The 57,671-nt window shown below is 45.8% G+C and carries 59 protein-coding genes and 3 pseudogenes (1 of these 62 running past the window's edge); 45 read left to right on the top strand and 17 right to left on the bottom strand.

Features of this window, described 5'->3' with window-relative positions; genetic code table 11:
- The 5 genes from KTR06_RS15685 to tssD (KTR06_RS15665) all read right to left on the bottom strand — a co-directional run.
- Positions 1 to 1,173, bottom strand: the 5' portion of a protein-coding gene (locus tag KTR06_RS15685; RefSeq protein ID WP_004288713.1) for a DUF5458 family protein. It extends 204 nt beyond the left edge of the window; only the first 1,173 of its 1,377 coding nucleotides appear in the window; the start codon lies at positions 1,171 to 1,173; its stop codon lies off the left edge, out of view.
- A complete protein-coding gene (locus KTR06_RS15680; RefSeq protein ID WP_005802596.1) occupies positions 1,170 to 1,643 on the bottom strand; it encodes a hypothetical protein in 474 nt (157 codons plus the stop codon). Before KTR06_RS15680 ends, KTR06_RS15685 begins: the two co-directional genes overlap by 4 nt.
- 45 nt (positions 1,644 to 1,688) lie before the next feature.
- Positions 1,689 to 3,047 (bottom strand): hypothetical protein, encoded by a 1,359-nt coding sequence (locus tag KTR06_RS15675; protein WP_217290540.1) that lies wholly within the window; start codon positions 3,045 to 3,047, stop codon positions 1,689 to 1,691.
- An 11-nt stretch (positions 3,048 to 3,058) separates the two neighbouring features.
- Complete coding sequence (locus KTR06_RS15670; RefSeq protein WP_007832785.1) at positions 3,059 to 4,867, bottom strand: type VI secretion system Vgr family protein; 1,809 nt, start codon at positions 4,865 to 4,867, stop codon at positions 3,059 to 3,061.
- A 117-nt stretch (positions 4,868 to 4,984) separates the two neighbouring features.
- Positions 4,985 to 5,383, bottom strand: a complete 399-nt coding sequence (tssD, locus tag KTR06_RS15665) for a type VI secretion system tube protein TssD (RefSeq protein ID WP_007832783.1) — start codon at positions 5,381 to 5,383, stop codon at positions 4,985 to 4,987.
- A 265-nt stretch (positions 5,384 to 5,648) separates the two neighbouring features.
- On the opposite strand from tssD (KTR06_RS15665), the gene KTR06_RS15660 reads away from it, so the two are divergent.
- From KTR06_RS15660 to KTR06_RS15555, 22 genes are read left to right on the top strand one after another with little or no spacing between them, the layout of a single operon-like run.
- Positions 5,649 to 8,126, top strand: coding sequence for an ATP-dependent Clp protease ATP-binding subunit (locus KTR06_RS15660; RefSeq protein WP_217290539.1), 2,478 nt, complete (start codon positions 5,649 to 5,651; stop codon positions 8,124 to 8,126).
- Positions 8,127 to 8,137: 11 nt separating this feature from the next.
- Positions 8,138 to 8,560 carry a type VI secretion system tube protein TssD gene (gene tssD / locus KTR06_RS15655; RefSeq protein ID WP_004288719.1) on the top strand — a complete coding sequence of 141 codons (423 nt, stop codon included), beginning with the start codon at positions 8,138 to 8,140 and terminating at the stop codon, positions 8,558 to 8,560.
- Between the two features lie 13 nt (positions 8,561 to 8,573).
- A complete protein-coding gene (gene tssD / locus KTR06_RS15650) occupies positions 8,574 to 8,990 on the top strand; it encodes a type VI secretion system tube protein TssD (RefSeq protein ID WP_036631110.1) in 417 nt (138 codons plus the stop codon).
- A gap of 5 nt (positions 8,991 to 8,995) precedes the next feature.
- Entirely contained in the window at positions 8,996 to 9,946 is a 951-nt protein-coding gene (locus tag KTR06_RS15645) for a hypothetical protein (protein WP_217290538.1), read from the top strand.
- Between the two features lie 11 nt (positions 9,947 to 9,957).
- Complete coding sequence (locus tag KTR06_RS15640) at positions 9,958 to 10,326, top strand: hypothetical protein (RefSeq protein ID WP_217290537.1); 369 nt, start codon at positions 9,958 to 9,960, stop codon at positions 10,324 to 10,326.
- 5 nt (positions 10,327 to 10,331) lie between these two features.
- Entirely contained in the window at positions 10,332 to 10,625 is a 294-nt protein-coding gene (locus tag KTR06_RS15635; protein ID WP_217290536.1) for a hypothetical protein, read from the top strand.
- 14 nt (positions 10,626 to 10,639) lie between these two features.
- Complete coding sequence (tssD, locus tag KTR06_RS15630) at positions 10,640 to 11,038, top strand: type VI secretion system tube protein TssD (RefSeq protein ID WP_005858614.1); 399 nt, start codon at positions 10,640 to 10,642, stop codon at positions 11,036 to 11,038.
- Between the two features lie 2 nt (positions 11,039 to 11,040).
- A complete protein-coding gene (gene tssD / locus KTR06_RS15625) occupies positions 11,041 to 11,481 on the top strand; it encodes a type VI secretion system tube protein TssD (RefSeq protein ID WP_217290534.1) in 441 nt (146 codons plus the stop codon).
- Positions 11,472 to 11,936, top strand: coding sequence for a GPW/gp25 family protein (locus KTR06_RS15620; protein WP_004288726.1), 465 nt, complete (start codon positions 11,472 to 11,474; stop codon positions 11,934 to 11,936). The genes tssD (KTR06_RS15625) and KTR06_RS15620 overlap by 10 nt, the downstream gene beginning before the upstream one ends.
- 7 nt (positions 11,937 to 11,943) lie before the next feature.
- Entirely contained in the window at positions 11,944 to 13,788 is a 1,845-nt protein-coding gene (locus KTR06_RS15615) for a type VI secretion system baseplate subunit TssF (protein WP_036631120.1), read from the top strand.
- 11 nt (positions 13,789 to 13,799) lie between these two features.
- Positions 13,800 to 14,678 carry a TssN family type VI secretion system protein gene (locus KTR06_RS15610; protein ID WP_005858621.1) on the top strand — a complete coding sequence of 293 codons (879 nt, stop codon included), beginning with the start codon at positions 13,800 to 13,802 and terminating at the stop codon, positions 14,676 to 14,678.
- An 11-nt stretch (positions 14,679 to 14,689) separates the two neighbouring features.
- Complete coding sequence (locus tag KTR06_RS15605) at positions 14,690 to 15,850, top strand: hypothetical protein (protein WP_004288729.1); 1,161 nt, start codon at positions 14,690 to 14,692, stop codon at positions 15,848 to 15,850.
- Between the two features lie 20 nt (positions 15,851 to 15,870).
- Entirely contained in the window at positions 15,871 to 16,833 is a 963-nt protein-coding gene (locus KTR06_RS15600; protein ID WP_217290533.1) for a type VI secretion system baseplate subunit TssG, read from the top strand.
- 19 nt (positions 16,834 to 16,852) lie between these two features.
- Positions 16,853 to 17,356: a type VI secretion system TssO gene (locus KTR06_RS15595; RefSeq protein WP_004288731.1), complete on the top strand. Its 504-nt coding sequence runs from the start codon at positions 16,853 to 16,855 to the stop codon at positions 17,354 to 17,356.
- 11 nt (positions 17,357 to 17,367) lie between these two features.
- Positions 17,368 to 17,880: a type VI secretion system transmembrane protein TssO gene (locus KTR06_RS15590; protein WP_217290532.1), complete on the top strand. Its 513-nt coding sequence runs from the start codon at positions 17,368 to 17,370 to the stop codon at positions 17,878 to 17,880.
- Position 17,881: 1 nt separating this feature from the next.
- A complete protein-coding gene (locus tag KTR06_RS15585) occupies positions 17,882 to 18,790 on the top strand; it encodes a PKD domain-containing protein (protein ID WP_004288733.1) in 909 nt (302 codons plus the stop codon).
- A 3-nt stretch (positions 18,791 to 18,793) separates the two neighbouring features.
- Positions 18,794 to 21,286: a type VI secretion system protein TssR domain-containing protein gene (gene tssR, locus KTR06_RS15580; RefSeq protein ID WP_217290531.1), complete on the top strand. Its 2,493-nt coding sequence runs from the start codon at positions 18,794 to 18,796 to the stop codon at positions 21,284 to 21,286.
- Between the two features lie 24 nt (positions 21,287 to 21,310).
- On the top strand, positions 21,311 to 22,072 hold the full coding sequence (tssD, locus tag KTR06_RS15575) for a type VI secretion system tube protein TssD (protein WP_217290530.1): 762 nt from the start codon (positions 21,311 to 21,313) through the stop codon (positions 22,070 to 22,072).
- A 6-nt stretch (positions 22,073 to 22,078) separates the two neighbouring features.
- Positions 22,079 to 22,687 carry a type VI secretion system amidase effector protein Tae4 gene (locus KTR06_RS15570; protein ID WP_005802619.1) on the top strand — a complete coding sequence of 203 codons (609 nt, stop codon included), beginning with the start codon at positions 22,079 to 22,081 and terminating at the stop codon, positions 22,685 to 22,687.
- Positions 22,672 to 23,043: a hypothetical protein gene (locus KTR06_RS15565; protein WP_005802620.1), complete on the top strand. Its 372-nt coding sequence runs from the start codon at positions 22,672 to 22,674 to the stop codon at positions 23,041 to 23,043. The genes KTR06_RS15570 and KTR06_RS15565 overlap by 16 nt, the downstream gene beginning before the upstream one ends.
- Entirely contained in the window at positions 23,033 to 23,911 is an 879-nt protein-coding gene (locus KTR06_RS15560) for a translation initiation factor 2 (RefSeq protein WP_217290529.1), read from the top strand. Before KTR06_RS15565 ends, KTR06_RS15560 begins: the two co-directional genes overlap by 11 nt.
- Positions 23,912 to 23,917: 6 nt before the next feature.
- Positions 23,918 to 24,286 carry a hypothetical protein gene (locus KTR06_RS15555; RefSeq protein WP_117601207.1) on the top strand — a complete coding sequence of 123 codons (369 nt, stop codon included), beginning with the start codon at positions 23,918 to 23,920 and terminating at the stop codon, positions 24,284 to 24,286.
- Positions 24,287 to 24,391: 105 nt separating this feature from the next.
- On the opposite strand, the pseudogene KTR06_RS15550 reads toward KTR06_RS15555, so the two are convergent.
- From KTR06_RS15550 to mobA, 5 genes and pseudogenes are all read right to left on the bottom strand, one after another.
- Positions 24,392 to 25,273 (bottom strand): annotated as a pseudogene (locus tag KTR06_RS15550) (TraM recognition domain-containing protein); the annotation flags it as partial.
- A gap of 107 nt (positions 25,274 to 25,380) precedes the next feature.
- Positions 25,381 to 27,198, bottom strand: coding sequence for a reverse transcriptase domain-containing protein (locus KTR06_RS15545; protein ID WP_032945878.1), 1,818 nt, complete (start codon positions 27,196 to 27,198; stop codon positions 25,381 to 25,383).
- Between the two features lie 538 nt (positions 27,199 to 27,736).
- Positions 27,737 to 28,888: pseudogene (locus tag KTR06_RS15540) on the bottom strand (YWFCY domain-containing protein); the annotation flags it as partial.
- A 36-nt stretch (positions 28,889 to 28,924) separates the two neighbouring features.
- Positions 28,925 to 30,172 (bottom strand): conjugal transfer protein MobB, encoded by a 1,248-nt coding sequence (mobB, locus tag KTR06_RS15535; protein ID WP_005858639.1) that lies wholly within the window; start codon positions 30,170 to 30,172, stop codon positions 28,925 to 28,927.
- Positions 30,157 to 30,579 (bottom strand): conjugal transfer protein MobA, encoded by a 423-nt coding sequence (gene mobA, locus KTR06_RS15530; protein ID WP_005858641.1) that lies wholly within the window; start codon positions 30,577 to 30,579, stop codon positions 30,157 to 30,159. The genes mobB and mobA overlap by 16 nt, the downstream gene beginning before the upstream one ends.
- Positions 30,580 to 31,301: 722 nt before the next feature.
- Here mobA and KTR06_RS15525 point away from each other — a divergent pair.
- Genes KTR06_RS15525 through KTR06_RS15515 form a run of 3 tightly spaced genes read left to right on the top strand, consistent with a single transcriptional unit; the run spans position 31,302 to position 33,207 of the window.
- A complete protein-coding gene (locus tag KTR06_RS15525) occupies positions 31,302 to 32,096 on the top strand; it encodes a ParA family protein (RefSeq protein ID WP_151853394.1) in 795 nt (264 codons plus the stop codon).
- A gap of 8 nt (positions 32,097 to 32,104) precedes the next feature.
- Positions 32,105 to 32,554: a DUF3408 domain-containing protein gene (locus KTR06_RS15520; RefSeq protein ID WP_004288745.1), complete on the top strand. Its 450-nt coding sequence runs from the start codon at positions 32,105 to 32,107 to the stop codon at positions 32,552 to 32,554.
- On the top strand, positions 32,542 to 33,207 hold the full coding sequence (locus KTR06_RS15515) for a DUF4122 domain-containing protein (RefSeq protein ID WP_005802631.1): 666 nt from the start codon (positions 32,542 to 32,544) through the stop codon (positions 33,205 to 33,207). The genes KTR06_RS15520 and KTR06_RS15515 overlap by 13 nt, the downstream gene beginning before the upstream one ends.
- A 454-nt stretch (positions 33,208 to 33,661) precedes the next feature.
- On the opposite strand, the gene KTR06_RS15510 is transcribed toward KTR06_RS15515, so the two are convergent.
- Positions 33,662 to 34,801: an AbiH family protein gene (locus tag KTR06_RS15510; protein ID WP_217290528.1), complete on the bottom strand. Its 1,140-nt coding sequence runs from the start codon at positions 34,799 to 34,801 to the stop codon at positions 33,662 to 33,664.
- 32 nt (positions 34,802 to 34,833) lie between these two features.
- Positions 34,834 to 35,844: a hypothetical protein gene (locus tag KTR06_RS15505; protein ID WP_036632171.1), complete on the bottom strand. Its 1,011-nt coding sequence runs from the start codon at positions 35,842 to 35,844 to the stop codon at positions 34,834 to 34,836.
- Between the two features lie 475 nt (positions 35,845 to 36,319).
- Here KTR06_RS15505 and KTR06_RS15500 point away from each other — a divergent pair, with 475 nt between their 5' ends.
- The 17 genes from KTR06_RS15500 (at position 36,320) to KTR06_RS15420 (ending at position 50,245) form a co-directional block, all read left to right on the top strand.
- On the top strand, positions 36,320 to 36,700 hold the full coding sequence (locus KTR06_RS15500) for a DUF4134 domain-containing protein (RefSeq protein WP_007838794.1): 381 nt from the start codon (positions 36,320 to 36,322) through the stop codon (positions 36,698 to 36,700).
- A 5-nt stretch (positions 36,701 to 36,705) separates the two neighbouring features.
- Positions 36,706 to 37,035 carry a DUF4133 domain-containing protein gene (locus tag KTR06_RS15495; RefSeq protein WP_117596898.1) on the top strand — a complete coding sequence of 110 codons (330 nt, stop codon included), beginning with the start codon at positions 36,706 to 36,708 and terminating at the stop codon, positions 37,033 to 37,035.
- Positions 37,032 to 39,557, top strand: coding sequence for a TraG family conjugative transposon ATPase (locus KTR06_RS15490; protein WP_117596900.1), 2,526 nt, complete (start codon positions 37,032 to 37,034; stop codon positions 39,555 to 39,557). Before KTR06_RS15495 ends, KTR06_RS15490 begins: the two co-directional genes overlap by 4 nt.
- Positions 39,558 to 39,565: 8 nt before the next feature.
- Positions 39,566 to 39,922, top strand: a complete 357-nt coding sequence (locus tag KTR06_RS15485) for a DUF3876 domain-containing protein (protein ID WP_032936879.1) — start codon at positions 39,566 to 39,568, stop codon at positions 39,920 to 39,922.
- Positions 39,919 to 40,548 (top strand): DUF4141 domain-containing protein, encoded by a 630-nt coding sequence (locus KTR06_RS15480; protein WP_004288758.1) that lies wholly within the window; start codon positions 39,919 to 39,921, stop codon positions 40,546 to 40,548. Before KTR06_RS15485 ends, KTR06_RS15480 begins: the two co-directional genes overlap by 4 nt.
- A 2-nt stretch (positions 40,549 to 40,550) precedes the next feature.
- On the top strand, positions 40,551 to 41,564 hold the full coding sequence (traJ, locus tag KTR06_RS15475) for a conjugative transposon protein TraJ (protein ID WP_005802642.1): 1,014 nt from the start codon (positions 40,551 to 40,553) through the stop codon (positions 41,562 to 41,564).
- 122 nt (positions 41,565 to 41,686) lie between these two features.
- Positions 41,687 to 42,310: a conjugative transposon protein TraK gene (traK, locus tag KTR06_RS15470; RefSeq protein WP_004288760.1), complete on the top strand. Its 624-nt coding sequence runs from the start codon at positions 41,687 to 41,689 to the stop codon at positions 42,308 to 42,310.
- The gene (locus KTR06_RS15465) at positions 42,307 to 42,609 is read left to right on the top strand and encodes a hypothetical protein (RefSeq protein ID WP_151853374.1); all 303 of its coding nucleotides are present in this window, start codon (positions 42,307 to 42,309) and stop codon (positions 42,607 to 42,609) included. The genes traK and KTR06_RS15465 overlap by 4 nt, the downstream gene beginning before the upstream one ends.
- Entirely contained in the window at positions 42,560 to 43,867 is a 1,308-nt protein-coding gene (gene traM / locus KTR06_RS15460) for a conjugative transposon protein TraM (protein WP_151853375.1), read from the top strand. The genes KTR06_RS15465 and traM overlap by 50 nt, the downstream gene beginning before the upstream one ends.
- A 50-nt stretch (positions 43,868 to 43,917) precedes the next feature.
- Positions 43,918 to 44,832: a conjugative transposon protein TraN gene (gene traN / locus KTR06_RS15455; protein ID WP_151853376.1), complete on the top strand. Its 915-nt coding sequence runs from the start codon at positions 43,918 to 43,920 to the stop codon at positions 44,830 to 44,832.
- Complete coding sequence (locus KTR06_RS15450; RefSeq protein WP_011964857.1) at positions 44,829 to 45,416, top strand: conjugal transfer protein TraO; 588 nt, start codon at positions 44,829 to 44,831, stop codon at positions 45,414 to 45,416. Before traN ends, KTR06_RS15450 begins: the two co-directional genes overlap by 4 nt.
- 20 nt (positions 45,417 to 45,436) lie before the next feature.
- Positions 45,437 to 45,895: a DUF3872 domain-containing protein gene (locus KTR06_RS15445; protein WP_004288765.1), complete on the top strand. Its 459-nt coding sequence runs from the start codon at positions 45,437 to 45,439 to the stop codon at positions 45,893 to 45,895.
- Entirely contained in the window at positions 45,892 to 46,371 is a 480-nt protein-coding gene (locus KTR06_RS15440; protein WP_005858664.1) for a glycoside hydrolase family protein, read from the top strand. The genes KTR06_RS15445 and KTR06_RS15440 overlap by 4 nt, the downstream gene beginning before the upstream one ends.
- 219 nt (positions 46,372 to 46,590) lie before the next feature.
- Complete coding sequence (tssD, locus tag KTR06_RS15435) at positions 46,591 to 47,319, top strand: type VI secretion system tube protein TssD (protein WP_234163615.1); 729 nt, start codon at positions 46,591 to 46,593, stop codon at positions 47,317 to 47,319.
- Positions 47,320 to 47,321: 2 nt separating this feature from the next.
- The gene (locus KTR06_RS15430; RefSeq protein WP_117596904.1) at positions 47,322 to 48,476 is read left to right on the top strand and encodes a hypothetical protein; all 1,155 of its coding nucleotides are present in this window, start codon (positions 47,322 to 47,324) and stop codon (positions 48,474 to 48,476) included.
- Positions 48,454 to 49,200 carry a hypothetical protein gene (locus KTR06_RS15425; protein ID WP_036644692.1) on the top strand — a complete coding sequence of 249 codons (747 nt, stop codon included), beginning with the start codon at positions 48,454 to 48,456 and terminating at the stop codon, positions 49,198 to 49,200. The genes KTR06_RS15430 and KTR06_RS15425 overlap by 23 nt, the downstream gene beginning before the upstream one ends.
- Positions 49,201 to 49,306: 106 nt before the next feature.
- Entirely contained in the window at positions 49,307 to 50,245 is a 939-nt protein-coding gene (locus KTR06_RS15420; protein ID WP_117596906.1) for a LysM domain-containing protein, read from the top strand.
- Between the two features lie 335 nt (positions 50,246 to 50,580).
- Here the strand turns inward: KTR06_RS15420 and KTR06_RS15415 are convergent, their stop codons facing one another.
- Positions 50,581 to 51,435 carry a hypothetical protein gene (locus tag KTR06_RS15415; RefSeq protein WP_117596921.1) on the bottom strand — a complete coding sequence of 285 codons (855 nt, stop codon included), beginning with the start codon at positions 51,433 to 51,435 and terminating at the stop codon, positions 50,581 to 50,583.
- A gap of 119 nt (positions 51,436 to 51,554) precedes the next feature.
- Positions 51,555 to 52,742: a hypothetical protein gene (locus KTR06_RS15410; protein ID WP_217290527.1), complete on the bottom strand. Its 1,188-nt coding sequence runs from the start codon at positions 52,740 to 52,742 to the stop codon at positions 51,555 to 51,557.
- Positions 52,743 to 52,780: 38 nt separating this feature from the next.
- Here KTR06_RS15410 and KTR06_RS15405 point away from each other — a divergent pair, with 38 nt between their 5' ends.
- From KTR06_RS15405 to KTR06_RS15395, 3 genes are all read left to right on the top strand, one after another.
- Positions 52,781 to 53,215, top strand: coding sequence for a hypothetical protein (locus tag KTR06_RS15405; protein WP_004294671.1), 435 nt, complete (start codon positions 52,781 to 52,783; stop codon positions 53,213 to 53,215).
- 4 nt (positions 53,216 to 53,219) lie between these two features.
- Positions 53,220 to 53,564 carry an IS66 family insertion sequence element accessory protein TnpB gene (gene tnpB / locus KTR06_RS15400; RefSeq protein ID WP_229034728.1) on the top strand — a complete coding sequence of 115 codons (345 nt, stop codon included), beginning with the start codon at positions 53,220 to 53,222 and terminating at the stop codon, positions 53,562 to 53,564.
- A gap of 80 nt (positions 53,565 to 53,644) precedes the next feature.
- On the top strand, positions 53,645 to 55,231 hold the full coding sequence (locus KTR06_RS15395; protein ID WP_005680402.1) for an IS66 family transposase: 1,587 nt from the start codon (positions 53,645 to 53,647) through the stop codon (positions 55,229 to 55,231).
- A gap of 203 nt (positions 55,232 to 55,434) precedes the next feature.
- Here KTR06_RS15395 and KTR06_RS15390 read toward each other — a convergent pair whose 3' ends face one another.
- From KTR06_RS15390 to KTR06_RS24530, 3 genes and pseudogenes are all read right to left on the bottom strand, one after another.
- Entirely contained in the window at positions 55,435 to 56,316 is an 882-nt protein-coding gene (locus KTR06_RS15390) for a hypothetical protein (protein WP_007838810.1), read from the bottom strand.
- A gap of 12 nt (positions 56,317 to 56,328) precedes the next feature.
- Entirely contained in the window at positions 56,329 to 57,564 is a 1,236-nt protein-coding gene (locus tag KTR06_RS15385; protein ID WP_005858677.1) for a hypothetical protein, read from the bottom strand.
- A gap of 12 nt (positions 57,565 to 57,576) precedes the next feature.
- Positions 57,577 to 57,671: pseudogene (locus KTR06_RS24530) on the bottom strand (SAM-dependent DNA methyltransferase); the annotation flags it as partial.

The raw sequence follows: 57,671 nt of genomic DNA, 5'->3' as shown, positions 1-57,671 counted from the left end.
AAACTTGCTGATCTGACCACGCAAATCCCTTTCCGCCTTGCTGTTCCAGTTCTCAAAGGCACGGCGGTTGAGGAAATCCATCAGCACTTTCGTTACCCAATCGAACACACGGACTACGGAATAGGTCTGCAATCCCAAGTTGTCCCCGTTGAACAATGTCTTGGCAGAGAAAGCCATCACCTTGCCGTATTCCTTCACCATCGGAATCAGGCCAATCTTCTCGATTTCGGAAATCTCGCTTTTTTTCAGGTTGAAGGCCACCCCGTCCACCTCGCTCATGGAACCATACTTCTTACCGGCGGTAACCTGTGCCATTACCGTCTTGTACACACTGCCGGCCAATGCCGCAGAAGGAGGAATCAGCAAGTCTTCGGTTTCGCCCAGTTCCGCATAGCGTCCCCGTCCTACCAAATAGTTGCAGGTCATACATACGTTGGATTTGTACACATCGCCTCCCGAAAGATTGGAATCAAAGAACATTTCAATGACATCATCCGGTTTTTCCAGATCAGCGAAATCCGTGTAAATCATCACCTTGTTGTCATGCGCAATCTTTGCCCATTTTTCAACAACCTTGTTGGAACCCAAATATCCCGGGATAACCAGCAGGGAATAGTTGGTACGCAAGTCCAAACGGTCATAATTCGCACGAAGCTCGTTTGCAATGGCATCGATAAAGAAGGAGTTGTCCAAATCGGTAAGCTGGCTCATCGAAGCGTTCACAATGGAGATATTCTTGATCTTGTCGGAATCCGTATTCTTGTAGAAGAGCATGACCGTGCGGTAGGACTTCTCCAACTGCCTGACCTCTTCCACCGCTTTCAGCTGGTTCTGGGATAGCAGACCGGACACCGCCGCAGACTTCTTCTGGCACAGTTCCACCATCTCGCTGATGGATTTGTTGCCTTTCAACATATCGACCCACATCTCAAGCCGTTTTTCCAGCTCCTTGCGCTCAGCCGCCCGTTCAGGGTCGGAAAGGAATATGTTCCGCCGTGCCTTACGCTCCGGATTCATGTTCTGTATGCCGTCCACGGAAGATTCCAAGACATTGAAACCGCCAAACTTAGCCAGAATCTGCAATTCAGCGTTCAGATTTCTGGACTGCGCCACAGCCTGTTGCTGCTGTACGGCTGCTTCTCTTTGTGTATTCTGTTCGCTCATAACTATCATTCATTAGTGGGGTTAGACTTCTCATTGTTCTTCAAATCGTCCAAAATGGCAGAAATCGCATTGACAAACGCTCCACGTGTCTCCGGATTTTCCAGCACCCGTTGCAGCACCTTGTTGGAACGCAACGACTTCTCCATCCTGTCCGCAAACTGCTTTTCCGCATTCAGGCCGGACAAGAATGAACTCTGTTCCGTCATTTTCCTGACAGAAAAATCACCGACATTGTGGAAACGGAAATTTTCCTCTACGGGAGCACCGTCCGCATCCGCGAACTCGATATCTATTTCCGGCCGGAAATGTGCAAAGACTTCGTCAATGTTGGTCAGACCGGCAACCACTTCGGGAGCCACCGGCTCATCCTTCGTCAGCTGTTCCACCAATAAGGTTCGATTTTGTGGAATTTCCGCAATACCTTCGGAAGCGTCAATCTTCACTTCGTTTCCGCCGATTCCATAATTACCAAGATCCATACTTATTCAATTTTAAATTTAAAATATATATTAATTAAATCTCGCTCAACTGAAAAAACTTCCCCTTCTTCTGGCCTTCGCCTGCTGCATATCCAGATTGTCCACCAGTTCCTTCCAATCCTCCCCAATCCATTCGCAGAGCTGCCGTTCCAATATCCCGACATCAATCGGAGCGCGAACCAGCCTTCCCGTATGAAGAGCCAGATACGCCGCATAAACGAACGTGGAACCCCGCCTGATTTCGGCAGAAAGGTAGCTGCCTCCTGCCAGGGCAAGCAAAAAATATTCGAAAGCCTGTTCCATCTTTCCATCCTCATAGCGCAGGAAACCACACATGCGATAGCCTTCCATGACATAATAAGGGTCCTTCTGCATGACGGCTTTTTTAGCCATCATGTCATACAAGGCAACCGCTTCCTCCCGTTTTTTCCCGGCTGTCAGAATGGCCGCTTTCATGGAAACAGCCATTTTCCAATAACTATATCCTGCCGTTTCACCGCCCTGCATCGCCTTTTCCGCCTCCCGGACGGTTTCGTCGCTGTATTTCATGCTATGCTTATATTCCCTGATAGCATAACATGCCTCGGATGCGATAAGCAGAGCGGAAATCCGGATATTCGTATCCTTTATTTCCTGTGCAATATCCAACAGTTTTCGGATTTCCCTGTCCAATAATTTCCAATCCTGCTTTTGTGTAGAATCCATGACAACCGTAACCTGCTGCTTGAACCGATTTTCAGGTGCAATCAGGTCGTTACCGCTATCCGACCGTGCCATCCGGTTATGCAAAGCCGCCGCCATATCGAACTGCGGGCGTATGCAAACCACTTCCCGAGACTCACCCAGCCGGATACTCCTGTTCTTTTTCAAGTCAACGGTTGTCATCCGGATTCCCTGCGGGACACCTTCTTTCAGCACATTGCCGAACCATCCTGTCCGGGAATACCCCCTTTCCTGTTCCGGAGGAAAGTACAGACAGAAAAAGGCATCATCCAACCGGGAGATACATGCCTTGAAACGCAACATCTCTCTCCACAAGTTGCCCGCCGTATGCTCAACCGACACATCAGGAATGTATTCTTCCTTCAGCAACCCGTCGTGCCTCAGAGCCCTGAGAATATCATACTTCTCCTCAACCTTTTCTGAAAACCAACCGGCATATTCCTGCCAGAGCTGTTCGGTGTATTCCTCGTCATCCCCCCTGTACGGCGTATCAAAACGAAAGAATATGTCATCGAACTGCCCTACCGGAGAACGTTCTATTTCCAGAAACCTGTCCACCAAGTCCACATCGTTCTGCCCGACAATCCATACAGACAGTTTCCAGTCCCTGTTGCCGACTATGTCCGCCCAGTAATCGACCGCTTTGTAATATTCCTGTATCACAGATGCAGATGCTCCCATGGCCAACCGAATTATGAGTTAAACTTTACTATTCCTCCCGAAACCGTTACGTTTCCCTTTCCCTCTATCATCAGATTTACACCGTTGACCGTTCCGTTCTTTGCAGCAACATCGTAATCCTTTGCCGCCTCCTGTTTGATATTGGTACCGCTGCTGCTAATTATACTCTTTTCGCTGCTGAGCACCATACATTCGTTGCCGGACAGCAATGTTACACTTTTCCTGCCTTCGAGAGCAATGGTATCGGCCTGCAAGCCTATCGACTTATCATCCATTACGATGACCGATTCCGCCTCGTTGGTAAGGGTAATGCTCTTTTTCGCCATGACGGTAATGGCATCCGTGCCATCCAACATGATCAGCTGTTTTCCCGTCTGGTCAGTAATAACGATGCTTCCCGTCTCATCATCGAAAACGATGGCATTGCCGCTGCGTGTGATAATGCTCTTGACCTTGTTGTCCTTGTCCCCTCCTTTACCTGAACCGGAATGGAACACCGATCCCGTAACATAGGGGCGGTCCGGGTTGCCATGCTCGTAGCTTACCATAACCTGATCGCCGACTTCCGGAACAAATACCCATCCGCGATTCTTGGGAACCGCACCACTTACTCCCGCATTAGGAGTCTGCACCCTGATCCAATTGGTTGTCTTGCCGTTTTTCTGCCAGTCGAAAGCCACTTTCACACGTCCCTGTCCCTTGTCGTCGTTGTTTTCCTTCACCGTAGCCAGTTCCGGCAACGCCAACGGCCGCTTCACATCGGGAACAGGAATATGTACCGTACCGTCCGGCACACCGACAAAACTATTGGAGTAATGTCCGTCACGGCGTACCTCATGCTCAATCCCGACAATACGGAACTTGCCTAAAGGAGGCAGTTTCATCCTGTCGGGGAAAGAAACATCGATGATTTCACCAATCCTTATCCGGCAAGTCTTTCCTATGCCTTTGATGTTCAGAAGATTGGCACCAGACGCATTCTTTACAATCCTCATCTGTTCGTCCAGTTCCGCCTTGTCCGTTACATGGGGGTCGGCAGCCGAGGTCGTTTTTGCGGTATATGCCTTCTCAGAGCAGCTGTGTGCAATAGACTGAAGGTCGTTCATGCCATCCGGTTTGGCAGGCGTATCCGCATTATGCTGTTTGTTCTCCTGCGCTACATAATCGTATCTTGCGGATTTACCCGGTACCAGATTGGCAACCAGACGTACTTCCTCCAAATCCATGTCATAAACAATCTTCTCCGTATTGTCCCTGTCAGGCTTGCCGAAATACACTTTCGTCCCGTCATAATAGAACCACTCCCCATAAAGAGCCGAAAGGCGATTCATAAAGTCAAAGACACTCTCGTTATACTGTGCCATGTAGGGTATGGGCGCCGCATACTTGGGATTGGAAACCAGATTGACCTTTCCATACTCCTGCGTCGCCTCCTTTATTATGGTAGAGAGGGACTGATCCATCCAAGAATCGAGTGTCCTGTTGTTCTCATACAGTATCGTAGGGCTTGTTCCGTGAATGGCCACTCCGCCTGTCTCGCCCATGCTTCCAACCATTTCCACTTGAGTGATGATTCCCTCGAAGTCATAACTTTCACCCGTCTGCCTATGGACAAATGAAATGCTGGCAGTCTCCCCGATGTAGCCGATGAATTTTTCCGGGGTCTGTTGGAACGTATTGTTAGGCGACAGATAATTCACCACCACAGTGAAGGTGTGATGCCGGTTGAAACCCTGACGGAGATGCAGTGAAACGAATTTCTGTTCTTCTCCTTTCACGGTTACTTTAGTAGCCACCAAATTCAGAAAACTTGCTCCCATACTATCTTAAACTATGATTTTAAATAAATAATCCGACCGGTCGGTATGTTTTTTGGTGCCGAAATAACCGGAATTGGTATATTCCGGCACCTTAAAACTTTGATTAGGAAACAACCATTAGTTGTTTTCCGGCCAATCCTGTACAAATGTAGCCTCGTCCATCTTCACAGTCTGTGCAGAAATGGCGAACTTGATTGTCATCGGATACTGGTTAGCCACATTCAGTGCCTCTTCGTAATCCACCACATAACCATTTTCGAACACCAATTCCTTCATTTTGGCATCTTCATCCGCTTTCTTGAAGACGATGTTTCCGTTTACGGGCTGGTACTGCTTGAACATCTTATCCAGCACAATGGTATCGGGAGTTGATTCGACTTCCACATAGATTGTGCCACCATAAATGTCAGATGCCGGACGGCCTTTGGGGTCCACATCACGATTGAACTTAACTCTCCAGGTCAGTACATCAAACTCTCTTGAGTCCGAAAACTTAAATGACGCTTTAAATGCCATATTCTCAAAGTTTTAAATTAAAAAATAAGTTGATTTTGAAATATCCGGTCAAAGGAGGCCTGCTACAGTCCTATCTTTGTCCTTCAATTTCTGCGCCCAATATATGGCATTTTCTGAAAACTACAAAGAACTTTTGATGATTTTTTCTTGTTTTTACCGAAAATATGCCCATAAGCATAAAAAAAACGCTGCCAACAATAGCCGAATTATTTTTTTTGCCTTATATTTGCAATGTTCTCCTGCGCAATTTTTAAATCTTACGATTATGGAAACAGGAGTTGGTTTCATCAATCTTGATGATTCTGTAAAAATTGCGCTTAACATAGCACTTGCAGTGGCTCGTGAAAATGCGAACGAGTGTTATACACCCTCGCATTTGTTGAAGGCTCTACTTCATAAAGATGTAGGGTTAAGAGATTTTATAATAAGTATAGGCAAGGATTTAGGCTATCTGGAGGAATGGGCGGACGTATATATCGAACAATGCCCGAAATCCACCCAGTTGTCCGAAATCAAGCCTTCGGAACGGATTGACGCCGTTTTCCGTGCCGCAGACGATGCACGAATCCAGTTCGGGCTGTTCGACATCAATCCCATCTGTGTGCTATTGGCACTGGCAAAGCCCGGTGTCGCTTTTTCCAGCGACCAGCTCAGGTCTTTCCCCATTCTGGAAAAGGATATCCATTCCATATATATAGGTAACGGGCAGCCGGCATGTCCTTCCGCCACTACGGAGAAGTCCTATGCCCCGACTTCCGCCTCATCCTCCTTCTTGGGCAAATACTGTGTGGATCTAACCGAAGATGCGGCCAACAAGCTGCATCCGGTCATCAACCGCGACCGTGAAAACCGTATGGTCATGGAGATACTGGGAAGCCGGAGCAAGTCCAATGTCCTGATTGTCGGTGATGCCGGAGTAGGAAAGACAGCACTGGTTTACGGACTTGCCTGGGAGATAGTCAGCCATAAAGTGCCCTCGTTTCTGGAAGAAACCCGTGTATTTGAACTGGACAACGCCTCCCTGATTGCGGGAGCCACCTACAAGGGGGAAATCGAGGACCGCCTGAAAAATATCCTGAAAGAATTGCGGAATATCGACAATGCAATCCTGTTTATTGACGAAATCCATGTATTGCTGGACAACCGACAAGGAAATACCGGTGCGGGAAATGTATTGAAATCCGAACTGTCGCACGGCGATCTGACCGTCATCGGCGCCACCACCATTGACGAATACCGCAAAATCATCGAGCCGGACCATGCTTTCAGCCGCCGTTTCGAGGTCATACAGGTAAGCGAACCGGACATAAAGTCCGCTATCCAGATACTACACTCCGTGCAGAAACAATACGTGGACTACCATCATGTAAGAATCAGCAACGAAGCCGTAGCCGAATGTGTCCGTCTTGCCAAACGGTATATCAAAGACCGCCGTCTGCCTGATTCCGCCATCGGTCTGCTGGACATGACGCTCTCCGCCATCAAGATGGTCAATGAAACAGGAAAGAAGAATGTGGAGACCCTGCTGTCCGGGCTGGATGAAATAGAAAAGGATGAAAAGGACCTTCAGGAAAAGACCGAAGAACTGAAAACGCTGCTTTTCGTAATGCACAACAAATTAAGCCCCATCCTTTTAGGAGTCATACCCGATGAAGCGGACATTCATGAATTGCAGGAGTATGAAGAACTGACCGGCTATCTGAGAAACGCATTGAACGTCCTCCTCCAATTTGCAGAGAAGAAAATAGAGGAGGTAGGTATCTATGAGGTAGCCGCCGTTGTCGCCAGCAAGACAGGCATCCCTATCGGCAAGATACAGTCGCAGGAAAAGGAACGGCTACTCAATATGGAAGACTATCTGAGGCGACGCGTCGTCGGACAGGACCAGGCCCTGAAGACATTGACGGATGCCATCCTGGAATCCCGTAGCGGCATGAACAAGCCGGGACAGCCCATCGGCTCCTTCTTCCTGCTGGGACCCACCGGTACCGGCAAGACCGAACTTGCCAAAGCACTGGCGGAGGCACTGTTCAATGACGAGAAATCCATGATCCGCTTCGACATGTCCGAGTTCAAGGAAGAACACTCCGCCGCCCTGCTGTACGGAGCACCTCCGGGATATGTGGGATATGAGGAAGGCGGCATGCTGGTCAATAAAATACGGCAACAGCCATACGCCGTTGTCCTCTTTGATGAAATAGAGAAAGCGCATCCGTCCGTATATGACATTTTCCTGCAAATCATGGACGAGGGAAAACTGCATGACCGTCTGGGCAAGGAAGGGGATTTCTCCAACTCCATCGTGCTGTTCACATCCAATGTAGGAAGCGAGTGGCTGACCAAGCAACTTGAGTCCGGCAATGTTCCGTCCACCACCCAGATCATGGAGGTGATGGGGCAACATTTCCGTCCGGAGTTTCTGGCACGCCTGTCTGAAATCGTTCCGTTCTCCCCCATCCGCGAAGACATACTCCTGAAAATATTCGACATACAGTTCAATGGAGTCAGAAAGCTTCTGGACAAGCAGGGTATCGGCATAACCATCACCGATGATGCCCGTAAAATGCTTGCACACAAAGGATTCACACCCAAATACGGTGCCCGCCAAGTGGCCGGTGTAATCCGTAACTATCTGCGCAGACCGATTTCACGGCTTATCATCAACGAGGAGCTGGGCAAAGGAAAAAGTCTGGAGGTAGGTCTGGACGAACAGAATGAATTAACCTGGAATATTCACCAATAATCAAGTATCGTATGTTTGGATATACCGTATTCTTAAAGATAGGCAACCTGGCTGCCTCCTCACTGACCGACATGTACAAGGACAGCTACCAGCTCATCGGCTGCGAATTCGGATTTGCCCAAGGGATAGATATCAAAGGACAGGTACAGACCGAGGTAAAAGGCGGCACGTTTTATGTAACCTACCCTCATCTTCCCAACCGTGACATGATCCAGTGGATGCTGGATGCCCGTAAATACCAGAGCGGAGCCATCGTAGTTCATGACAACCAAGGCTCCACGCTCGAAAAGATACTCTTTGAGAAAGCGACTTGTGTGGATATGGAAATCAGCTATATCCGGCAGGGCAAAAGCTATATTGCGACCAAACTGACCGTACAGGCACAGAAACTGGCATTCGGTACAGAAGAGTTTGAAAATCAGTGGGTGTTTTAAAAACAGCAGCATTATGGGACTTTTTAATTTTCCGCAAGTGGACAGCAACGTGAATGTCATATTCAGCGTTGACGGCGACGAATATGCAGTGGAACAGTTCAAAATAGGTTTTCACCAGCCAGTAGATAACCTAAAGAACCAACCGGAAGGCGAAGTGCGAGGGGGACGAATCATGATAACCCTTTCGCAGACGGTGAAAAGCAACATCTACGGATGGGCTGTGAAACCGTGGGTGAAAAAGAACGGGGCAGTTCTGTTCAAGACCGGAACGTCCGGGGTGATATTTGAGGTGGCGTTTACGAATGCGTATTGTGTCAATCTGAAACGGGTTGTCGAAGCTTTGGGGCAAGGATTGTCAACTACTTTGATTCTCTCTCCTGAGAGTGTAAGCGTGAATGGTATTGAATTTGATAATCGGTGGGTAAAATAAATGATATGCCTAATTATGTAAAAGAATATATATCCATTGAAGAGTTTTTGATTTTACAACAATGGAAAGTACCTTATACAGGTTTTATTAAGGGGGTAGGATATACTTATCCCCAATATGATGCTGTAGAGTTTCCTTTAGACTGGTCTATTCCTAATTGGACGTTTGGAAATTATATTTCACATCCATTAGCTATTCAAATAATTGATACATCTCCTGAAGCTGTTTTTCAAAGTATGAATTATTCTGAACAAGATATATTAGATTGCATTAAAAAAGAGAATGGAAACAAGACGATTACGTTTACTATTGGTAATGAATCTATAACAGTTCCTTCTGATAATTATCAAACTCGTATAAAAATAGATGATTTTGATTGTAGTGTCAAAATTGGTATAAAGGATAATGTTACAGGTAATTTAATGTTGAAAAGGATACCTTTCCGTAAAATTGAAGAAGAATTACAAAATCGTTATAGTAAAAAGTATAAAGATTTTGGTGATAGAATAACAAAGGACTTTATTGTAGATACAGCTATAAGTGGTATAGACACAAGTGCTGATTGGGCATACAATATTATGTTAGATAGAGGAAAATATATGCCATATAATAGTCGCACTATAACAGGAAAGTGGGTACGTCTAAAAAAAACGGGAGATATTGTTATTAGGTCTAAGTGGTGGAATTTTACCACAAATGCAAAGTATTTGAATTATTTTAGAATAGGTGGTAAAATACTTGGCACAGCAGGTACTATGATAACATTAGGGAAAGCAGTAAAAGATGTTGGAACAGACGCAAATATAAAAACAGTATCTAGTTTGATAACTAAAACTGCAATTGTTGGACTTGCTTTCATCCCTGTATATGGATGGGCGATCGCATTAACAGCTGGTGTAGCAGAAGGACTCTATGGAGAGGACTTTTACGATTGGATTAATGATTTGTCAAATTAATAATATAATTTATGTTTAATTATCTATATTATTGTTTTTATCGATTATGGCTTAAAAGCTCTATAGCTGAAGGCGCAGTTATTATGGCAATATTAACTTTTTCAGTCTTATTAACTACTAATGTATTAACAATATGGGGGTTATTGGTACAATATGATATGATAACATATCCTTCAGATTTTGCATATTGGATATTATTTTCAATAGTTACCTGTGTAACTTTTATATATTTGTTTATTAAAGGAAAATATAAAAAAATAACAGATAAATATGATATAAAATATACAGATAAACATAATAGCATAATACTGTTTATTTATATTGTCATATCTGTATCTTTATTTTTAGTAGAAGCTCTTTATCGACAAGGTAAATTATAATAGAAATGAAACAATATAAAACATTAATCATTTATGCAGTTTTCAATGATCAATTAAAGAAGTCATTTGAGGAAGAACTGGAGAAATACGGACTGGAGCGGGTAGGAACGCAAAACATCTTTGCACTTCCATTAGACGAATACCGGACAAAGGTACAGGCATTCAAAGCCTACCTGCGAGCCTATGTACGCAAGCATCTGGACAGCCAAGACACGGTACTGTTCGTTGAATCACGCATGAACGAGGAACGGACCCTGACCGCCATGCTGCAAACCAATCTGATGAGTGAAGAAGAATAAAAAAACATAAGGATATGAGTGCACAATCGTATATCAAGTTCTGGACCGCCGAACCCTCGGAGCATGAGGAAGTGCAGGCATACGACCTGCTAGGCTACGAGTATGACTTCCGGAAAGAAACCACTCCTAACGGAAAGGTAACCGGGAAGACCTACGGCGGTAAAATACGGGTAAGCATTGCCGGATTTCCTACAGAGGAACTCTTGGAATGGATGTTCAATTCAAGAATCCTGAAGGACGGAGAGGTGATGAACACTTCCGGCCTGCCCGGTACTCCCAAAGAGATCATCCGTTTCAAGGGAGCAAAATGCCTTGATTTCAATGTGCATTCAACAACCAAAGAGAGCCGTACCTCACTATTCATCCACTTCCGGGAAATGGAGACCGGCGATTCGTGTCACTTAAACTTATAATCATGAACTGGTTCACTTCATTGTTCAAAAACAAAAAATCCTCAATGCCGGATGACCGCTACGTGATGCGGCTGTCCGTCTGCCATGATACATACAGCATTGAAGAATTCGACCTGCAATTCAAGCGGAATACAGACCGTGACGGATTGCCTGAAGGTGAAGCCTACGGCGGATTCGTCACCTGTACCCTCAGCGGGATGCCGGGTGACGAGCTGTTGAGATGGGCCGCATACAGCCACTCCCGTGAAGACGGCGAAATACGGATCTACCAGAAGGACCAACCTGACCAACAGGCGGCATTTGCCTTGCGCTTTGTGGAAGGGAACTGTATCCGTCTGCAACGCAAGGTTGACCGTATATCCAATTCCAGCAGCATCGTCCTTCTGTTTGCCGCAAGAACACTGAAGTTCATAGACGAAGAATTTGAAAACGAATGGCACTGACAAGTATGGAAACAAAGTTTTGCAAATTGCCCCTGGATTTTGAAGCCCTGCTCAGCGAGGATGTGGAAAACAGCCGTCTTGCATCCTGCTCGGAAATCGAGTCCATCGACCAGTTTATCGAACTGCTGATCAGTACGGCTCCCGGCGAACATGCCTTTGACAAGGAGTTCGGCTGTGAGATCTTTTTTCTCGACTTTGAAAGCATTGTTTCACACACCCGTTGGGAAGGACAATTCTCGGAATACATAACCAAGGCAATTACCCGGCACGAGAAGCGGCTTACGGGTGTAAATGTACGTGTCATCATTGATGACACCACCCGACAGGACAATGTATTTGACGCTCCCGCCGTAAAGAAACGTGTACAAGTATATGTATATGGAACCCTGGTACATACCGGAGAAAAACGGTGTTTCTATTATGTAATCTATTTAGGACCGATTTCAACCCGATGAAAGGATTATGAGTACAGAAAAATACAATAAAGAGCAAATCAGAAACCGTATGCTGAAATACGCTGCGGCTTTCTGGGGAATAAAAAAGGCGGAAAACTTCGACCCGGTTGTCAAGCTCCTGCTGGAAGCGTTGTCCAACGAGATATATATGCTGGGAGAGGATTTTACCGCCATCGAGACAAGGCTGCTGGAAAAGACCGCCCGAATCCTTACTCCGGACATCCTTACCTCACCCTTTCCCGCACACGGCATCGTACACGCCTATCCCATAGAACCGTGTTACCTGATAACCCGGGAATCGGGCATGTATTACGAGAGCGACTCGCTTACCCGGAAGCTATCGACCGGAAGCGTATCGTTTTATCCCGCCTGCGATACCCTGCTGCACAAAGCCGACGTGAAATATATGGTCTGCGACGACCTTCTCTACCGGATAGCCCCTACCTTGGAGAAGACCATGATTGCCCGTGCAGAGACAAGGATGCCTCCGCGTACCGTCTGGTTAGGAATGGCGGTGGATGAATCCATTTCCGACCTTGAAGACTTTTCCTTCTATCTGGATTTTCCCAACCTTACGGAAAGCTATGAATACCTGCTCCTACTCCCCTGTACGGAATGGTCCGTAGAAGGGAAGACAGTCGTGATGGAAGGGGGAATCCATGAAAAGACAACCATACAGAAAGAACCAACCCGTGCCTTTTTCCAAGACTATGACGTGATGTCCGTCATAGACAAGGAAGTCATGGATATTTACAGCAAACATTTTCTGAAGGTATCGCAGTCCTTTCCACTCAACGGTTCCTGCAGGAAAAACCTTCCGGACACCCTGCGGTCCTGTTTCAAAGAGGCCGTTCTGGAGAAGATGCAGGACAAGCTGGTATGGGTGAAGATACAGTTCCCCGCCCATTTCACTGCGGAAGTCCTTGAAGAACTCCATGCCGGCATCAACATCGTGCCTGTAGAGAACAAAACGCTTCACGAACAGACGACCACCCTTGAGGAAACTTTCAGGGTGATACCCTTGCGCACGGGCAGCTACGAATCCCTTCTGTCCGTACACAGCGTGAAGGATTCTGACGGAAAGAACTACCATGAACTCCTCTATCCCGCAAAGGATTCCACGGAAAGCTATGGAACCTACTCCATCCGCAAAGGAGGATGCGAGCGTTTCGACTCCCGTTCCGCCAAGGAGCTGCTCGGCTATCTGTCCGACCTGCTGGATGACGAGACCCATGCCTTCAATGCCGTATCAAGCATCAAGCTACAGGCACTTACCATCCAGATGGAGCAGCTGATGGCGCAAATGAAACAGACAGCAGACAACATGAACGAGTTCAGGGAAACACCTTATTACCTTATGATTGACGAATTGTCCGGCAAGGGGCAGATTACCGTCAAATACTGGACAACCAACTGTGAGGTAGGAAACCGGATACAGGCAGGCGTAAACCTGTCCCCCAATGCCACCACTTACCTGGACCCGAAGACACTGGCTCTGGTCAGTACCACCTACGGCGGGAAACAAGCCCCCCAAAACAGAGAACGGATTGACATCTACAAATACGCCTTCATTTCGCACGGCCGTGTCCTGACACAGAACGACATAGCCAGCTTCTGCAAAAAAGAACTCGGAGAACTGCTGGTGCGGACAGAAATCCGGAACGGGGTGGAAATCAGCCCGATGCCGCACGAAGGACTGATCCGAACCAAAGAAGTCCATCTGATTCTTGGAACGAAACTGGATGAGCCTTCGCAGGAAAAACAGATCAAAGACAACCTGCGTACCAAACTCTCGGCCTGTTCGCCGGACACATTCAACTACCGGATATTCATAGAATACAATAAAGCATAAATACCATACTTATGAACCCAGTTACCCAACATCTCATTTCATCGTACCTGCTGATGCCGCTGCTGACCGTGATTTTCGGAATCGCGGCCTATTTTATCGCACGCAAGAACAAACTGCTCAACAACAAAAAACTGATTGCGTATCTGCTGCTGTGCGGCATAATCCTTGCCCTGCCCGGCCTGTCCGGATTCATGGACTATAACTTCATGCCTTATGCCTACATCCTGCTGGTCATCCTGTACTGGACTGCCGGATATTACAACCGGCTCATCCTTCGCAAAGTGTTCGCGTCAAGCAAGGAAATGCCTTCTTTCGGCATCCAATGCCTGCTGACGGTTACGGTCATGCTTCTGGGAGCCGGACTCTTTTCCGTAGTGTTCAACCTCTGCAACGAACTCCAGTACGGCATCTGGGCCTCCACCTGCCTGCTGCCCTTTGCATTTCCACTCCTGTATTCCCAAACGGTGAACAGCTATTTCGACATACCCATTGAAATTTATAAAGTATGGAAATATTCGGAGGAATATGACTCGGATACCTTGTACATCAACCGTGAACGGAGCATCGTAATGGATGTGGACATATTCCGCAGGGTGGATGACCCCGCATCGGAACGCATAACCGGCAAGGCATCCGAGGATGTCATCTTCGGGCAGTGGTTCCAGCGCATGATTGACGACTGCAACCTCAAATCACCGTCTTCGCCCATCGTATATAAGAATGAAGGAGGAGCCTATTACGAATGGGTATTCTATACCAAACCGTCCTTTTTCAAGAGACGGCGCTATATAGACCCCGACGTTACACTTGCCGGCAACAAGCTGAAAAGACACGATGTAATCATAGCCAAGCGTGTGGCAAACGAACTTATAAAGTATAACGAATATTAAATAGAAACATTATGATAGGAAAACAGAGCCAAAAGAAAAAATATCCGCTGGTAAACTGGGCGGACGGAATGCCCGTAAACAAAGGGCATTTCACCCAACAGGAAGACCACTTTACGGACCGGTTGTGCGAATACCAGTCGTTTCATCTGAACCGCAATACCTACGGACTCCTGCCATTCAAGAAAGGAGAACCGGTTTCCGGCGATTTCAGCATTACGGAACTCGTTACAGGCACCTTGGAAGTCCGATTGAAACGTTGCCACGCCCTTACTTCCGGAGGTTACCTGATAGATTATGATGCCGGTGAGGATGACGAACTCACCGCCAGTTTCCATATCCCTACAGAAGAGGAAGAAGAAAAGGACAAGCGGTGGGATGTCATACTGATGGCAGACCCTTTCGAGCATCTTCCTTCGGGCATTCCGAACGAGAAGGAAATCAGTCCACGCCAGCCCAATGCCTTACCCAAATATGCGTTGAGCGTGCTGCCGAGCGGACAGACCGACGGAAGCGAGCTGGGAAGACACTTTCTGCTGATCGGCCGCCTGCGCAAGAACGGAAACCGCTGTGAAGTGGACGGAAACTTCATCCCGCCATGCACAAGCATGTCCAGCCATCCGGACCTGAAAGGCTACTATACCAAATTCGGGCAACTCGTGGATTCCATAGAAAAAGCTTCGTTTGACATCCTTGCCAAAGTGGAGAATGCAGAAAAACAGACCAGCCTGGCCACCAACATCGGTATGCTGTGCCGCCATGTCATGCTGTTCATATCCGATATCTACTTCTCCTTCCGCAACGAGGGGCAATACTATTCACCGCTACACTTCCTGAATGTATTCTCCACATTGGCTCACCGCCTGTATGTATGCCTGAGTTTCATGGACAAGGAAGACAAGGAGGACCTGCTGAAATACTTCAACGAATGGAACGGCATCACTCCCGGTGCCTACGAAGGCCTGCTGAGGGAAAACTGCGGGCTGCTGTACAACCACCACAATATCCGCCAACTGATGGTTACGGCGGAACGTTTCCTATACCTGTTCAATGACCTGTGGACAACCCTCAGCCGTCTGGAATATATCGGCAAGCACAAGGAAAACATCGTTGTCGCCGAACGCTCCAGACAACCGAAAGAATCGAGCGAGTCACGCTGGAACATACTGGACTAATCCCCTATAAGCGAACGGACATGACGGAAGAACAAGATAAAATAGTACGGTTTGACGAACATTCCCATTCATTCAACCTGCCGGATACCGACTTCAAGGCGGAAGTGGTGGCCAGCGGACTGAAAGAGGCCGGGTATGATGCAGAGCGTACCCTCATATTCAGACGGGGAGACATCCGGCGCGGATTCTCGAAAGACATCCATGACATCCACCCGGAATATTCCCATTATGACCTGACGGATTACCTGTATCTTTATGTGAACAGGAGAAGCCTTTATGACGAGCTGCCCGAAGGCATATTCCACAAGAACCTTTACCAGTCCGAGAAAATATCGAAGGAACAGGTGCTGGACGAAATCCGCATCCACCGTGAAGAGGAATTTTTCGCCCGCCGTTTCTTCAAGCCTTTCGAAATCTCCCTGGACCATATGCTGGTAGCCTTCCAGAATAAGGAACGCCGCATTGACGAGATGAACGTACATCCGGATTTCGTAAGCATCTTTTCCGGTCAATGGCCCGTACTGGAACTGCTGCCGACCCATCTGGCGGTCATGCTTATCCATATGCTGGCCTATATGGAACAGATTACAGCGAGCCTCTCCAAAACCGGCGAGTGCATGACCATTCTGACCGGTGTGCCCGTGCATATCAAGAGAGGAGACAAATGCGTGGTGGAAGTGGATTCCTGCCTTATTCCCAAATTGGGAAGCTGCATTCTGGGAGACGACATGGTTCTGGGAAACAGTTTTGCCGACGGCACCTACCAGATGCTGGTAGAAATCGGTCCCCTGTCCGCCCGACGGATGGAGAACTTCTTTCCCGGTGCTGCCGACAGTAAAATACTGAATGCGCTGACAGAACTGTTCCTTCCCTCGGACAAGGAGATACAGATCCGCTACATCATCCAGCAGGAAGATGCCCGGTTCAGGCTGGGAACCCCAATCGAACAAGGCGCCTATCTGGGTATCAGCACCTATTTATGAATATAAAACATCATCCTATATGAAACCGAAAAACAACACAGAAGTAAGGAAAGCCTATCTGAGATTCGCGGGCTATCTGACATGCTGCACCATCCTTGCGGTAAGCATCTTTGCCTGTTTCCTGAAAACCTCCGGCATAGAAGTAAAGCGAATCACGGAGCAGGCACTGGAATATGACCATATCTATGCCAAAGAGCTGTCCCTGTCGAACAGCATGGACTCCATCTACCAGTACATGAAACTGATGAACACTTCACCGCAAATAAACGACAAGCTCCTGCAAAGCGTTGTCAGTACGCGCAAGATGAACCTGCTCAAATATGTCCAAGGCATGGACACCAAAGATTGCAGGCTTTACAGGCAGCTGCTGGAAAACCTCAACATCTTCCTCGGGGTAAAAGACTCCATCCGTCTGCTGAATATCCAGGAAGAGATGGTGAAGAAAGACCTGATGCAGTGCATCCAAGACAACTGGAAAACAAGGCGTAACCTGAATGTGGGTTCCGGCGGCAACAAACAATAAAACGGAAAGCCATGGACAACAACAGAAAGACAATGAACAAACGGGAAATATTCATGGGACATGCCTATGTATTCCTGTTCTTTTTCCTGACAACCGTAGCGTGTTGTCTGGTAATCTTCATGTGGAACTCAGATTTCAAGATGTTTGAGCAGAAAGAGTTCGTAAAGATCAAGATGAACCGCATCAAGGATTTCCAGCAGGAACAAGCGGAAAGCCAGTTGTCGGTGGACTCCCTGTTCCGTAAAATAGAAACATTTGAACCGGGCGTTTACGCCCAGTATGAAGAAGACGACATCCATTATCTGATAAACAACCTGCGGAACACATACGAAAGGAACAGCTGGGACAAGCGATACAAGCTGTTCATGCACATTGCCGACTTTTATGCCATGTGGCTGTCCGACAGGAAACAGCTATGGAGTATCGGACAAAACATAAGTCTGTTCAAAGCCAATCTGGAGGAGTGCGAGATAGGCTTGCAGAAAAAGGAGGAAGACTTGCGCTCAGGAACTAAAAACAAATGATATGGGAAAAATTTATACCAGAAAGATTCTGTTCGTAATCGCAGCCATGCTGCTGTGCATCCTTGTCGCCATACTGATCCGGCTGTTCTTTTCCAGCCGCACCGTGCGTATGACACTGACCCCCATAGAGGTGGAAACCGGAGAAACGGTCCATTATGCAGACAGCACCCGCAACGCACGCTCCTGGCTTTGGGAATTCGGCAACGGGGACATATCACACGAACGGAGCGGAGAATACGTGTTCAAGAAACCGGGACGCTACCAAGTACGCCTTCAAGTGGACGGAGGACTGGAAAGGAAACAGATCATCACAGTACACAGGAGCCGGGATGATTACGGAAGCGACGAGCTTGTCAGGATGAAAGCACCGGCAACCGCCTTTCAAGGAGAAATCGTATCTTTCAAAGGATACGGTCCTTCGAAAGAATGGCGCTGGCAGTTCGGAGAATCCGGAATTGTCGATTCGCGGGAGCAGAACCCACTCTACGCCTATACAGAACCCGGCATATACGAGGTTCTGCTGACTACGGAGAATACCCAATATCCGGTCCGGCACACCATTGAAATCCTTCCCCAATATACGGAGAACGACTCGACAGACGTGCTTGTCATCATCGGCAATGACATCCGTGAACACTTGCAAGCCATCGTGGACGGCAAGCCGTTCAATACCCATTACAATTATATCCTGAAGAAATACCTTTGCGGAAATCCGGACATAGCGGTAACCGTCAACAACAGCAAGAAGAATGATTTCTATTCCTATTGCCAAGGACTGAAAATCATAGCACGCAGGAAAACCCTTATAGACGAGGTGTTCGTCGATATGGGAGACAACCTGAACAACGAATGTGTGATGCAGCTGATGGTAACACAGCACGAACGCTTTTCCGAACAAAAAAACAAATGAGGCATGAAAAAGAATTGCATATCGACACTCATAAAAGGAGGATGGATTTGCGGATGCATCATCTGTATGGCATCCTGCGGACCGGTACACCGTTTTACGCGGATAAAGAATGTACCCCGTGAATATATGCGGAACTATTCCATAGAAGGGGTAAAGGCTCCCCGCAGCCAGACACTGCCCAAGCATACCCCGTGGATTGTCTTTGCCAATGAAGCAGGAACGACCTATCTGAGCCCGAGCGGAAAGAACGAGATGCAGTCTGTGAAATACATGGACGCATTTCTCGTCATCAAGCGAAAAGGAGACTGGCTCAGGCTGATACGATACGACCCCACCATTCTGAAGAACGGAAAACTGAAAGAATGGAAACAGGCAAAATACTGCGGATGGATTAACCAAAACGACCTGTTGCTGACCCGGAGCGGCTTTACCGACATTGTTACCGGATTCAAAAACAAACAGGTGGTCATGCTGAACGACAGCGTGGCATTGGTCACCCCAAAAACGTATTTTGCCAACGACTCCGTAAAACTGTTCAAAAATACAGACCTGACACAAGAGGCTGGCAAGATTCCATTTTACAGTGTCGTATATCCTTATCAAATATCGGAAGACAAAGGATGCACCCTCGTGGCAGACAAGCCGCAGCTTGACGCAGACAGCATAGGGCATGCTGTCATCGGATGGATAGACGAACGCCTGCTGACCGCCCCCGAACAGCAGCTCCATATAGACCTAACCTCGCTGCCGGACAGCACGCTTGTCTTTAAAGACAGGGAACGGAAAGACACCTTGCCGCTATCATCCAACGACCTGAAGTGGAAACTGCAATTTTCGGCCAGCCAGCCTGCTATCCGCTACAGCCCGGTACTGTCCTACCGGAACAATGACACGAGCTTCTGCTTCAAAACCCGGCTTCCGATGCCGGTCATCGACAAACGGGAAAGCTATGTGCTGAATGTCAACGGCAATCCAATCTATTACGGGACTTTCAAAAACAAGATAGAGAAGGACCTGCAAAAAATAAACCTCATGTTTGTCCTGGAAGGAAAAGAGAACACCATCCAACGGTTTCCAGCCGTGGTGAATGCCATCCAGGGACTGCAATCGCAACTGGTGAATGACGACAGCTTTTCTTTCAGGTTCGGTGCCGTGCTTACCTTCAATGAACCGGACAACCGGAAAGACCCCATCTGCAAACTGACTCCCGACTACATGGAGCTGCTTGATTTCCTTTCCGCCAAAGCACGTAATGCCGAGCAACTGAAACCTACATACGGACGATTCGGCAGCTGGTCCGGCCTTCGGATCGGAGTGGAGCAATTCAACAAATGTCCGGATGAAACCAATATTCTGGTTGTCATCGGCGATAAAGGGTTCAACAGCGAGTGGGCAGACTCCACCTTGGTGAACAAGCTGGTAAAAAACAACTGCCGCATGATCGGCTTCCAGCTCTACGGAGGAGAACCGGACAACTTCAACAACTTCGTGCTGCAAATCGGGAACATGATAGACTGCTCGGCACCACGCATCAGCCGGAAAAAACGGGAACTGATTGTATATCCCGAACAAATCAGAAATGAAAACGAATATGCGGAGGTGAACCATAACACCTATTGTCTGGACTTTCCAAACCGGAGCATGACACAGGGATGGCTGGTGTTTCCGCAAAAGAACGAATCGCTGGAACTGGAAGGACTGACCACCGCCGTGGATTCCATGCTGATACAAGTGAAGTTTGACAATACCCTGCTGAGCAACAGCCTGGCAAGGGCATTCGACGAAGTGGGTACACACCGATATAGGACAGATTCGACAATGACAGCTTATTACCATATCCGCCAGTCGGGGGTACACCCCATGCTATCCGTACTTCCGGATACCGAACCTGCCTGGAGCCTGCCTGCACAGCCAATCGTACTGCCGGACTCGCTGTCCTCCACACTGGACTATTATCTGCTTGCCAACGAAGAGGAGTTCAAACGGTTGAGAAAGTATGTGGAAGCACCCTCCAAGCTGATCGTTGACTATAAATACGAAGCGGTCAAAAAGAAAAAGCAAGCGAAGGTGGATATCTGCGACTGTCCGGACGACTACCTACAGACAGATGCCGAAGAATCTACCGTACGTGTAAAGACGGACAGCCTGAACGCACCGGAATATGCCTCAACCCGACGTGTAAGAAGAAAACTGGTCAGACATTTCCTTTCAGGGCGCAACAGGGACAGATATTGCAAGGTAGGGAGAAAGACTTTCCTGAGAATGCCCCTGTCAGAGGCCTTGCAAAGGTTTACCTCCTGCCCGACCGACTATCCTTTCTTTGAAGTTTACCGTGTCAAGGACTTGCGGAAAAAGAAAATGATTACGGATGCGGAGCTGGACATGCTGATTGAATATTTCAAGGAAAAGAAAAAACTGCTGGACGAAGCCGCCGGCAAGCCGTTCCAGTCCAACGGGCAGACATACTATTGGATCAGCCGTGACCTATTACCATAATCATTCACCTGAAACTGTATTATCATGATTTATGAAACTATTCTGAAAATAAGAGGAATGGAGGTGCCGATACTCTATTATAACTATCGGTGCCACATCCGGCACTATGATGACCCGAATCTGAGAAAAATCATACAACTCCACATCCAAGTATGCGAGGAAATCGGCAATCGGGAGTGTCTGCCGGTCGAGGGAGACCTGATTACGCTTGCGTTTGAGTGCAAGGGTGAAGAACAGTTCTTCTATGACTGGCTGAACGAAGGGGCCATGCACAACGGGGAAATCCATTTTATCTACAACGAAGTGGAAATAGTGGATATTTTCCGGTTCTGGGACTGCTTCTGTGTGAAAATAGAGGAGTATATGAGTGCCGGAAACTCTCCGATGATGATGGTGCTGTATTTGTCACCGGGAATTATCAAAAGGAATAATCTGGAGGTTAGGGAGAAGGTGTGGAAAGTGTCGGAAATATCTGATTTTCTTTTATCCCAATTAAGTAATGAGATAAAAGAAACAGAAAAAAGAATTTTATCAGTATCATGGTCTTATGGGAAGGATTTTATACCATTAAAACAATGTTCAAGACATTATACAGATATAAATATTCATATTAGACTAAAAGGATACGTAATAGGAGAATATGTAACACTTAAAATTACTCCTGTGGATAACAGTTTCTTATTAAATAATGAAGATAAAACACTGATAATTCGAAAACGTGTTGATAATGTGAACGAATTGGTAATAGAAAATTTATTTGTAAACTATTCTTTAAAAATCAAATAATATAAAATGGGAAAAATTATCATAGAAGTAGATCAAATGCTAACTTCATCTATTGAGATTAAACGACCAAGTTGGAATGATATGTTCAAATTTTATCCTAATTCACAAATTAAAACTATAGATTTATATGAATCAATAGGAGGAGGATTACCTCAATATTATAAAAACGATCCTATTTCTTGGGAAAACTCTTGTGCAATTAGGATGAGTAAAGCTTTAAATTATAGTGGAGTGTCTCTTCCAAATGCTCCGTCAAGAGGTGGAACTATTATAGGAAAAGATAAATATAAATACTGGATTCGTGTAGCAGATTTAAAAAAATATTTGTATGAATTATTTAATAAACCAGATATAGAAGAAAAAGCAGGTCCTAATGCTGTTGACAAATTCAATAATAAAAAAGGTATTATTGTATTTGAAGTTTCTGGGTGGGGAAATGCTAGTGGACATTTTACTTTGTGGGATGGTAAACATCTTATTTATCCAGGAAATCCTAATCATGATGATCCCAATTCTATTTATTATTATTTCAATATGAAATATTCTGTACATTTATCTAATAATAGAAAAAGAGAAATAAAAACACAACGAATTTTGTTATGGGAGCTAAAATAATAGTTTTTTTATATTTTTTGTTTTGGGGATGTTCTATTTGGGCTAACGATTCAAATAACATTAGATATAAAGAGGCTAAGGGATATGCATTATATATGTGTATAAAGTATATGTCTAGTTCTGATAGTATTTTTATTGGGAAAGATTATTCTGGTGAATATTTTGTTCAAAATAGTTCTTTGACCCCAAAAGAATTGCAAAAAATATCACTTTTTGTAAGGCAACAGTATTCTAAACATAAAGTAATACCATTAGAATTAGATGGGAATATGTTTAGTTACTCTATTTGGTCCTTTTATGAATCAAAAGAGCTTGAAATGTTTTTATATAAATTAATATATAGCAATGAAAAATAATTCGTATTTAATAAAATTAGATTTATTTATTTCTATAAATTGCGACTACAATTATACAGCAAGCTATATAGAAAACGTAGCCCGGAACTTCACAAAGAAGTATCCGAGCTACCTTATCCATAAGAAAAACAAAGACAAGATAAAAGCCTTTCTGACCGACAGAGTGAAGGCAAAAGTAGACACCTTTGTGAATGCAGAGGCAAAGAACGTGGCAGTAACCGAGGTGCGGGAAATAGCAGACCTGATAGCGGAATATGAAGGAACGGAAAACTCTTCACCTTATGGAAGCCATCCGGTAGATGCCCCCTCGTTGGGAAACATCGGCGTGGAGCTTGCCATGAGTGTGGACACAGGCGTATCGGACATCCGTCCTGTCAATGTCGCCAAACCCACGGGGTCAACAGGAAAACCCAAGATAATGAAAAGAAGTGTCATCCGTGTAACCATGGAACTGGAAGTGCAGATGGAAACCAAACAATACTTGCAATTCCTGCAACAGATTCCGGACCTGTTCAGCGTGCATGAATTCCCCAATTTGAGATGCCGCGTGATATGCAACCAGAAAAAGGCAACAATCAACGAAGATCCTGCACCGGTTGAGGTGAAGGTTTTGGATGACAGAAAATACCAGCGGTGGTTTGTTGCCTTTACCCTGTTGATGATATGCTGCATGGGCGGAATCATAGCCCTGTTCTTTTCCATTCCGAACCTGTACAAACAGGACATCCACTTCCTGCGGAACGATACGATTCATCAGGAGTTTTCCATCTCCAACAGCCGTATTGACTTGAAAGATGTAAGTCTGACGAATCATGGCGGGAAAGACACACTTGTCATCAAGGATAAAAAGATAATCATAGCCAAATAAAAAGCAATGGAAAATTCGATTCAGATACAAGGGATAAGAAACATGCTATCCCATAGCGGATGCCCGGAAGACCTGCTGGAAAGTTACCTGCAATTCCTACAAACCGAAGGCCAACAGGTGCAGATTGTCAGAGGAGAAGTCTTTGTGATGTACGAAAAGGAAGCGCAATACCGCAAGAGAAGGAATGAAAAGATGAAAGGAACCGTAACTTTCTGCAAAAACACGGAGAACGATACAGGGGAATACAATACAGGAGTGTTTATCGGGATGGAGTTTATCCAATGCTGCTTCAACCATGGGATTCCTGCACGGGTGCTGAATGTGCGGAGAGTACATGGGGAAGTGACGGAGATTGTCGTGGAGTTCGGGAAGTAGATGAAAGGAATACTCCTATTGCAGAGCTCCGGCCTAATAGTATGGGGGGAATTGATGGGAAAATCCCCCCCCACGCACTTCATTGATATTTAATGATAGGAAGGATTACTCCTTCTTGGATGTTTTTTCATTATCCAGCCCCAATCGCTTGCATAACTCCGGGTCGTTTTTGATACGGTCCATCTCTTCGTTGATGATGGCCTGCGCGTCCGACTTGATCTGGTCGTAGTTACGCTGAATCTGCTGCATCATGATGTCATTACCGTCCTTGTCCTTGAATTCGTTGATGAAAGGGATTTTCCTGTAGGCCTTTTCTTCCGCACTGACCGCCGCATGGTCTACAACAATTTCGGCATGGAATATTTTCTGTTCTATCTTCTCGCCAAAATTATCCGCCACAGCCCCGACAAACGTACCTTGCGACAGATTGGCAATCTTGGATGCCGGGATGAGCGAGTCAAGCTGCGTGTTGATGGAAGTGGAAACATCCTGACGGTTGATGGAAACGGACTGACGCTGCTGGAGCACCTTGCCGAAGCGTTCAGAAAGTGTCTTTGCGGTTTCTCCGACCACCTGCCCGCTGAATATGTTCCCCACCGTGTTCTGAATAACCTTGGACTCCTTTTCACCATAATCGCGGGTCAGCTGGCTGAAATCCTGAAAACCCAGAAGCACGCCCACCTTGTTGCTTCGTGCCGTTGCAATCAGATTGTCAAGCCCCCGGAAATAAATGGTGGGAAGCTCATCGATGATTACGGCACATTTGAGCTGTCTTTTCTTGTTGATAAGTTTGACAATACGGGAATTATATAGTCCGAGTGCAGCCGAATAGATGTTCTGCCTGTCCGGATTGTTGCCGACACAAAGTAATTTGGGTTCTTTCGGATTGTTGATATCCAACGAAAAATCATTTCCTGTCATCACCCAGTATAGTTGTGGGGAAATCATACGCGTAAGGGGGATTTTTGCCGAAGCAATCTGGCCATAGGCTAAGCACCCAGCGCCTTGCCACTTTTTACAGTGGTAGGTTTCCAAGCACTCGCCTCCGAACCGTGCATACAGGTCTCCCCGTACACGGCTCTCCACCTTCTCATTCAGTCTAACTTTCCTGCGTGTATTTTGTGATGGCATACTGAACATACTGCTAATGTTTTGCGGTTACGTGAAATCATTTTAATTTCCCAATCACTTTTGCCTTTTAGGTCTTTCAATTTGCGTACATGGTGCATTTCAAGATTGTCCGTAGCACCGCAATTTTCACATACACGTGCCTGAAGTCTCTTGATTAGTCCATTTCTGCCGCCTGTTATGGCAACCGTGTTTGGCAGTTTGTCATCCAAATACCGATTGGGCAGTTCCTTTCGCTTAAAGCCTTTGTCGTAGAACTCACGTTTGAACTCATATCCCCTTTTATTGGTGTACGGTATGGCAAATACTCCGTTCTTCTTGTACTTCGCAATGATTTTCTTTTTAGAAGTGCTGTACTTTGCGGCGTATGTCTTATACATACTGTATTCCATGATGTTATAAAAAGAGTCAATGACGGGACTATTATTTGCAATCGAATAGAAGTTATAGAACCCCATGATTTCAGAGTTATATTGGCTTATAATTTCCAAATCATCAAGACAGCGCATATATGTACGTCCTTTGGGCTTCCAAACCTCCTTACCTTTTTGAACAGTAATCTTTACCGCATCATATTCAAGGAGCTTCTTCCGCATCACTTCGGTAGTCACATACAGGACTATCTTATGGTCTAAGCTTCTTGTCAAATGTCCGTTTTTATCCCTATGGGTGTCATTGGATTTGCGTACAAATACGTCATAGCCGAGAAATTTAGCATGTTTTCTTGCATTGGTTATCAGCGTTTTTTCATCAGATAGTTCCAATTTCAATTTGTCTGCCATAAATTGCTTTATGTCCTCTTTGATTTTGATACAATCCTCTTTGCTGCCAATAACACCAATGAGAAAATCATCCGCATATCTCACATATTTTAGACGTTTCATGTCCGCATCCATTTCATCACTTGCTGGATATTTCAGACGTTCTTTGACAACTTCTTCAATTTGTTTCAACAGTAGTCGCCGTTCCGTTTCATTCTTTGCTTGTTTCAGCTTTGTTGTCAAGTAGTATTTTTTCTGCCCAAGTTGTTTTGCTATCGGATTTTCTTTGCGCCTTTTTCCCTTATTGAATTTTTGAGTGTATTCTTTGATGTATTTGTCGAACTTGTCAAGATAGATATTTGCCAGTATAGGACTTATTATCCCACCTTGTGGTGTTCCGCTATACGATTTGTGAAATACCCAATCTTCCACATATCCGGCATTCAGAAACTTTCGGATAAGGCGTAGAAAACGCATATCTGAAATACGTTCTGAAAGAATAGCTATCAATACTTCGTGGTCTATATTGTCAAAGAAACCTTTAATGTCTCCCTCGATGAACCATTTTGTATTGTTGAATGTCTTTTGTATGCTCCAAAGTGCAGTCTGCGGACTTCTCTGTGGTCTGAAACCGTGAGAAGAATTTTCAAAACTGCCCTCGTAGATTGCTTCCAAAATCATTCGGATAACTTCTTGCAGAAGTTTGTCAATGAATGACGGAATACCCAGCGGTCGCATTTTCCCGTTTTTCTTGGGAATGTACACTCGCTGAGAGGGATTTGGCTGGTACGTCTCATCTTTGAGTGTACCTATCAACCGTTCAATATGGGATATACAGAAACCGTCAATGGTTTTTCCATCGACACCTTTCGTCATATTGCCCTGTTTCGTATAAATACGTTGGTAGGCAATGTAGTACATCTCCTCATTAAACAGTAACCGATACAAACGTTCAAACTTGTAAGCCAAGTCGGAACTATGTTGTGTTAGACTGTTTAATATCTTTTCTGGATTTCTTTTCATGTCTCTCACATTTTCCAAAATTTGACATTAAACGATATTGGCTGCTTCCCTTCGCCATGTACAAGGCTTTCCCTTGCTCGGACTACTACGGAAGCTCTGTTGCCATATGGGTTGCCCCACTTAGGCAATCCCCGTTTAGACATATAATAACTATTGGCATGATAGATTGTCGGATACGACTTTCGTCCTTTACTATGTATGTAGTTGCTCCGTGATAAGTTCTTTTTGCCCATGCATCCTACAAGGCGAAGCTGGGTATCACGGCTTGACGTTTGTAACTGTCTTCCGTCAAGGCTTAACCATCGAGCCGCTTAGACTATCGTTCAACCAGTATAGGCTTTATCCTCATATCTATCGTTTCACCTCGCCACACGGTCAGAACTTGACAGTTAGTTCACTCGTGGCTTTACCGACATGCTACACTCCCCATCGTCTTTCGTTGAATGGATAAGTCGGCTGGTGATAGGTTATTATTTCAAAGAACACGAACCTAATAGCTTGCCAAAGCTATATTTATTATATGCCCTTACGGGCGCACCTGGAGCTGATCCTGCGCCCCTCCTTTCCATGCATCCATGAAAGGAGAAAGGTAGTTTTCCAGCTCCGGGTAGGAAGTCAGGACGGTGAACAGGTCCGAATAAGGCTTGTTCAGTAATTCCACCGCATGCGGGAACGTACAATAAATCCCGTTCTTGTAAATCTTCAGATACCAGATTATTGCAGCAAGCAGAATGATGGGGGATTCTACAAAAAAGTCACCCTGCTTTTCAATCCAGGTGCGATTGAGATTGAGCATTATCGTATAGCTCGCCTCGTACGCATCGGAAATGTCCGTCATAAATTCCGGATTGATAGGATTGCACCGGTGAGACCTGCGCGGATCGTCGAAATTTATGACATAGAACCGGGGCTTGACCTCGTACTTGTCCATATTCTTCAACAAAGAATTATAGGCTATGGTGGACAGGTCATCAAACTTGTAATCGTAGATGTAAATCGCAAAGCCCTTGGCTATAAGCTGGCGTATGTAACTGTTGACTATCGCATAGGACTTGCCGCTACCCGGTGTTCCGATAACCATGCAGGCACGGAAAATATTGACAATATTGACAAATCCGTTATTCCAGCGTTTTTTATAATAGAATCTCGTTGGGAGATTTACCGAATACTCATTCTCCATCAGTCGGGTTTCCTGCATGAAACTCTCATTTTCCATATTGAACACATCTTCCATGAGGTTGTGCCTGTAAAGGCGGCTCATCCATAGCCCCGACATCAGCAGGGCGAGATAGCCTGCCGTAAGAGTAAAAATATAGAATGCGGTATTTGCCGCGTGCGGCAATGGCAGCTCAAGCAACCACCAGTTCAGAAAGAACAGTGCGCATCCTGCCACCAGCGCCGCATAAATTTTAGGCCAGGTTATCTTTTCACCTTTGACTCCGTGCGTACCCAGACAGGAAACGGCCAGCAGAAGCACTGCCAACAGTTTGCTCCAGAGAATGCAGTTGAAAATCCCGGTCGTATTATTGAAATTCACCAAAATCCTGTCCATCACCGCAAGGTTCAAGTTCCACGCGGTGATACTCGGATAACAATACACATAGACGTGTACCACCAAAAGAAAAATACTCACGGCCCTGCCAAATTCCATGATCTTGGCAAGCGCCCTCAAATCGTCTTCCTGCTGCATAAGAATTGTATATAAATGGGTTGATACTTGTTTTGTCTAAATGCCACGTTTGCGTCCGGTCTTCTTCTTTTTCTTCATGCGGCGTGCAAAGGCTTCCTCCTCATAGTCACGCGGGTTGGTTTCCATCGAAAGTATGCCCGCCGCCAGTTCGAGCGTGCTGCCGGATTCGTGGCGGTGATGCTGCCGAAGTTCTGTAGCGGAATGTCCGCCCCGTTCCTTTTCGGGTATGTTTTCCAACCATTTGAAATAGTCGTTGAACACATTGGCGGAAAACTCCTTGCCCATGCGTGAACCGTTGAACACTTCCCGTCGGTCGTGGTCAATGAAGGTGACACCGTAGATACGTCCCCGCTCATTCTCACGGAACACCACATCAATATTTTTTTGCCCCAGCAGTTCCACAAACCGTTTCCGTGAATCCGCCTGCCGCAAGGCACGGGCGATGTCCGCCTGTATGGAGGGTGCCCATTTCCCCTCTTTGAGAGCTTTCAGATTCATCAACATCCGCTTTTCCAACAGTTCATTCCCGAAGCGTTTTCCGAAACGTGAACTCTTGAACGGCGGACTGACCACCTTGCCGGTATCATCCGTGGCAGAATAGACAATGCCGGTGTAGGGTATGCCGGTGTACTCCCCCCTGACCTGTTTCGCCTCGATGTTGAGTGTGGAAAGCAGTGCGCTGTATTCCCCGAAAGTCTGGAAACGGTAGCTTTCCAGTACGGCTTTAAGGGTGTTGCCTACCTGATGGCGGACATCCCCCAAGGAAGCATCCACCTTTTTTAGTTCCGCTTTCGGATTCCGCCTTTCCGTGTCCGCTCCGTTGCGCAAGCCGAAATCCGTTTCCAGTTCCCGACAGGCGGTCATGGAACGGCGGTGCTCGTAGGCGTCACTGATCTTTTTTCCCTGTCCGTCTACACAGACACTAACGATATGAATGTGGGCATTATGGGTATCGGCATGTTTGTAGGCTATGTACGGCTGATTCCCATAGCCCATTTTCTGCATATACCGTTCCGCCAACTCTACCAATTGCCCATCAGTCAGCTGGTCTTCCGGTGCCGGAGAAAGGGAGATATGCAGGACGGGCTTCTCCGTATTGCGGTTTGCCAGCAGGTAGTTCTCAAAAGAGAGCAATGCCAGACGTATGTCCTCACTGGGCAATCCCAATCTGTCGGAAATCATGCGGTTGCCCGAAAGAATCTCGGCGGTACCTGCCGTTACTTTGTCGTAGTTATAGGCAAGTGCTCCGTAAAGGCTTGTTCCGTGACTTATTTTTGCAACCATTTCCGCTCGTATTCCTGGGTTAGCACCATGACTTTTTTACATACAAGCATCAGTTCGATGCTCAGTTTCTCCAACCTGTAGAGCAATGCCATCGCACGTTTTTCCCCGAAATTGTTCTTCAAGGTCCGGACAACCTGATTGTAGTTGTTTCCGACGGCCTGAAACTGCCTGTGGAATTCGGTCAGTTTGATGTAGTAGTCCATTGTCGCCTTGTCGATTTTCACAACTTTAATCTGTCCCGAGAAGATGGATTTCTTGATGAACAGCGTGCGGTCCCCGGCTCCCGAATCCGCCAGCAATTTTTCAAATCTTGTGTTCTCCTCGGCGTTCAGGCGGAAGCTGTACTTGCGGTCCGCCGGATCACTCTTGGGCTTTCTGCCCGTCCTTGTCCCTGTTGTTTTCTCCATGCACATGAGATTTTTGGTTTGTACTTTTTTCTCTTCCGGAATCCGCGACTTTGGAGCGGATTCCCCCGGCTTTTAGCCGGGCTAGTTGTTTTTGTCGGACAAAAGACTTTTTGTCGGACGAAAACACAACTTGCTCTGTTCGCTTGAACAGAGAACCCTCCTTCGTCGGATTGCTGCGCGACGTTCACGGAACGCTGTGATCCGACGAAGTCAGTTCTTTTCCATCGTCTGATTCCGATTTTGCAAAATTAGACAGTGATAACCGATTGGTAAACAGCGTTTGATATGACATTTGATGACATCTGATGACATCTGATGTCAGGTAGGGGAAATGTTGGTGGAAGTTTCAAAAATAGCCGCTACTTTTGGCACAGTGCATGAGGGCATACATTGAAACATTGTCCTGTAAGGGGTATTGCTTGCCTGCCACAGGTGGTGCATGGTGTGAATGCGGCATCATCCATATATGTGCAATGCCATATATGCTGCACGACAATCCTGCATGACGGAATACATTGCATCCGTGCAATGCAGTATGGGATACATTGAACCCCATATTGCATGAATGCAATGCACCTTATATGGCAATGCCCATCGGCAACCGGTATTACACTGGTGCAATATGGTATGCAATGTATTCATGCAAACCGGCAAACAATGCGTCATTGCCGTATACCAACGGATGCATTGCCGTGTGATGAAACGAAAAAATCCGGACAGATATGAAACAAATTATACACTCTAAATTCAAGCCTATGAAGAAAGAACCTTTATTTGTCGCTTTGAGCAACCAGAAAGGCGGTGTGGGAAAATCCACGTTCACGGTATTGCTCGCCAGTTACTTCCATTACCTGAAGGGGTATAACGTACTGGTGGTGGATTGTGATTATCCACAGCACAGCATCAGTACCATGCGGAACTGGGAAGTGGGAAACATTGAAAAGAACGTGCATCTGCAAAACCAGCTGGTGGAACAGTTCGGAGCAAGCGGTAGGAAAGCCTACAGCATCCTGAACTCCACTCCGGAAGAAGCCCGGGAAACGGCCGGACGCTTTCTTGAAAAGTCGGAGCTAGATTATGACCTTGTCCTTTTTGACCTTCCGGGTACCGTAAATGTGCCCGGTGTATTCCAGTCCGTAATCAATATGGATTATGTATTCACCCCCATCACGCAGGAAAGAATGGCAATGCGGAGCAGTATGTCTTTTGTCCTTGCCGTCCGGGAATACATGCACCGACATAAGGATGTACCCTTGCGTGGTATCCATATGTTCTGGAACCGGATGGACAAACGTGTTTCCAAAGACCTGTATAACGGCTATACTGAAATTTTCCGTTCGCTGAAATTGCCGGTACTGGAAACCGTCATTCCCAGTGCAGAACGTTACAAAAAAGACTCCGGAATGAAAGGGCCTCTGTTCCGCAGCACTTTGTTCCCTCCATCTTCCTCCGCAATGAAAGGAAGCAGTCTGGACCTGCTGGCAGCGGAAATAGAAACCATACTGAAACTTCAATAAAAACAATTATGACCACTAAAAGAAGAACGGATTACCAAGTGGACGAGGAGGCATTGAAACGCATGATGGCAGGAGATGTGACCGCTTTGGAAAGAACGGTTCCTCCGGAAGAGGAGCCGGAAACAAAAAGTCAGGCTGGACCTTGTCCGGAGAAACAGGAGAAGAAAAGCGGTTCTTCCAGACAGCAAATAAAAAAAACACCGGATGGAGCGGCTGATTCAGATGAATACCGGAGCCGGTTTCTGAAAGTGAAACTATCGGGAGCAAGAAGGCAGACCTATATTAACGATACATTGTACAGGACTGTTGCCAAAGTATTGCCGGTCATTGCACCGGAAATGTCTGTCCCCATGTTTTTAGGGAGTGTACTGTCAGACCATCTGGAAAGGTATCAGCATATCATCAATGAAATATATAATCAAGAAGCAACTCAAAAGCCAATAGAATGGAAGAAATAGTTTATTTATCAATACGGTTCGGCTGTACCGCTTATCTGTTATATAAGGTATGGAAACAAAAAGAGAGAATAGGTAAAATCTGTGATCTGCTTTATACTCCCCGCAATCGGCCACAAGCAGAAAAAGACAACGGTGAACCGGGAAATGCACAGGATGTGATGGGAGCTACCCGATTTGTCTATCTGGACGAGAATGCCGGAAAGACCGTCGCTCCTTACATGAGCCAGCAACTGGAAACCGGAAGTGATTTTATCGGAGCGGATAAGGATATTCCGGAAGATGAAGTGGAATGCAAACTGCCTTTGGAGGAGATGAGAATGCTGAAAGAAGAACAGGAGGAACTGGACAGCCGCTCTCCCGAAACGGAAGCCATTGCTCCGATGGTTACTCCTGCTGACCTGCTCAATGTAGGCGACGTGCTGCTTAACCTGAATGGTGCCGGCTCGGACGAGAACAAATCATACAGGGCGGCCATGACACTGCATTCCATCCGGGAAACGGACATGTTTGAACTGTTCTCCTCCCAGGTGGAGAACAAGAAGCTGATTGAGGAACTGATGGGGAAGTATGTGGATAAGGAGGGGAATGCGTTGCCTTTGAAAAGAGAGAGGAAAGAAAGCAAACATGTTACTGACTGGAGGAATCTGGTCTGAAAGTAAATGCTATTATGCTACAAAAATTCCATATGCGTTAAATATTATATGTAGAATCTTTATTATGTGCCCCGACTTTGTCTTTTTTATAATCCATGAAAAAGGTTGAAGTTTGTCTTTTGGTAAGAGTAATAGGAAGAAACAAACTTAAAACATAGAAATCACGGGGACAACTCAGAAAATTGGATACTTCCTCACAGTTGCTTACGAATCAAAAGTAAAAGAATAAAATTATCCTAATTGGCTAACAGGAAAAACTATAGCTTAATTTATTAAGTAAAATTTCTCTGCAAGCCTATAAATTATAAAAAATAAGGAGCTGTTTACCAAGTCAGCTCCTTACTTTTTCCAATGGATGAAAATCCGTTTTTCCTACTTCCTTTTATACAATATTTTGTCGCACTTTATGTGCATAACAGATATCATAGAAATCACATTTAAATTTAGAGCTCTATTACATGATTTTGCATTGTTCCTTGTTCACAACTCTATCTCTAAACAACTTCATATTAGTAAAGTTTCTGGAAATATTTTGAACCAGTTCCAAATAATTATCGCTGCCATCTTCCCATTTATGATAAAACGGCTTTATAGAAACACAGTTTTCATGTTCAAAGACGGTATTTAGTAATGTTCGGTCTGAGTTTCCGCAAGAATGCCCCATTATCAAAACTTGAAAAGGTGCAGCTAAAAGAAATTCCAGCAAATCATGGTAATGTCTTGTTTCTAAATATTTAACGGATTTGAGATTTCTAAGTAACTCATTGTCATTCATATCAAGAATAGACTGATAGCTTTTGTCAAGTTCATCCCCATAGCCAAAAATTATATTTTCAGGCTTTTCTAACTCACCATGAATATAATTGTGGGTAATATTGAAATTATTGTACATCTTAGCTGTTTTTGTATAGTTGAAACTCAACAACATGATACGTTTAGGGAGAAGTTTTTTGCGTTCTCCATTATTGTATTTAACTTCTGCAAAGCTAGATGTGTCAAATCCAATGTTATCCAAAGCTTTCTTTTTTCCTTCTGTTGAGAAATCAGCAGGGTCAAAGAAGTCAATTATTGCATTATGAAGGTCATCCCTTACATTGCCTGTTTGTATTGTATGGAGGTATTCAATTAATTTTTCTTGAAGAAATACTAATTGCTCATTTAACTCACCGATCGTATAATCACAATCCGGGTTATCCATTCCCGCTTTCAACAGTTGATAATAGTCGTTTTCAATATCCACCCATCCTTTGACCTCTATTGATTGCAGAATAGTTTTGAAAAATGGGCAACATTCAATAGAGAAAACATCCGGCTGATCCTTGATATACTGAATAACTTCACTACCTGAGTATCTTTCTTTACGATAGATGTCTTTAAAAAAACATGAGTGGGTGAAGACAAAAACATTCCAGCAATTAATATTTACATTATCTTTGATAACCAAACGACAAAGGCAATCTTCTGATACATTTGTAGTATTACCGGCAAAAGCATATACTCGTTGGTCCCAATACCAGTTGATGAAATCCACATAACTTGTTTTAAAGCCATGTGCCATGTCAAATCCGTTTCCTATGATAACAAGTCTATTCATCCGGTTGTAATGATAATGTTAGTGTTATTGACTTAAATTATAGAATAATCTCCTTGTTCTTCATTTACAAGAAGTGGTTTTAAAAGCGTTTCCACCGACTCAAAAGTATTTTGTTTTGAGAAGTGTATCTTTGGTTGTCCCCACCATCCTTTAATATATTGCTGGTATTGGTATTGCAAGGTACGGCGAGGTGCCTGCGCCAAACTGCTATTATAAAAGGAATCCACAATATCAGAATGGTAATTGGTCAATGAAAAGAAATACTGCCAAGTTTCTGATATTTCATTTGCGCTGAATCCGGGACGTTCTATTATCTCCACTGCATCCAATCTGTGAACACCATCATGTTTAGAGAACGCAGCTTTAAGTATTTCACTTGCCTCCTTATCAGAAGAAGGTGCGCTATACCCAAAGATTGTTACCTTACCTGCTTTCGATATATAGTACTTTGCAACGTTCCATTGGTCACGGATAAAGATGTCGCTGTTGTAATCCTTTTGTTCTACAGGATACAGCAAAGGAACAACGTTATACGGTTTGCCACACTTTCTGCAATAGTTTTGTATAAGACCAAAGGTCATGCAATCTTTACACACACCAGCTCCCACATTTCCATGCAAGAACAGAATTTCCGGTCTATTCCGGGTAATCTTTGCCACTCTGTTATATGCTTGGATAAGAAGACTATCCCAGTTGAAGGATACAATGCAGTCTTTTTCTGTGAGCGAAAGAATTAAAAGGTCGTAGATGGTTAAGAAGGATGGAAGCTGCACATTTGAAAAATATTCATAAAGTTTTTTTTCCATTGCTATCCGTGCATTTTTACACTCATCACCACGCCTAAACAGCTCACTATATATATCTTCAAGATTCCTGCTTTTCGTTTCTAGCATAAATCCTTTAAGGATTCCATCTAACCCGACCTGTTCAATGGCTTCATTCATCGTTGGGCAAGATTTTCCCATGACCGCTCTTGAAGCACCTGCTCCAACTATTACGACATGAGGGCGTTGGCAATATAAATCTTTAAGGTTTTTCTTCATACACTAACTGATTAAATATTTTGCCTGTAAGCACTTGTTACATTATGCTTTATTTTACGACCTTATATTTTGTTCGCTTTGTTTAAGCACCATAATTTCATTGTTCATACTTACTAAGTATGAAGGTGATTGTTCTCTGTCTGATTGTTCTTGAATATAAACAGATATATTACTTAAAAATACTTTATTCAAGGCGTGCTCTTTACATTACATGATGCACTGTTTTAACCTGTTTGCATTGGCCATAAAACTGCGTTTGATATGCAAATATAATGATTTTAATTCAATATCAATAATAGTCGTATTTGACAAGAAATCAACTTTATGGAATTTGCCGGCTTTTGTAATGGTAATTATATAATGGTACAGAAGTACAGAAAACTATGTAATAGTTTAAACAATCCATATTTGTACCAAAATTATCGTTTAAATATTATGCTTAAAGAGGACATCTGATGACATTTGATGACATCTGATGACACCTCTGAATCATAGCGCATTATCCCCATTTATCTTTGTTGTCGAATTCAAATTTATGTCTTACCCAAACGATTCGACAATGAAAAGAAGAATCCTTTTTTCTGTGATGTGTGCGGTCATCGCCGCAAACACCTTTGCGCAGGGCCAGGGCCTTGCGGGTATCAACGAGGCAACCAGCCTCATGACCTCGTATTTCGATCCCGCCACCAAACTATGCTATGCCATCGGTGCGGTGCTTGGTCTAGTAGGCGGTATCAAGACCTATGGCAAATTTTCCAGCGGAGATCCTGACACTTCGAAAACCGCCGCCAGCTGGTTCTTTGCCTGTATCTTTCTGATCGTAGCCGCCACCATCTTACGTTCCTTCTTCCTCTAAAGCCTATGGAATATCCGGTAAACAAAGGTGCCGGCAACCCCGTCGAGTTCAAAGGACTCAAGTCGCAATACCTGTTCGTCTTTGCCGGAGGGCTTGCGATGGTGCTCCTTATGGTAGTCTTTCTTTACCTGACGGGGGTGGACCAATGGATATGCTTATCCTTCGGAATCCTGTCCGGCAGCCTGTTGGTGTGGGTGATATTCCGTTTGAATGCCCGTTACGGTGAACACGGGCTGATGAAGCTGCTGGCTGAAAAACGGCATCCACGCTATCTGATTCACCGCAAGAGAGTTTTCAGATTATTCACAAGAAGCAGAAAAAAACAACAATCATGAGAAATGTATTAAAGGCGGAAACGCTGGAACGCAGATTCCCCCTGCTGTCGGTAGAAAACGGCTGTATCGTGAGCAAGGACGCCGATCTGACCGTGGCTTTCGAAGTGGAACTGCCCGAACTGTACACGGTAACGGCGGACGAGTATGAGGCAATGCACTCCTCCTGGATCAAAGCCGTGAAGGTATTGCCGGAACATAGTGTCGTCTGCAAACAGGACTGGTTCGTCAAGGAAACCTACCGTCCGAAGACCGATGACGGAGAACAGAGCTTTCTGACACGCAGCTATGAGCTGCATTTCAATGAAAGACCTTACCTGAATCACAAATGCTACCTGTTCCTGACGAAGACAACCCGCGAACGCAGCCGCCGGAAGAGTGACTTCAATACCCTTTGCCGGGGATTCCTGTTGCCCAAAGAGATAACCGACAAGGATGCTGCCGCCCGTTTTCTTGAGGCGGTGGAACAGTTCGAGCGTATTATGAATGATTCCGGACATATAAGGCTTCGCCGTCTGGAAACAGACGAAATCACCGGAACGAAGGAACGTCCCGGACTGGTGGAAAAATACTTTTCCCTCTCGCTGGAGGATGAGACTGCCGTATTGCAGGACATCTGCCTCAAGCCCGGCAGGATGCGCATCGGCGACAAACGCCTCTGCCTGCATACCCTTTCCGATACGGAAGACCTGCCCGGCAGACTTTCCACGGACATGCGCTACGAGAGGATGTCCACGGACCGCAGCGACTGCCGCCTCTCCTTTGCCGCACCCGTAGGACTGCTGCTGTCATGCAACCACATCTATTCGCAATACGTGTTCATCGACGACGCACAGGAAATCCTGCAGATGATGGAGAAAAACTCGCGCAATATGCTCTCGTTGTCAAAATACAGCCGGAGCAATGCCGTTAACCAGGAGTGGACGGAGATGTATCTTGATGAGGCACATACCAAAGGAGTGCTTCCCGTCAGATGCCACTGCAACGTCATCGCCTGGGCGGAGGATGCGGAAGAGTTCCGCCGCATCAGGAACGACACGGGCAGCCAGCTGGCCATGATGGAATGCACGCCAAGGTATAACACCATTGACACACCGGTCATCTATTGGGCGGGAATCCCCGGAAATGCAGGCGACTTTCCATCCGAAGAATCCTTTTATACCTTCCTGGAACAGGCCGTATGCCTCTTTGCCGGAGAGACCAATTACAGAAGTTCGCCCAGTCCGTTCGGCATCCGGCTGGCAGACCGCCAGAACGGGATACCGGTGCATGTGGATATTTCCGACCTGCCCATGAAGCGAGGAATCATCACCAACAGAAATAAGTTCATTCTCGGGCCTTCGGGCAGCGGAAAATCCTTTTTCACCAACCACCTTGTCCGCCAATACTACGAACAGGGAGCGCATATCCTGCTGGTGGACACTGGAAACAGCTACCAGGGGCTGTGTAGGATGATCCATGACCGTACCAACGGGAAGGACGGGATTTACATCACGTATGAAGAGGACAATCCGATATCCTTCAACCCGTTCTACACCGAATCCGGAAAATTCGATGTGGAGAAGCGTGACAGTATCAATACACTGATACTGACCTTGTGGAAACGGGAGGACGAGTCGCCGAAACGTTCGGAGGAGGTCGCTCTTTCCGGAGCAGTGAACGCCTATATCCGAAAGATTTCGGAGAACCGGAACATCAGACCGGACTTCAACGGTTTCTATGAGTTTGTCGCCGATGACTACAGAAGAATGATTGAAGAGAAAAAGGTGCGTGAGAAGGATTTTGACATTGACGGTTTTTTGAACGTTCTGGAACCGTTCTACCGGGGCGGAGACTATGACTTCCTGCTGAACTCCGACAAGGAACTGGACCTGACAGGCAAACGGTTCATCGTATTCGAACTGGACAATATCAGCAGCAACAAAGTGCTTCTTCCGGTGGTGACACTGATCATTATGGAAACTTTCATCGCCAAGATGCGCAGGCTCAAAGGTATCCGTAAGATGATACTGATAGAGGAATGCTGGAAAGCCCTGATGTCCGCCAATATGAGCGAATACATCAAGTACCTTTTTAAGACCGTCAGAAAATATTTCGGCGAGGCTGTGGTGGTGACACAGGAGGTGGACGACATCATCAGCTCCCCGATTGTGAAAGAGGCCATCATCAACAACTCTGACTGCAAGATACTGCTTGACCAGCGGAAATACATGAACAAGTTCGAGCACATCCAGCGGCTGCTCGGTCTGACCGAGAAAGAGAAAGGGCAGATTCTTTCCATCAACCAAGCGAACCATCCCGGGCGCTTCTACCGGGAAGTATGGATAGGGCTTGGAGGAACCTGCTCGGCAGTATATGCCACGGAAGTGAGCGAGGAAGAATACTTCACGTTCACGACCGAGGAGTCGGAGAAACTGGAAGTACAACGGATTGCCGGATTGCCGGAGGGCAGTCTGGAAGGAGCCATCCGCCGTCTGGCGGAGAAAAAGCGAGAGGAACAGAAACAGGTATCAAACCCGAAATGAAAACGATTATGAGAAACAGACCCCTTATGAGGCTGGCGGTATGTCTGATAAGCATGGCCGCCATGATATTGCAGAGCTGTTCGGAAAGCGGTATCGACCGCGACAAGATCTGCGGAACGTGGACCAGCGTGGAAGGCAGACCTGACGTGCTGGTATACAAGGAAGGAGAATGCTATAAGGTGACGGTGTTTTCCCGTAGCGGGAGAACCCGAAGGCTGAAGCCGCAGACTTACCTGCTGGTGGAAGAAAACGGAAACCTGTTTGTCAATACGGGCTACCGTGTCGATGTGTCCTACAATGAGGCAGCCGACGTGCTGACATTCTCACCGGGCGGAGACTATGTAAGGAAGGAGGAACGGGCATGAAGGCAAGAACGCTTCTGATCGGAACGGCATTTGTACTGGGCGTTACCGGAGCACGCGCCCAATGGGTGGTGACAGATCCCGGCAATCTGGCCCAAAGCATCATAAACATGTCGGACAATATCGCCCATACCTCAAAGACGGCAGTCAATACGGCAGAAAGCTTTGCCGAGACAGTAAAGATCTATGAGCAGGCCAAGAAATATTACGACCAGCTGAAATCGGTCAACAACCTGATACAGGATGCCCGCAAGGTGCGTGACATCATCCTGATGGTGGGCGACGTGTCCGACATCTATGTAACCAACTTCGGCAAGATGATGAACGATGAAAACTTCTCACCGCGCGAACTGGACGCCATCGCCTTCGGTTACACCCGCCTGCTGGAAGAGAGCAACGGCGTGTTGCAGGACCTGAAACAGGTTATCAATGTCAGTACCCTGTCCATGACCGACAAGGACCGTATGGACGTGGTGGACAACTGCTATTACGAGATGCGCCGTTACCGCAACCTTGTGAGCTATTATACGAACAAGAACATAGCCGTAAGCTACCTCAGGGCCAGAAAGAAGAACGACCTGGAACGTGTGATGCGGCTCTATGGGAATGAAACCTCCAAATACTGGTAGCCATGATGCCGTTGTCGATAGATTTTGCCAACCTGCACACCATACTGGCAACCCTGTATGACGAGATGCTTCCCCTTTGCGAGGACATGATGGACGTGGGCAAGGGACTTGCCGGACTGGGTGCGTTGTTCTACGTTGCCGTCCGTGTATGGCAGTCGATGGCACGTGCCGAACCGATAGATGTCTATCCCCTGCTGCGTCCCTTTGCCATAGGCATCTGCATTCTGCTCTTTCCCACGCTGGTGCTCGGCACGCTGAACAATATTCTCAGTCCCATCGTGCAGGGCACACACAAGATGCTCGAAGGACAGACGATGGATATGGAACAGTACCGGATCCAAAAGGAGGAACTGGAAAAGGAGGCCATGCTCCGCAATCCCGAAACAGCATATCTGGTAAGTGACGAGGAGTTTGACCGTCAGCTGGATGAACTGGGCTGGTCAACCATAGATACCGCCTCCCGGCTGGGCATGTATGTGGAAGTCGGGATGTATAATCTGGAAAAGAAAATCCGGGATGCATTCCGCAGCCTGCTGGAGCTGATATTCGCAGCGGCATCGCTGCTGATAGACACCGTGAGGACTTTTTTCCTGGTCGTACTCTCGATACTGGGACCGGTAGCGTTCGCCTTCAGTGTATGGGACGGATTCCAGTCCACGCTCGGACAGTGGTTCACGAGATATATTTCCGTTTACCTGTGGCTTCCGGTCAGCGACCTGTTCAGCACCCTGCTTGCCAAGCTTCAGGTACTGATGCTTCAGAATGACATTCAGGAACTGCAGAACAATCCGGACTACTCGATAGACAACTCGAACAGTGTCTACATCATCTTTATGCTGATCGGGATTATCGGATACTTCACCGTGCCTACGGTAGCAGGCTGGATAGTGCAGGCAGGCGGTGCCGGAAACTTCAGCCGTAACCTGAACCGTACGGCCACCAAGACAGGCGGCCTTGCAGCCGGAGCAGGCGGTGCCGTATTGGGGAATATCGGAGGCAGGCTGAGGGGCAAATAAACCCTGCGGAGCCTCCTTCCCATGAGTCGGGCAACCCAAGATGGCGGGTCCGGTGACCTGTCGGAACGGGATGTCCCGTCATACCGGAAATATTTATTCATTCAAACCAGACATCAAAAAAAATGGAATTCAAGTCATTGACAAACATTGAGAGCAGCTTCAAGCGCATCCGCCTGATGCTGGCGGTCTTTGCCTGCTGCTGTGCGCTCGTTACCGGATATGCGCTGTGGAGCTCATACCGCTTTGCCGAGAAGCAACGCGAGAAAATCTATGTGCTTGACGGGGGCAAATCGCTGATGATGGCCCTTTCGCAGGACCTCTCACAGAACAGGCCTGCCGAGGCGCGGGAACATGTAAGGCGCTTTCACGAACTGTTTTTCTCGCTCTCACCCCAGAAGGATGCCATCGAGCACAATATCAACCGTGCCCTGCAACTGGCAGACAAGAGTGCCTATCACTACTATGTGGATTTTGCCGAAAGAGGGTATTACAACCGCCTGATTTCAGGCAACATCAACCAGGTGGTGCATGTGGACAGCGTGGTGTGCGACTTTGCCGCCTACCCTTACAAGGTGCGGACATACGCCCGGCAGCTGATTATCCGTGAAAGCAACGTGACCGAGCGCAGCCTCGTAACTTCCTGCTCGCTTCAAAACACAGGGCGTTCGGATGACAATCCCAACGGATTCATTATCGAGCAGTTTACCGTGCTGGAGAATAAGGACATAAGAAGTGCGGAACGATGAGGGGAAAACGCGGATTCTTCGGCCATGCGGACAGCCGGGTACGGCTGTTCTGCCGGCGGCTGACAGGAAAGCAGCGCATCCTTCTGGCAGGCACGGCCTCGTTCCTGCTTGTTGTCTCCTGCCTGTACTCGATTCTCTCCTGTGTATCCCGTTTCGGGGAGCCGGGCCAAAGACCGGCAATGGGACATATCCGTTCCGTCGTGTTCCGGCCGGAAAGAACAAGAAACATTCATTCAAACATCCATAAACATGAAAATGGACTTTCAGAAAATCAGGGAACGGCTCGGAGTGTCAAATGACAAGCAGCTGACTCCCGAAGAGAAGCGCCGGCGCGCAAAGTATATTGTCTATCCGTTTTTCTGCCTGCTGTGCATGGGGTTCCTCCTGCTGGTATTCAGCCCGTCGGAAAAGGAGAAGGCGGAAATGGAAAAAGGCAGGGGGTTCAACGTGGAGATGCCTTCACCGGAAGATTCGGAAATGGAGGGCAACAAGGTAAGCGCCTACGAGCAGGAAGCACTGGCAAAAAAGGAAAAATGGCGCAGGGGAACCTTCCAGGAGATGTCCGAACTGCTCAACAAGGACGGTCAGGATACTGCCGGTCTTACCGCAGGAAAAGCAAACATGGAACTTCCGCCGGAACCGGAAAAGGGGAAAGCCCCCGGCTCCATCCGTTCCTCTACAGAAGCTTACCGGAATATGAACCGTTCGCTGGGCACTGTATATACCCGGAATGAAAATCAGCCAGATGCCGATCTGCTCCGCCGTATTGAGGATCTGGAAAAAGAAAGGAAGCCGGCGGAAGAACAGGCGGAAGGCCAGACCCTGGAAGAAAAGATGGCTCTGCTGGAAAAGTCCTACGAGCTGGCTGCCCGCTACAACGGGAAAGAGCCGGATGCTTCCTCTACAACAAATGCCCCAAACAGCCGGAAAGAACGGACGGCTGTCCGGCCTGTAAAACGGGTACAGAACCGGATGGTGTCATCACTGGCCCAGCCTGCAGGCAATGAAGACATTGCTTCCGGATATGCAGGCGAGAGAAATACCGGCTTCCACACCCCGGTAGGCAAAATGCCATCTTCCGGCAGGAACACCATCGCCGCCTGTGTGCATGGCACGCAGACCGTATCTGACGGACAGGCACTTCGTATCCGCCTGCTTGAGCCGATGGCAGTGGACGATCTCCTTATCCCAAAAGGTACGGTACTGGTCGGCGGCACACGTGTCGAGGGGGAACGGATGGGAATCCTGATCGAGACGGTGGAGTACAGGGGCACGCTGTTCCCGGTGGAACTCGAAGTGTATGACGCTGACGGGCAGCAGGGAATCCTTGTACCGAACTCGATGGAGTATGATGCCGCACGTGAGATTGCTGCCGGCATGGGCACCTCTATAGGAAGCAGCATCAATATCTCAACGGATGCCGGAGCGCAGATTGCCTCGGATGTGGGCAAGGGGGTGATACAGGGTATGTCACAATATGTGGGCAAGAAGATGCGCACGGTGAAAATCACTCTGAAGGCCGGGCACCGGCTGTTGCTGCATTCTCCTGAAAAATGAAGGAGGAAAGGAAATCAACCATTTATTCACCAATCAACCAAGAAACACACATGAAGAAGATTCTGATGATGCTTGCCCTGATTGCGGGCACAGTGGCTGCATACGCGCAGCAGAGCAGCGGGGATTATTATGAAGGACTGAGCCGCAAGATCGGATTCAGCCGGATGATTCCTCCGCACGGTCTGGAAATTACATATGACAAGACCGTACATATTATTTTTCCCTCTCCCGTGAGATATGTGGACCTGGGTTCGCCCAATCTGATAGCGGGCAAGGCGGACGGTGCGGAAAATGTGATCCGTGTGAAGGCAACCCGGAAACATTTCCGGAGCGAGACAAACATGAGCGTAATTACCGAAGACGGCAACTTCTATACATTCAATGTCAAGTATGCCGACGAGCCTTTGCTGCTGAATGTGGAAATGTGCGACTTCATCCATGACGGAGAGGCCGTGAACCGTCCGAACAATGCGATGGAAATCTACTTGCAGGAACTCTCCGGGGAGTCTCCCCGTCTGGTACGGCTGATCATGAAATCCGTGTATGAACAGAACAAACGCAAGGTCAAGCACATCGGCTGCAAACGGTTCGGAGTGCAATATCTGCTTAAAGGACTTTATGCGCACGGCGAACTGATCTATTTCCATACCGAAGTGAAGAACGCCACGAACGTGCCTTTCGACGTGGACTTCGTGACCTTCAAGATCGTGGACAAGAAAATCATGAAACGTACCGCCATGCAGGAACAGGTCATCTATCCGCTTCGTGCCTTCAACTATGTGACCCGTGTGGACGGGAAGAAGAACGAGCGGACGGTGTTTGCCCTGCCCAAGTTCACCATTCCCGACGACAAGAAGCTGATAGTGGAAATGTATGAGAAGCAAGGCGGCCGGCATCAGTCCTTTGATGTGGAGAATGAGGATCTGGTACGCGCAGAAACCGTCAATGAACTGAAAGTCAGATGAACGCCATGAAAAGAAACTTCCTCTTTATTATCCTCCTGCTTGCCCTCTTTACGGGGCAGGCAGAAGCCCAACGCCGCCTGCCGGGAATGAAAGCCGTCCGCTTCACCACTGAAATGGCCGACGGATTTTACAGCCGGGCAAACCGTCACGATGCAGGCTATGCCTTCTCGCTGGCTGTATCCACCTGTACTGGGAACGGAAACCAGTGGATGTTTGGCGGTGAGATGCTGAAACGTAACATCCCTTACCGGAGTACGCATATACCCTTGTCGCAATATACGGGGGAAGGCGGTTATTACCATACGTTCTTTTCCACCCCCGGCAAGTCCTTCTTCCTGAACCTCGGCGCTTCCGCCCTGTTGGGCTATGAGACCGTGAACGAAGGAGACCGGCTGCTGGATGACGGAGCCGTTTTGCAGCAATGCGAGTCTTTCATTTATGGCGGCGCGGTAACGCTGGAAGCGGAAGGATACCTGTCCGACAGGGTTGTTCTGCTGGTACGTCTGCGTGAGCGTTTCGTGTGGGGCAGTGCCTCGGGAATCTGCCACTTCCAGTATGGAATCGGAGTAAAATACATTTTCTAACCTTAAAAGAATACATACCCATGAAAAGAAAAATCCTTGATTTTATGCTGACAGCCTGCTGTATGGCATTCTCCTTTCTTGGTCTTGTTGCTTGTGACAATGAGCTGGATATCAGACAGGAATACCCGTTTACGGTAGAAACCATGCCGGTAGCGGATGAGATTACCGATGGGGAGACTGTGGAAATCCGGCTGGAAATCAAGCCGGAAGGGAACTTTGCCGGAACTGTCTATACGCTAAGGTATTTCCAGCCGGACGGCAAGGGCAGTCTGAAGATGGAGGACGGAACGGTACTGAAGCCCAATGACCGTTATCTGCTGAACGAATGGAAATTCCGTCTTTACTATACTTCGCAAAGCGGCAAGGAATCCCAGACCATAGACCTCTATCTTGAAGATAATTGGGGGAATCTGCAACAATTGACATATGATTTTAATGGAAAGGATACGGATGAAGAAAATAACAAGGAGGCTGCATGAAAAGAATACCGGCTGTTATGATCTTTCTGTTACTTGTCTTGTACGGCAAGGCGGAAAATCCCCCGTCTGACAAAGATAAGGCGGTAGCCTGCATCAAGCGGTGGGAAGGCTGGCACCGGGGGAAAATGCCTTACATCGGTTACGGACACCGCCTGCTTCCCCACGAGACGCTGACCGAGAACCTGAGTGAGGCACAGGCAGACTCACTTTTGAGATGCGACCTTGAACGGTGTTTGAAGGTATTCCGAAAATATGGGAAAGACTCGCTTCTTTTAAGTCTGTTAGGCTTTAATGTAGGCTGTTACCGTCTGATCGGAAACGGCAAGATACCTAAAAGCAAACTGATTCAGAAACTGGACAGCGGCAACCGGGATATTTACAAGGAATATGTATCGTTCCGTTGTTATCGGGGGAAAGTCATTCCAAGCATAGAGAGAAGAAGAAAAGAGGAGTTTGAACTGTTCTATATTCCGTAGATTGCTTGCTGATAAAGGTTTGGTTGTTACGAGACGACCGAACCTTTTTTATTTGTCCGGCATGAACATATCCCTAACAGGTGTTGTATTTTAATGTAACCGAAAGACATAAAATGTGTTATTGAGCATATGGTGCATAAAAAATGCTCCTTAAACATTGTCTTTCTTGATTTTTTGCTAAGTTTGAGATGTAATGTCAAATGCATAAAACAAGTCGTCATGAATTCAGAAATAATATTGGAAATAAATGGCTACAAATGCAATCTACTAAAGTATAAATACTGTTTTTCCCGTAATATAGACCGTAAAGGAAGACCTGTAACAGGAATGTTAGGAGGAAACATATATATAGAAATGGAATCTAATGGCAGCAATTGTATTTTGGATATGATGCTTGTTGATACGGACCGGCAGCGTCCCGCTTTCTTTTCTCATGCAGAACCTTTTCCGGTTTGGGGGAAGATACTGCATAGCATAGACGATATGATGTTTCGTGAACTTGCTTTTGATGAAGCGTATCTTTATTGTTATGATGAAATTATGAATGCGACAGAAAGTAGTCCTATGCTTACCCGTTTTCTTATATCTCCAACAAGACTGGATATCAATAGAACCATTAGACTGGATAGAAGGATGGATACGACAGACGGATTCTGGTGGGAGGAATATAAGGAGGAAGAGAGTTTTCAATCTGTTGTAAAAATTAATTATGATAATCAAACTATTTATATAATAGATGCATATTGGATTGATGAAAATGGTATGAAACAGCGTTGTTTGAATGTAGAAAAGCCTGTAACTCTTTATATAAAAGTGGATAATCCTGTTGTAGGAAAACTTGTTGAACTTTCTTTTGAAGATAAAGATTCCGAATTATCTACAGTTCGGTATTCAGGTAAAATAAATAAAGAAGGAATAATTATCATTGATAAATTCAAAATGAATTAAATATGGGTAATATTGTTATTACATCCAGAACTGAAGGAGTCAAAGGAAGTGCTAATTTACAAAAGAAACCGAAAGTGAAAACAATAATGATTTCTGACTTAGATGAAGGTTCTACAAATGATGGCACTTTTAATCTAACCCAAAAAGGATTAGTTTATAACAAAACATATTCTTTAGAAGTTCTTGATTTTATATATGGCATTCCTAAAAGTAATGATGTTAGATGGGAATGTCATTATACTGATAATGGTGGAAATATTACAGTTTTATCTACATGGAAGCCAAGAGGGAAAAAGGTGGACTTTAAAGTAGATGATTTTAATATATTAGGATGCTTCGTGACTTTTTACGCTTACATACAGGAGCAATGTAATGAAGGAGTATTAAAAGTTTGGATACATTACCGGTTTAGATATTTAGATAAAAAAGAAGTTGAAAGAAATATAAATAAACGAATATCATTTCCTTATCTTATAAATCAGCAAAGTACTTCTTTATGTGGAATAGCCTCAATTGCTTATATCTTTGCAAAAAGCAATAGTACTGGATATAATAACTTTATAACCAATATGCATAAGAAAGGAATTGCCCTTATTGACCAAACGGGATATAAAGTTGAAATTGATAAAGATGAACATTTAGTAGAACTTAAACCTCAAAATAAAAAAGTAGGTTCTTTAGAATTTGCAGATTATCTGTTTTTGGCAACAATCAGGGATTTTAAAAATATATTATGGGACTACGATACTCGAAAAGATGATAGCAAAATAGAAGAAACACTGGAAGGCTGTACTGGAATTTCTTTCCCTCATATCATTTCAGGTTTGATGAAAGATGTTTTGAATTTTAACAGTATAATTGATACAACGGCCTTATTTCAAGTACTAAAAAATGGTAATGCCAAAGATATTATATCAGATTTGCAAAATAAATTAGATGAAGGATACTCTGTTTGTGTGCTTATTCACGCAGAAACAGTGATATTTGATGAAGATATAACCTCTATATGTCCTAATCACTGGGTTTGTGTTGAGGAAATTCAACAAAAAGAGAATCATGTTATCATTAAAATGTTTACTTGGGGTAAAGTAATGGAATGTACCATTGATATTGATAATTTTGAAGCGGGATACTATGGATATGTTGCCGGTAAATAGAATACGGGATATTATAAATAAAATAATACCAGTCTTAAGTATTACTCAAAAGGTAATAGGAATACTCTTGATGGTTATAAGTTTTTGTTTGTTGTTTCCTATGCTGCAAGAGAAATACTCTTACAATGATATGACAATGTCAATTATTTGTATATTCTTTTTCATTGCTTTATTAATATATTCTACAATTACAATATTCAAAGTTGTCGTACTTTTTACTCTTAAAATAAATTCACTAAAACCTGTTTTTTTAATACCTTATTGTATATTGATTTTATTATTTGTATTTTTCTGTTACACAATTAACAGTCCATATAATCACCCTTCATCTGTTGATTCATATAAGATTAGAACTGTTATTTCTACTATAGGGTTTGAAGAGTATGAAATAAACGATATACATTTATATGAATTTAAAAAAGACACAGACTTTTCATCTCTTGTACATGAAATTCCTTTAACGGAATTTAGAGTAAGGGAACGATTCTATGGATATGAAAGTTCCGACTCTTTATCTGTTATGTTTGATTGGTTAATAACGGTTAATGATACTATCGTATATAGAATAACCGAGCAAAAAACAGAAAAAAGACTTGTAGGGAAAATGTGGGAGAATTATATTACATCATACGTTCTTAATGGAGAACAATATTCTAATTGCGGAATATATATTGAAAAAAATAAAGGAAAGATTAAAAACAGGGATATGTTTAATATGTATTAGAGTTTGTTGTTAAAATGTTAGTGTAGAGAGAATATGGACTAAATACAAAACGTAGAATTTAACGATATAGTAAAAAAATACACCATAATTTTAATTATATCCATCTATGAGCCAATACAATAATATTTTTATAAGCAGAGAAGATTTTCTGGATTATAAAACAAAAGGAATTCCGTATACTGGATTTGTAATAGGAGAAGGGTATGCTTTTGTGCAATATCAGGATTATTACGAGGATACAGATGGAACAGTCATAGATATGAATGACAATATATTGCCATTCCAAATATGCATACCTAACATTGTTCAAATCCAATGCATTGATACCTCAAAGGAAATGATAAAAAAAAGCCTCAGAGGGCTATTTAGCAAAAATGGATGCGCAAGATATGTAGTGTGTGAAGGAGATACCTTAGCATATATTGCAGAAATGTTTGATGTTACCGTTGAAGAATTAAAAAGATGGAATGACCTGTCAAGTGAGTATTCTATATCCGCAGGACAAAGATTATTAATAATTGACATAACGGAAAGAAGGATTATAGATATACCACACACAGTAGATAATGGAGAAATTAAAAAAGCTGGAGCCTTGACTTCTCTTGAATTTTGGTTGGATTCACCATCCAACACTTTTCTTGAAGGCATAGGTAAAATTCTTGTCAATACAGCTTATAGTAAAATAAACTCACCATTAGTTTTTTTTACGGGGCGTACTTTAGCAGGAGCAAGTCAATTATCGGAAGAACGGTTTGGGGCTTTTTTGGATATAATATCGCTTCCTCTTTTTGGAGGGGTTAAAGCCATTGGCTTTTGTGGCAAAGTAGGAAAAGGGTTGATAAATGGATATAATCCATTTTTAAAAACGAAACAATATAAGATGTATAAACCTTCAGGCAAAGGTTGGCAAAAAGAAGCAAGCAAAAAATTCAAGCAGGCAAGAGAACATTACATAATGCATGTCGAAAGTAAAAAACTTTGGAACGATATGGGCTATGGAGTCAGTATATGGAATGAATATTCAAAAGACAATAATAATGATTGATATTGTAGGACTGGAAAGTATAGGCAAATATATTATTTGGCTATGGAGTAAATATGTAAAACGAAAACATATACCTTATATGGACCTTGAGTTTCATTATCCCAACTATCTCTTTATAGTACTGGGAAGTATTGTATGTGCCATTATATTGGGCATAGCAATTGCCTATTTTTCAATTAAATAAGGAAATGACCCCAATTGCCATATTAGATGCAGATTCCCCAAGCGAGCAGAATCAAGAACCGGGAAGTGTCTAAAACGGAAACGCCACAGGTATGATGTGATATACATCACCTTGTGACGTTTCTGTTTTAAGATGTATTTGTCTGCTGTTCTTACTTTTGAAGCAAGTATTCCCCTATTGAATGATACCGGTCTTTGATTGCGGCATTTTCATTGAATCCATTCAAACAATGGAGCAAGGCTTTCTCCAAAGTGGTGTATCTGCGGTTAAAACATTGCGGATTGTCCAGGCAATAGGCATTCAAGGCATATCTGTATGGGGCATATTCAGGATTATCCTCTTTTATGATTTTCACATGCCAAGGAAAGTGTATCCGCAGAGTGAATGACCGTGTTTCCCCTTTTGTAATCCGTTCCTCTTCCTCCAGCATTTTTTTCACGAGGGACCTGTCCAGCAACGGATATCCATATTCCCTGTAATGTTTGATATGGCAGCAATACTCCGTTGCGTATTGCTTCAATTCTTCCGGTCTTATACCATAGTGCTCCCCATAGAAAAGCAGCACTTCCCTGCCTGTTACGATAACGGGCTTTCCGTCCGCTTCATGTTTAAATACCTGCCGTTCCATCTTTTCCCTGTCTGTCAGCAAGGCAAAACCGAAACATTCCGTAAGGGTGAAACTTTCCCTGCCGGGAACGGACAGCCCAATAAGCCTTTCCAATGTGTGGCAGTAAAAGAAAATACCGTCATCGGCCATACCGGTGTCCGGTGAAAGCATAATTCTTACATCCTTGACCTGACCGCTGTCCCTTTGGACAATCCGGCAATTCGCGTAATGTGGCTCACAAGCATTCTCTTTCTTGAACCTGTGGTATTTCTCCAAAATTTCGTTCCGGATTTCCTCCTTGTCGGTCAGGGCACCTCCCAATCCGCAGTTTTCGCACCACCCGTAATAAAAAGCTTCGTCCGTGAAGTGGTCGAACCCTTTTGTGTTGGGGTTTACCATTGCCTCACACCTGACATTGGCCGATCCGCATCTGCTGCACACTATATTATTTCCCATTGTTCTTCTGCTTTACGGGCGACTCACGGCCGCCCTTGTCATACAATTCGGTTGTTATTCTCTTAATTTATCTTTACCCGGTTCATCAGCTGTCCCGAAATTTCATGCAGTTCCCGGCAGCGTTCCGGCTGCTGTTCCCTTGCAAAGGCGGTGATTCCCTGTGTCAGTTTCCATAGCGTGGCCCCGCCTGTAACTCCGTCGTCAGGATTGTTGTTCATCAGCAGTTTCTCGACCTCACGTCCCTCGTTTTTCAACAAGGCTCCTTTCTGCACCAGATTCTTCAGTTCCTTGTCGAAATCCACGTCTATCTCCGATGCTCCTTGAATTTCGATGGCCTTCTGCATGATGGTGTCTTTGCTGTACAGTCCTTTGGTCAGGTCGGAAACAGCCGATACGGTGGTCTGCGTGTCCAGTTCGTAGGTCTTTTGGGAGAGGGACAGGGATTCCGGCAGTCGGCCTCCAAGGTGTATCTGCCGCATGACGGACTCCCTGACCATCCCGTTCAGGCACGCCCCGTTGAGCAGGAACGACCGCATATCGACCGATCCGTTGCCATAGTCGGATGTGGAGAAGCGTGCTCCTGCGAAGATGATGACCGTTCCGTTCTTACGGGTGGGTATCTCTATCGGAGTGGGCAGGATTGTCTCACACCATACTTTCGTGTCGTTCATATAGGCATCGGACACGACCGCTCCCTGTCCTCCCGCCTCACGGATGAAAGCGGTCAGGATATCCACCGAGTTCAGCCGACGGTAGGAGTCCGACAATACGCCCCGGACTTCCATTCCTACCGCCCGTATCAGTACCCGTGTACGCTCGGTCCATCCCGAATGCTCGTTCAGGATGGTGGCGCACAACTGTTTCTGCCAAACATCCCCGGCAGAAAGCTCGCGCAGGTATTTGGCGGGAATGCCCATCTTCTCCGAAATCTGGCTTATGGCGTTGCCGTGCAGGTTGAAGTTCCCTTCGGGCATTGCCATCTGTACCCTTCCTTCCGCTTTGAAAGAGATAACGGGGCGTTCCTTGCTACGTTGGCTTACCCCGATGGGAGCGATGAAATCCTGCGCGATCCGTCCCTCACTGAGCAGACGGTTGATGGTGTCCATGACACCACCTTGCCTGCCTTCTATCATCCGCTGTACCTTGTTAATGACTACCTGGTTGAGGCCCTGCTGTTTCTGTACCGATACAGCTGCCGGCATTACTGTTGTTTCGTAAGCGCCTAAGTAAGTACATCTTCTACAGTTCATTTTCCCTCCTTACTTTTGCTACAAAAAAATAATATCCTATGATGCAGCGACGTAAACACATGATGAGCAGAGAAAAATTTATCTCCGTTCTTTTCCGTCAGCAGCAGAGTGGTTTGTCCATTGCTGATTTTTGTGAGAATGAAGGTTATAGCCGTAGTAGATTCTATCTTTGGAAACAAAAATACGGTATAACGGAGCGGGAGTTATTGGCAGAAGCCTCCCGCTTAGGGGTTAAAGACAGCTTTGTCCCCATAGTAATCAATGGCGACACGCCATCCCCCGGTATATCTCACGAGACTCCCCTGCCATCTCCCCAGCCTAGCGTCCCCTTTCCCTTGAAAGGAAAGGACAGCTCTGAAATATCCTTGGAATTACCCAACGGATTGAAGTTGAAGTTTAAAGGGTCTTCCGGCTGTGAAGCTGCCCTGAATCTGATCTCTAAAATATATAATGCCAATGTTCTGCCTAAATGACAGCATGAGATATTTCCTATGCCCCGGTTATACGGACATGAGGAAAGGTATGTTCACTCTTTGCGGCCTTGTGCATGAGAGGATGGGAGGCGACATCAGAAGTGGGGACGTATTCATTTTCTACAACCGTTTCCGGACCAAGATAAAATTGCTCCATGCCGAACCGGGCGGTCTGGTCCTTTACGAGAAACTGCTTGAAGAAGGCACCTTCAAGATACCCGCCTATGATCCTGCCACCCGTTCTTACCCCATGACCTGGAGTGACCTGGTCGTTATGGTGGAAGGCATCAATGAAGATGTCAGCAAAGGCAGGCAAAGACGGCTTTCCAATTTGAAAAAGCATTGGTAAACAGTTGTAAACAAACAGCTTGAAGGCTTGTTTTTCTTATAGCTTTTCGCTATCTTTATATCATCAAAAAAGGATATTGAATGGCAAAAGAAGATGCAACCGGACAAGCTGTGGAATCCTCAATGGAACAGCTGCTGGATATCAACCGTAAACAGAGTGAGATCATCTCGGCCCAGGCAAGGACCATAGAAGAGCTCCGGGGTACGATAGTTGAGCTGAACGCCTCCCTGGCATGGCTGAAGAGGAAGGTGTTCGGAAAGATGAGTGAGAAATGCAAGCCTGTCGATAACGGAGACCCGAAGCTCCCTTTTGACTATGGCGACCTGGAACAGATAGAGGCGGAAATCGAAGAGGCCCGGAGCAGGGCGGCTGAACAGATTACCGTCCCCAAGTCCCGGGCCGCCAATAAAACGCCACGCCGTAACCGGGTCGTCATGAATAACCTTCCGGTTGTAACAGTCGTCATCGAACCGGAGAATGTCGATTTAAGCAGATACGTCAAGATAGGCGAGGAACATACCAGGACCCTTGAGATGAAACCCGGCTATCTCTATGTGAAAGACACGGTACGTCCCACATATGCCCTGAAAAATGAAATGGAGGCCGTTGACAACGGAGAAAAGGCTGTAATAACCGCTCCCATGCCACTGATGCCCATATATAAAGGCATGCCCGGGGCTTCCATGCTCGCTGAGGTCCTTTTACAGAAGTACGAATATCATGTCCCGTTCTACCGACAAGTGAAACAGCTGGAACATCTGGGTGTGAAACTGTCCAGAAACACATTGGACGGCTGGTTCAGACCGGTCTGCGAACTTCTCAGACCACTTTATCTGGAACTCAGGAAGAAAGTACTGGCCGCAGATTACCTCCAGGTTGACGAGACCACGCTTCCGGTTATAAACCATGAGAGGCATAAAGCCGCAAAAGAATACATCTGGATAGTCCGAGCGGCTGTGCCGCGTCTGCTCTTCTTCCATTACGACAACGGATCGCGTTCACAAAAAGTTGCGGTCAGGCTTTTGAAAAACTTCAAAGGATATCTCCAAAGTGACGGCCATCCTATTTATGACGCCTTTGAGGATAGAGAGGACGTGTGCCTGTGTGGCTGTCTCGCACATATCCGCAGGCATATAGAGCTGTGCAAGGAAGAAAATCCGGAATATGCCATGCAGGGACTCAAATTTATCCAGGATATGTATAATGTGGAATACATGGCGGATAAACAGGAACTCCCGTATGAAAAACGTGCTGAATTACGTCAACGTCTATCCGAGCCGATACTTGACAGCTTTGAACTTTGGCTTAAAAACACATACCCTAAAGTTCTAAAACGAAGTCTTATAGGGAAAGCCATAGCCTATGCCTACTCCCTGCTGCCAAGAATGAAACCGTATCTCCATGACGGAAGAATCTTTATAGACAACAACCGCTGTGAGAATGCCCTGAGGCCACTGGTCATATCAAGAAAGAACATGCTGTTCTGCGGAAATCACGAAGCTGCTGAGAATACGGCTATAATCTGCTCCTTGCTTGGCTCATGTAAGGAACGTGGTGTCAACCCCAGAGAGTGGCTGAATGATGTGATCAGTAAACTCCCCTATTATCTGGCACCCAAATCAGACAGAGACCTGAAGGAACTGCTACCGGATGTATGGAGAAAATAATCGGGACAGTTCCGGGAAAATGCAGGAAAAAACGGGAAAAAGCGAGATTGACACTCAATAACAACCCTGAGATAAGTTGGCATATGAAAAAATCGAGACGCACTTACAATGGAGTGCACCTCAATAAAAAATCGAATACACAAGATGTAGTTGAGCAGTCGCTTACGTTGTTTCCATAATACTATGTTTTTAATGTTGATGAATCAGAATTTATTCTTAGAGCTTGTCTTGGTTGTTTTAGTATGTCCCATGTATTTTTCTTCTGACAAACGGATATAATCCTCTTCGCTATATCCGGTCAGCCCGAACAGTTCATAATATCCGGGGAAAGTTTTTTTTCCCGCTTCCGGTATATGCATGCTGGTTCCCTTGTGGCAGCAGATGATATGCCGGACAAAGCGGTAACACTTGCAAAGATCAGCCACGACGGTATATTCGTTGTCCGTATGAGGTTCGTAATATCCACAGGAAAGATTGATACAGGATACTTCCAGACCGTTTCTTTTCAAAGCCGCCACATCTGTATTCAGTCCCTGTGCCGGCTTGTAGCCGTACTTCCGGACATCTATAGCTGAAATGAACTCGTTGGAGCAGAGCTTCATCCCATTGATTTGTGTTACCATATCCCCGTTCCCTTTCCGGTCACACTGAATCACGAAACGGCAATCGGAAAAGAAGGACATATCGGCATGGCTGCTGCCTATGCATCCCACCTCCTCCTGTACGAAGAAGGCACATTTCACCGTCTTGCAATCCTCCAGGCATTTCAGGCAGATCCAGATGCCGTTCTTGTCATCCGCACCGATTCCGGTCATCCGTTTACGCTTGTGATCATAGCCGACAATCATCGAGTCCGCCACAAGATGGGCTGCATAAGAGCCTGTCTTGCGCCAGTGTACCTCATCCATGTGCGCCACGACACAGGGGTAGCTTTCCCGGTTGCCTTTGACCGCATAGATGTTTCCGTACCTGTCTTGCCGGAAAGGAATCTCCATCTTTTTGAGTTCCTCTATGATGAATTTAGCCATCTTCCCCTCTCTGCCAGAGGGGGAAGAAATGCCGTAAAGAGCCATTAGTTTTTCCATGATAATGATATTTTAGGAAATGAACAATTTTTCGATTTGCAGGTATCGTCTGAATTCCGGTACGGGACGCCCTTTACGAAAGAGAAAAGACGGATATTTCTTTCCTTTATATTCCACCGATAATCCTTTCAGGACTTTCCCAAATACGGTAGATACATAGTACATATCCTGACAGTTCTTGCAGAATGCCGCATCCGGGAAGATATGTATCTTCCCGCATTTGGGACATACATATTTTTTCCTGTTTGCACACCCTTCCGTGCTCCGGCAGGTGGCTATGCTCGTGTCGCCCTCCGTATTTCTCAGTTCCAGGTTACCGTCCGTCAGATGGAGGCTGTAGAACGTGTCGAGGTAAGGCACCCCTTTCTTGTGCCACCTGCAGGCGGGCACTTTCACCGTCAAAGAAACCTGTATATTATCTCCGGCCGCCCATTCCTGCCCCTCAATGGGATTCAGTACGGTGAAATCCGTTGTATGTGTATAATCGTTGTATCTGCGTCGCAACAGGATACCTGCCTCCTGCGCCTGCTTGCGGATCAGTTCGACGACGAATGCGTGTGAGGAATAGATACGATCCAGCAGGGAGGCGGCAATCGGTGTGTTTATTGATTTCCACAATGTTATCTCGTTCCATACAATGGCCCGTCCGACCACATTGCTGCTGTCATCCCTTGCCACGAGTATTTTGGCTCCTGCGAAATTGGCATAGAAATCCGCTGCATTACGGGCCTTGTCTTCATATCTCATACAGGAGTTGTGCAGGCTGGATTCGCTACCGTCAGATATGGGACTGTAGTTGCTTTCCAGATAAGCCTCCATAAAATCGTTCATACTGTCATGCAGTCTGATTGTGACCTTGCTGTCCAGTGAGATGGCGCTGCAGAAATAGTTGATTTCATCGGGCTGGTACGGTCCCAGATTTTTGAACAGCTCGATAAACGTGGACGGTTCCAGATCTGTCCGGTTCTCCGGAAACCAGGGTGCCTGCGGATTGTTCCGGTCTGGGAAATTGGGATGGCCCAAGTCTTTGTTGCATGCCGTGAACACGATCCGGATTTTCTTGAACGTGCCGGCTTCCGTCCGTTTGCGTTTGGTGGAGAAAAAATTGTAGGACCCCCGTATGACTTCTTCCACCGGTACGTTCTTTTTTACTTCCGAAAGGATATCTTTGGCTATCACACTTCCGTTTTCCGCCGCATGGGTCAGGCGGGATTTCAATTCGTTGCTAACATTCAGTTTCATAATCATTCGGTTTATTGTTTATAAATTCTGTTGTTTATATGGCAATTGTTTCTTGCCAGGCTGCATTTGGCGCAATTTCTCTTTCCGCTTTCTGAGCAGGTCAACGGACATGT

It is taken from the genome of Bacteroides sp. MSK.20.12 (assembly GCF_019052435.1).
Lineage (GTDB): Bacteria > Bacteroidota > Bacteroidia > Bacteroidales > Bacteroidaceae > Bacteroides > Bacteroides xylanisolvens.
This window is presented reverse-complemented; position numbering and strand designations above follow the sequence as displayed.

Bases quoted from the DNA above. Each gene is read 5' to 3' on its own strand.
- tssD (WP_007832783.1), bottom strand. From the start codon at position 5,383: ATGGCATTTAAAGCGTCATTTAAGTTTTCGGACTCAAGAGAGTTTGAT.
- KTR06_RS15410 (WP_217290527.1), bottom strand. From the start codon at position 52,742: ATGAACTGTAGAAGATGTACTTACTTAGGCGCTTACGAAACAACAGTA.
- KTR06_RS15420 (WP_117596906.1), top strand. From the start codon at position 49,307: ATGAGCCAATACAATAATATTTTTATAAGCAGAGAAGATTTTCTGGAT.
- tssR (WP_217290531.1), top strand. From the start codon at position 18,794: ATGAAAAAGAATTGCATATCGACACTCATAAAAGGAGGATGGATTTGC.
- KTR06_RS15675 (WP_217290540.1), bottom strand. From the start codon at position 3,047: ATGGGAGCATCTGCATCTGTGATACAGGAATATTACAAAGCGGTCGAT.
- traN (WP_151853376.1), top strand. From the start codon at position 43,918: ATGAAGAAGATTCTGATGATGCTTGCCCTGATTGCGGGCACAGTGGCT.
- KTR06_RS15450 (WP_011964857.1), top strand. From the start codon at position 44,829: ATGAACGCCATGAAAAGAAACTTCCTCTTTATTATCCTCCTGCTTGCC.
- KTR06_RS15590 (WP_217290532.1), top strand. From the start codon at position 17,368: ATGGACAACAACAGAAAGACAATGAACAAACGGGAAATATTCATGGGA.
- KTR06_RS15485 (WP_032936879.1), top strand. From the start codon at position 39,566: ATGAGAAACAGACCCCTTATGAGGCTGGCGGTATGTCTGATAAGCATG.
- KTR06_RS15440 (WP_005858664.1), top strand. From the start codon at position 45,892: ATGAAAAGAATACCGGCTGTTATGATCTTTCTGTTACTTGTCTTGTAC.
- KTR06_RS15395 (WP_005680402.1), top strand. From the start codon at position 53,645: ATGGCAAAAGAAGATGCAACCGGACAAGCTGTGGAATCCTCAATGGAA.
- KTR06_RS15465 (WP_151853374.1), top strand. From the start codon at position 42,307: ATGAGGGGAAAACGCGGATTCTTCGGCCATGCGGACAGCCGGGTACGG.
- KTR06_RS15555 (WP_117601207.1), top strand. From the start codon at position 23,918: ATGGAAAATTCGATTCAGATACAAGGGATAAGAAACATGCTATCCCAT.
- KTR06_RS15525 (WP_151853394.1), top strand. From the start codon at position 31,302: ATGAAACAAATTATACACTCTAAATTCAAGCCTATGAAGAAAGAACCT.
- tssD (WP_005858614.1), top strand. From the start codon at position 10,640: ATGAGTGCACAATCGTATATCAAGTTCTGGACCGCCGAACCCTCGGAG.
- KTR06_RS15585 (WP_004288733.1), top strand. From the start codon at position 17,882: ATGGGAAAAATTTATACCAGAAAGATTCTGTTCGTAATCGCAGCCATG.
- KTR06_RS15495 (WP_117596898.1), top strand. From the start codon at position 36,706: ATGGAATATCCGGTAAACAAAGGTGCCGGCAACCCCGTCGAGTTCAAA.
- tssD (WP_217290530.1), top strand. From the start codon at position 21,311: ATGATTTATGAAACTATTCTGAAAATAAGAGGAATGGAGGTGCCGATA.
- KTR06_RS15610 (WP_005858621.1), top strand. From the start codon at position 13,800: ATGAACCCAGTTACCCAACATCTCATTTCATCGTACCTGCTGATGCCG.
- traJ (WP_005802642.1), top strand. From the start codon at position 40,551: ATGATGCCGTTGTCGATAGATTTTGCCAACCTGCACACCATACTGGCA.
- KTR06_RS15600 (WP_217290533.1), top strand. From the start codon at position 15,871: ATGACGGAAGAACAAGATAAAATAGTACGGTTTGACGAACATTCCCAT.
- KTR06_RS15505 (WP_036632171.1), bottom strand. From the start codon at position 35,844: ATGAAGAAAAACCTTAAAGATTTATATTGCCAACGCCCTCATGTCGTA.
- KTR06_RS15620 (WP_004288726.1), top strand. From the start codon at position 11,472: ATGGCACTGACAAGTATGGAAACAAAGTTTTGCAAATTGCCCCTGGAT.
- KTR06_RS15605 (WP_004288729.1), top strand. From the start codon at position 14,690: ATGATAGGAAAACAGAGCCAAAAGAAAAAATATCCGCTGGTAAACTGG.
- KTR06_RS15500 (WP_007838794.1), top strand. From the start codon at position 36,320: ATGACACCTCTGAATCATAGCGCATTATCCCCATTTATCTTTGTTGTC.
- KTR06_RS15645 (WP_217290538.1), top strand. From the start codon at position 8,996: ATGCCTAATTATGTAAAAGAATATATATCCATTGAAGAGTTTTTGATT.
- KTR06_RS15565 (WP_005802620.1), top strand. From the start codon at position 22,672: ATGGGAGCTAAAATAATAGTTTTTTTATATTTTTTGTTTTGGGGATGT.
- KTR06_RS15510 (WP_217290528.1), bottom strand. From the start codon at position 34,801: ATGAATAGACTTGTTATCATAGGAAACGGATTTGACATGGCACATGGC.
- mobA (WP_005858641.1), bottom strand. From the start codon at position 30,579: ATGGAGAAAACAACAGGGACAAGGACGGGCAGAAAGCCCAAGAGTGAT.
- KTR06_RS15515 (WP_005802631.1), top strand. From the start codon at position 32,542: ATGGAAGAAATAGTTTATTTATCAATACGGTTCGGCTGTACCGCTTAT.
- KTR06_RS15430 (WP_117596904.1), top strand. From the start codon at position 47,322: ATGGGTAATATTGTTATTACATCCAGAACTGAAGGAGTCAAAGGAAGT.
- KTR06_RS15490 (WP_117596900.1), top strand. From the start codon at position 37,032: ATGAGAAATGTATTAAAGGCGGAAACGCTGGAACGCAGATTCCCCCTG.
- KTR06_RS15480 (WP_004288758.1), top strand. From the start codon at position 39,919: ATGAAGGCAAGAACGCTTCTGATCGGAACGGCATTTGTACTGGGCGTT.
- traK (WP_004288760.1), top strand. From the start codon at position 41,687: ATGGAATTCAAGTCATTGACAAACATTGAGAGCAGCTTCAAGCGCATC.
- KTR06_RS15445 (WP_004288765.1), top strand. From the start codon at position 45,437: ATGAAAAGAAAAATCCTTGATTTTATGCTGACAGCCTGCTGTATGGCA.
- KTR06_RS15545 (WP_032945878.1), bottom strand. From the start codon at position 27,198: ATGAAAAGAAATCCAGAAAAGATATTAAACAGTCTAACACAACATAGT.
- KTR06_RS15520 (WP_004288745.1), top strand. From the start codon at position 32,105: ATGACCACTAAAAGAAGAACGGATTACCAAGTGGACGAGGAGGCATTG.
- tssD (WP_234163615.1), top strand. From the start codon at position 46,591: ATGAATTCAGAAATAATATTGGAAATAAATGGCTACAAATGCAATCTA.
- KTR06_RS15635 (WP_217290536.1), top strand. From the start codon at position 10,332: ATGAAACAATATAAAACATTAATCATTTATGCAGTTTTCAATGATCAA.
- KTR06_RS15640 (WP_217290537.1), top strand. From the start codon at position 9,958: ATGTTTAATTATCTATATTATTGTTTTTATCGATTATGGCTTAAAAGC.
- KTR06_RS15570 (WP_005802619.1), top strand. From the start codon at position 22,079: ATGGGAAAAATTATCATAGAAGTAGATCAAATGCTAACTTCATCTATT.
- KTR06_RS15670 (WP_007832785.1), bottom strand. From the start codon at position 4,867: ATGGGAGCAAGTTTTCTGAATTTGGTGGCTACTAAAGTAACCGTGAAA.
- traM (WP_151853375.1), top strand. From the start codon at position 42,560: ATGAAAATGGACTTTCAGAAAATCAGGGAACGGCTCGGAGTGTCAAAT.
- tnpB (WP_229034728.1), top strand. From the start codon at position 53,220: ATGAGATATTTCCTATGCCCCGGTTATACGGACATGAGGAAAGGTATG.
- KTR06_RS15405 (WP_004294671.1), top strand. From the start codon at position 52,781: ATGATGCAGCGACGTAAACACATGATGAGCAGAGAAAAATTTATCTCC.
- tssD (WP_036631110.1), top strand. From the start codon at position 8,574: ATGGGACTTTTTAATTTTCCGCAAGTGGACAGCAACGTGAATGTCATA.
- tssD (WP_004288719.1), top strand. From the start codon at position 8,138: ATGTTTGGATATACCGTATTCTTAAAGATAGGCAACCTGGCTGCCTCC.
- KTR06_RS15390 (WP_007838810.1), bottom strand. From the start codon at position 56,316: ATGGAAAAACTAATGGCTCTTTACGGCATTTCTTCCCCCTCTGGCAGA.
- KTR06_RS15615 (WP_036631120.1), top strand. From the start codon at position 11,944: ATGAGTACAGAAAAATACAATAAAGAGCAAATCAGAAACCGTATGCTG.
- mobB (WP_005858639.1), bottom strand. From the start codon at position 30,172: ATGGTTGCAAAAATAAGTCACGGAACAAGCCTTTACGGAGCACTTGCC.
- tssD (WP_217290534.1), top strand. From the start codon at position 11,041: ATGAACTGGTTCACTTCATTGTTCAAAAACAAAAAATCCTCAATGCCG.
- KTR06_RS15595 (WP_004288731.1), top strand. From the start codon at position 16,853: ATGAAACCGAAAAACAACACAGAAGTAAGGAAAGCCTATCTGAGATTC.
- KTR06_RS15660 (WP_217290539.1), top strand. From the start codon at position 5,649: ATGGAAACAGGAGTTGGTTTCATCAATCTTGATGATTCTGTAAAAATT.
- KTR06_RS15560 (WP_217290529.1), top strand. From the start codon at position 23,033: ATGAAAAATAATTCGTATTTAATAAAATTAGATTTATTTATTTCTATA.
- KTR06_RS15425 (WP_036644692.1), top strand. From the start codon at position 48,454: ATGGATATGTTGCCGGTAAATAGAATACGGGATATTATAAATAAAATA.
- KTR06_RS15415 (WP_117596921.1), bottom strand. From the start codon at position 51,435: ATGGTAAACCCCAACACAAAAGGGTTCGACCACTTCACGGACGAAGCT.
- KTR06_RS15385 (WP_005858677.1), bottom strand. From the start codon at position 57,564: ATGATTATGAAACTGAATGTTAGCAACGAATTGAAATCCCGCCTGACC.
- KTR06_RS15680 (WP_005802596.1), bottom strand. From the start codon at position 1,643: ATGGATCTTGGTAATTATGGAATCGGCGGAAACGAAGTGAAGATTGAC.